Origin of the sequence: Actinomadura rifamycini DSM 43936 (assembly GCF_000425065.1) — a bacterium.
Lineage (GTDB): Bacteria > Actinomycetota > Actinomycetes > Streptosporangiales > Streptosporangiaceae > Spirillospora > Spirillospora rifamycini.
Map to the genome: position 1 here is coordinate 57,672 of NZ_AULB01000003.1, position 57,671 is coordinate 115,342.

Genomic DNA, 57,671 nt, shown 5'->3' on the forward strand with positions numbered 1-57,671 from the left:
GACCTTCAGCGCGGTGATGCTGTCGCCGCCGAGGTCGAAGAAGCTGACGTCCGCGCCGACCTCGTCGAGGCCGAGGACGCCCGCGACGATCCCGGCGAGCCGCTCCTCCTCGGGGGTGGCCGGGGGGCGCCCGGCGGCGGCCTCCCCGTAGTCGGGGGCGGGCAGCGCGCGGCGGTCGAGCTTGCCGTTGGGCCCGACGGGGAACGTGTCGAGCCGGACGAACGCCGCGGGCACCATGTACTCGGGGAGCCGGCGGGCGACGAACCGCCGCAGGCCGCCCGTCCCGTCCCCGTCCCCGTCCCCGGCGGGCAGGCCGGGGGCGATGACGTACGCGACGAGCGACTTCACGCCGGGCGCGTCCTCGCGGGCGACGACGGCGACGTTCGCGACGGCGGGGTGCGCGGCGACCGCGGCCTCGATCTCGCCCAGCTCGATGCGGAAGCCCCGCACCTTCACCTGGAAGTCGGCGCGGTCGACGTACTCCAGGGTGCCGCCGGGGCGCCACCGCACCAGGTCGCCCGTCCGGTACATGCGGTCGCCGGGCGCGCCGTACGGGTCGGCGACGTACCGCTCGGCGGTGAGCGCCGGGCGGCGCAGGTAGCCGCGGCCGAGCCCGGCGCCCGCGATGTACGCCTCCCCCACCACCCCGGGCGGGACGGGCCGCAGGCCCGCGTCCAGCACGTAGACGCGCATGTCGCCGATCGGGCGGCCCAGCACGGCGGACGTCTCGGCGGGGTCGGCGAGCGGGCCGCGCAGCCCGGTGACGGTCGTGTACGTGGTGGCCTCGGTCGGCCCGTACACGTTGCCGACCTCGGTGCCGGGGCACGCGGCGAGGACCTTGCGGACCGCCGCCGGGGATCCGGCCTCGCCGCCGGTGAGCACCTCGCGGAGCCGCGCGAACGCCTGCGGCCGCTCGTCCGCGACGAGGTTGAACAGGGTCGTGGTGAGGAACAGGCCGGTGAGGTCGCCGTCCTCGGCGAGCCGCTCGATGGCGGCGCCGTCGAGGTGGCCGGGCGGCGCGACGACGGCCGTGCCGCCGTGCAGCAGCGGCGTCCACAGCTCGTAGAGCGACGCGTCGAACGCGTGCGGCGAGTGCACCAGGACGCGGTCGTGGGCCCCGCCGCGCAGCCGTCCGTCCGTGGCGAGGTCGACGGCGTCGCGGTGCCGGAGCATCACGCCCTTCGGCACGCCCGTCGACCCGGAGGTGAACAGGACGCACGCGAGCTGCTCGGGGTGGCACGGGACGCCGGGGTCGGTGCCGGGCAGCGCGGCGAGTTCGGGGTCGCCGTCGAGGTCGAGGACGTGCGCGGACGTCTCCAGGTCCGCGGCGCGCCCGCGCATCGGCGCGTTCACCACGAGGACGGGCGCCGCGACCTCGGCGACCGCCCACGCGGTGCGCTCGGCCGGGTACCCGTGGTGGATCGGCGCGTACGCGCCGCCCGCCTTGAGGATCGCGAGGGACGCGACGGCGATGTCGGCGGACCGCTCCAGCAGCACGGCGACCGGCACGTCCCGCCCGACCCCGAGCCCGATGAGCCGGTGCGCGAGCCGGTTGGCGCGCTCGTCCAGGTCGGCGTAGGTGAGCGACGCGCCGGTGTGCGGCGTCCGGACGGCGACCGCGCCGGGCGCGGCGGCGACCCGCTCGGCGAAGACGCCGGTGACGGTGCGGGCGGGGCGGCCGGTCTCCGGTCCCTGCCAGTCGCGCAGGACGAGCGCGCGCTCCTCGGCGTCGAGGACGTCGACGGCGCCGAGCGGCAGGCCGGGCCGGTGCGCGATCGCCTCGAGGACGCGGACCAGCCGCCGCATCAGCCGTTCGGCGTCGTCCGGCGGGAACAGGTCGGTGCGGTGGTCGATCCGCAGCGACAGCGCCCGGCCGGGGACGGCCGCGAACGTCAGCGGGTAGTGGCTGGCGTCGTGGCCGTCCACGCCGTGCAGGGACAGCCCGCCGAGGTCGGTGCCCGCGGCGTCGGGGTCGAACGGGTAGTTCTCCAGCACCGTCATCGTGTCGAACAGCGCCCGGCCGCCCGCGAGCCGCTGCACGTCGGAGAGGCCGAGGTGGTGGTGCGGCATCAGCGCGGCCTGCTCGTCCTGCAGCCGGGTGAGCGCGGCGGCGACGGTGTCGGCGGGGCGGACCCGCACCCGGATCGGCAGCGTGTTGATGAACAGGCCGATCATCTGCTCGACGCCCTGCAGTTCGGGGGGCCGTCCGGACACGGCGGCGCCGAACACGACGTCCGTGCTCCCGGTGAGGCGGCCCAGCAGGACGCCCCACGCGAGCTGCAGGACGGTGTTGAGGGTGACGCCCTGCGCGCGGGCGCGCGCGCCGAGCGCGGCGGTGAGGTCTTCGGTGAGGCGGGTGCGGACCCGTCCCGGCGTCTCCGCGCCGGGCTCGGACGCGCCGGGCGCGACGAGCGCGGGCTCGGTGAACCCGTCGAGGGCGCGGCGCCAGGCGTCCTCGGCGGCGGCCCGGTCCTGCTGCGCGAGCCACGCGAGGTAGTTCTTGTACGGGGCGACGCGCGGCATGCCGGTGTCGTCGCCCTTCGCCAGGTAGAGCGCGAACAGCTCGGTCTGCAGGACGGGCGTGGACCAGCCGTCGAGCAGGATGTGGTGGTTGGTGAACACCATGCGGTGCAGGTCGTCGCCCAGCCGGATGAGCAGGAACCGCAGCAGCGGCGGCTTCGCCATGTCGAACGGCCGGGCCCGCTCGGCGTCCGCGAGCCGCCGCGCCTCCGCCTCCCGGTCGGCGTCCGGCAGGCCGGTCAGGTCGGCGTCCCGCCAGGGCAGCTTCACCGTGCGGTGGACGACCTGGACGGGCGAGCCCTCCTTGCGCTGCCGGAACCCGGCGCGCAGGTTCGCGTGGCGGCGCAGCAGCGTCGCGGCGGCGGCCCGCAGCGCGTCCGCGTCCAGCGGTCCGCGCAGGTCGAACACGATCTGCGCCGTGTAGACGTCGCGGTCCGAGTCGTACAGGGCGTGGAAGAACAGCCCCTGCTGCAGGGGGGACAGCGGGAGGATGTCCTCGAGTTGCGACGTGCTCAATCGTCCTCCCATTCCCCGTCGAGCTCCGCGGCGAGCTCGTCGATCTCGTCCTGGCTGACGTCCACCAGCGACAGGTCGGACGGCGTGAACCCGCCGACCGGGCCCGCGGCGGCGCCGTCCACGACGTGCGCGACGAGGCCGCGCAGCGCCGCCGTCCAGCGCCCCGCCAGGTCGGCGATCGCGGCGTCGTCGAACAGGTCCGCGGCGTAGGTCCAGGTGGCGGTCAGTTCGGGGCCGTCCGGCAGGTCCCGGGTGTGGGCGTTCACCTCGATCGCGTGGACGAGCGCGAGCGCGTCGTCCTGCCCGCCGCCCAGGGCGTCGGACTCCTCCTGCGCGGCCGGGCCCCAGTCGGCGGCCTCCGGGGCGGCCGACCGCCCCAGGTAGTTGAACGCGACCTGCGGGTGCGGGCGCCCGGCGAGCCGCGCCGCCGACGACGGGTTGAGGTACCGCAGCAGCCCGTACCCGATCCCGTTGTCGGGGATCTCCCGGAGCTGCTCCTTGACGCGTTTCAGCGCGGTCCCGACCGCCTGGCCGCCCTCGCGGACGTCGGACGGCTCCACCCAGCCCGCGTCGAGCCGCACCGGGAAGATCGACGTGAACCAGCCGACCGTCCGCGACAGGTCCACGCCCGGGACGATCTCCTCGCGGCCGTGGCCCTCGAGGTCGACGAGCACCGCCGTCTCGTCCGTCACGCCCCGGTCGCGGCGCCACTCGGCGACGGCCAGCGCGAGCGCGGTGAGCAGCACGTCGTTGACCCGCCCGTGGAACGCGGCCGGGACGTCCGCGAGGAGCGGCCCGGTGACGTCGGCGGGCAGGCTCACCGTGCGGTGGCGGGCGGCGCCGAACGTGTCGGCGGCCGGGTCCAGCGGCCGCGCGCCCAGCGCGGGATCGGGCGTCGCGAGGACGTCCTCCCACAGCGGCAGCTCGGCGGCGCGGGCCGGGTCGGACGCCTCGGCGGCGAGCCGCTGCGCCCACCGGCGGAACGACGTCGGGACGGGGTCGGGCGCCTCCCCGGCCCACGCGGTGACGAGGTCGGGCAGCAGCACCCGCCACGACACGCCGTCCACGACCAGGTGGTGCAGGGTGAGCAGGAGGCGGCCCGAGCGGTCCGGGCCGGCGTCGAACCAGACGAGCTGCGCCGTCGTCCCGGCCTCGGGGTCGAGCCGGGCGCGCGCGGCGCGGGCCTCCGCGGCGAGGACCGCCCGCAGCTCCGCGCCGTCCAGCCCGGCGACGTCCACGCGCCGGACGAGCGGCGCCGCGTCGACCGCCCCCCGCTCGGCGACCTCGAACTCGGCGCCGTGCACGCGGAGGCGGAGCATGTCGTGGTGGTCGATGACCATGCGCAGCGCCCGGGTCAGGTCCGCGACGCCGAGGGACGGCGGCACCTGGAGCAGCATGCGCTGGCTGTAGCCCGCGACCGGCCCGTCGAGGTCCCGGAACCAGTGCATGATCGGCGTCGCGGGAACCTGCCCGATCCCCGCGCCGGGCGGTTCCGCCTCGACCTGCTCGTCCTCCCCCACCGGCCGGGCGACCGCCGCGAGCTCCTCGACGGTCTGGTGCTGGAACACCTCGCGCGGACTCACCACCAAGCCGCTCTGACGGGCCCGGGAAACGAGCTGGATGGCGATGATGGAGTCGCCGCCGAGGTCGAAGAACCCGTCGTCCACCCCGACCCGCTCAAGGTTCAGCACCTCGGCGAACAGCCGGGCCAGGGTCTCTTCTTCGGGAGTGGAGGGAGTGCGGGAGGAGACCTTGGCCGACAGGTCCGGTTCGGGGAGCGCCTTGCGGTCGAGCTTCCCGTTCACCGTCAGCGGGAGGGCGTCCAGCTCGACGATGACCGCGGGAACCATGTAGTCCGGCAGGTCACGGCCCACAAACCGCCGCAGCTCCGACGACTCGACGCCCGAGCCGACGACGTAGGCGACCAGGCGGTCGTCGCGCACGACGACAGCGGCGTCGCGGATGTCGCCGTGGCGGGTGAGGGCCGCCTCCACCTCGCCCAGCTCGATCCGGAACCCACGCAGCTGAACCTGCTGGTCCGCGCGCCCGAGGTACTCCAGTGCCCCGTCGCGGCGCCATCGGCCCAGGTCACCCGTCCGGTACATGCGGGTGCCCGCTTTGCCGTGGGGGTCGGCGACGAACCGCTCGGCGGACAGTCCCGGACGGTCGAGGTAGCCGCGCGCGAGGCCGGGACCCGCCACGTACAGCTCGCCCACGACGCCCGGCGGAACGGGCTGGAGGTAGTCGTCGAGCACGTAGACGCGCAGGTCGGGGATCCCGGTGCCGATGATGCTGCCGGGCGCGGTCGCCGCGTACGCACGGTCGAGGGCGATGTACGAGACGTGCACCGTGGTCTCGGTGATCCCGTACATGTTGACGAGCGTCGGAGCGTTCTCCGGATGCCGCGAGTACCAGTCGTCCAGACGGCCGAGTTCGAGAGCTTCCCCGCCGAAGACGACATAGCGCAGCACCGAAAGGTCGTGGCCCGGGTTCTCCCGGTCGGCGGCCATCAACTGGTAGAACGCCGACGGCGTCTGGTTGAGGACCGTCACCCGCTCCGCTTCGAGCAGGCGAAGGAAGTCCTGCGGCGACCGTGAAGTCATGTAGGGGACGACCACGAGACGGCCGCCGTACAGGAGCGAGCCCCACAGCTCCCACACCGAGAAGTCGAACGCGTACGAGTGGAACAGCGTCCACACGTCGTCCGGACCGAAGTCGAACCACTTCTCCGTAGAGCGCAGGAGTCGGACCACGTTCTGGTGCGGGACGACAACACCCTTCGGGCGGCCCGTCGAACCGGACGTGTAGATCACGTACGCCGGGTTGTCCGGGGAGATCGGCACGTCCAGGTTCGTGTCGTCGTATCCGGGAGCGTCGACGTCCTCCGGCCGGATCGTCAGGACGGGACGGGCGTCGTCCAGCATGTACGCGATCCGATCCTCCGGATAATCCGGATCGATCGGCACATACGCCGCGCCCGCCTTCAACACCGCAAGGATCGCAACGACCAGCTCCGCCGAACGCGGCAGCGCCAGCGCAACGAACTGCTCCGGACCCACACCCCGCTCGACCAAGCGACGCGCCAACCGGTTCGCCCGCGCGTTCACCTCACCGAACGTCCACGACACCCCCTCGAACGACACCGCCACCGCGTCCGGACGCTCCGCCGCACGCGCCTCGAACAACGCAGGGATCGTCGCCCGCTCGGCGACCGGGGCGCGGCCGCCCGCCCACGTGCGCAGGAGGGTGCGGCGCTCGGTGCGGTCGAGGACGTCGGCGGTGCCGATGGGGGCGTCGGGGTCGGCGACGAGCGCGCGGACGAGCCGTTCGAAGCGGTCGCCGATCGAGGCGGCGGTGGCGGGGTCGAACAGGTCGAGGGCGTACTCGAGCGCGGCTTCGAGGCCGCCGGGCGCGCCGTCGTCGCCGTGGCGCTCCCGCAGGTAGAGCGACAGGTCGTACTTCGCGACGCCGGAGGCGAGGGGTTCGGCGCGGCCGGTGAGGCCGTCGAGTTCGAGGCGGGCCTCGGGGTTGTTCTGGAAGGACAGGACGGCCTGGAACAGCGGGTGCCGGGCCATCGAGCGCGCCGGGTTGAGGATCTCGACGAGCCGCTCGAACGGGAGGTCCTGGTTCGCGTAGGCGGCGAGGTCGGTGTCCTTCACGCGGGCGATCAGGTCGTGGAAAGACGGGGCGCCGGAAGGGAAGGGGAGCAAAACGAGAAAGAAAACGAACATGCCGACGAGGTCGTCGAGGGCCTCGTCGGTGCGGCCCGCGACCGGCGAGCCGATCGGCACGTCCGTCCCCGCGCCCAGCCGCGTGAGGAGCGCGGCGTAGGCGGCCTGCACGACCATGAAGAGGCTGGCGCCGTGCCGGCGGGCGAGGGCGACGAGCCCGGCGTGCAGGTCGGCGTCGAGGTCGAACTCGTGGGTGCCGCCCCGGTAGGACGCCTCGGCGGGGCGCGGCCGGTCGGCGGGGAGCGGCAGCTCGTCGGGCAGCCCGGCGAGGGCGTCGCGCCAGTAGGCGATCTGCCGCGAAATCAGGCTGTCCGGGTCGTCCTCCGAACCGAACAGGTCCCGCTGCCACAGCGTGTAGTCCGCGTACTGGACGGGCAGCGGCGCCCACTCGGGGGCACGGCCCTCCGCGCGCGACGCGTAGGCGAGGATGACGTCGCGGGCGAGCGGCGCCATCGACCAGCCGTCGGCGGCGATGTGGTGCAGGACCAGCAGCAGGACGTGCGTGTCGCCGCCGAGCGCGAACAGGCGGGCCCGCAGCGGCGGCTCGACGGAGAGGTCGAAGCCCTGCCCGGCGGCCGCGGCGAGGGCGGCGGGCAGCCGCGCCTCGTCGGTCGCGGCCGCGTCCAGGCGGGGCCGGGCGGCGGCCGGGTCGAGGACGAGCTGGCGGGCGCTGCCGGAGCCGTCCGGGAAGATGGTGCGGAGCGACTCGTGCCGGGCGGCGACGTCGGCGAGCGCGGCGCGGAGGGCGTCGAGGTCGAGGGCGCCGTCGAGGCGGAGCGCGACCGGCATGTTGAACAGGGCCCCGGCGCCCTGGAACCGGTTGAGGAACCAGAGCCGCTGCTGCGCGTGCGAGAGCGGGACGACGTCGGGCCGTTCGGCGGGCCGGAGGGCGGGCCGGACGTCGCGTCCGGCGCCGGCGAGGCGGGCGGCGAGCCCGGCGGGGGTCGGGGCCTCGAACAGCGCCCGGACGGGGAGTTCGGCGCCGAGGGCGGAGCGGACCCGGCCGACGAGGCGGGTGGCGGTGAGGGAGTCGCCGCCGAGGTCGAAGAACGAGTCGTCGGCGCCGACGCGGGCCGCGCCGAGGATCTCGGCGAACAGGCCCGCGAGGATCTCCTCCTGCGGGGTGCGGGGCGCGCGGCGGCCGGCCCCGGCGGTGCCGCCGGGGGCGGGCAGCGCGGCCCGGTCGAGCTTGCCGTTCACGGTGAGCGGGAGCGCGTCGAGGGCCGTGAACGACGGCATCATGTGGTCGGGCAGCCGGGCGGCGGCGTGCGCGCGCAGCGCGGCGACGTCCACGGAGGCGGGGACGACGTAGGCGGCGAGGCGGCCGTCGCGGACGACGACGGCGGCCCCCGCGACGCCCTCGAACCCGGCCAGGACGGACTCGATCTCGCCGGGCTCGACCCGGTATCCGCGGATCTTGACCTGGTCGTCGGCGCGGCCGAGGTACTCGAGGGTGCCGTCGGGGCGCCACCGGGCGAGGTCGCCGGTCCGGTACATGCGGTCGCCGGGCGGGCCGTACGGGTCGGCGACGAACCGTCCGGCGGTCAGGCCGGGGCGGCCGAGGTAGCCGCGGGCGAGCTGGGCGCCCGCCAGGTACAGCTCGCCGGGGACGCCGGGGGGCGCGGGCTGGAGGGCGGCGTCCAGCACGTAGGCGCGGGTGCCGCGCTGCGGGCCGCCGATCGAGGGCCGGTCGGCGCCGGCGACGACCTGGTTCGTCGTGTCGACCGTCGACTCGGTCGGCCCGTAGAAGTTGCGGGCGGTGAGGGCGGGGGCGAGGGCGCGCAGCTCGGCCCAGAGCGCCTCGCCGACGGCCTCGCCGCCGAGGAGGAGGTGCGCCGGGCGGTGCCGCCCGTCGTCGTCCAGCAGGCCCGCGTCGCGCAGGGACGTGAAGTGCGAGGGAGTCGTGTTGACGACGTCGATGTGCGCGCGCGCCACGTACCGGGTGTACGCCTCGACGTCGCGGCGGGTGTCGTCGTCGATGAGGTGGAGCTCGTGGCCGTGCATCATCCACAGCAGGCCCATCCACGACGTGTCGAACGAGAACGACGCGAGGTGCGCGAACCGCATCCGGCGTCCGCCCGCCGCCTCGGCGACCGGGTCGAAGAGCCGGTCCCGGTGCGCCTCGTAGTAGTTGAGGACGGCCGAGTGGGTGACCGTCACGCCCTTGGGCCGGCCGGTCGAACCCGATGTGTAGATGACGTAGGCGGCGTTCGCGCCGCGCAGGGCGCGGTCCGGGTTCCCGAGCCCGTCCCCGGCGGACGGGACGTCGTCCGGGGTGATCGTGCACGCGGGGGCGCAGTCGTCCAGCATGAACGCGATGCGGTCGGCCGGGTACTCGGGGTCGACCGGCACGTACGCCGCGCCCGCCTTGAGCACGCCGAGGATCGCGACGACGACGTCGGGGGTGCGGGGCAGGACGAGCGCGACGCGGTCCTCGGGGCCGACGCCGCGCGCGGCGAGGTCGCGGGCGAGGCGGTTCGCGCGGTCGTTCAGCTCGGCGTAGGTGAGGGACGCGCCGCCGCAGACGAGCGCGACATCGTCGGGGGTGCGGGCGGCCCGCGCCTCGAACAGGTCGGGGACCGTCCCGGCGGGGACGGCGGCGGCGGTGTCGTTCCACGCGGCGAGCGCGGCCCGCCCGCCGTCCCCGGCGAGGTCGAGGGCGCCGACGGTGCGGGACGGGTCGTCGGCGAACGCCTCCAGGACGCGGCGGACCCGGGCGAGCAGCCCCTCCACGGCGTCCCGCTCGAACACGTCCGGCCGGAAGTGCAGCCGCAGCGACAGCTCCTCCCCGGGCGCGGCGACGAACGACAGCGGGAAGTGCGTGGCGTCGTAGGAGTCGGCGGCGGCGATGCGGACGCCGTTCAGCGAGCCCTCCATCGACGCCGGGTCGAACGGGTAGTTCTCCAGCACCGTCATCGTGTCGAACAGCGCGCCGCCCTGCCCGGCGGCCCGCTGGATGTCGGTGAGGCCGAGGTGGTGGTGCGGGAGCAGGTCGGTCTGCTCGGCCTGCAACCGCTCCAGGAGCGCGGCGAGCGGCTCGTCCGGCCGGTACCGGACGCGGATCGGCAGCGTGTTGATGAACAGCCCGATCATCTGCTCGATGCCGGGCAGCTCGGGCGGGCGGCCCGAGACGGTCGCGCCGAACACGACGTCGCGGGAGCCGAGGAGCCGGCCGAGGACCAGCCCCCACGCGCCCTGCAGGACGGTGCTCAGCGTGACGTTGTGGCGGCGGGCCGCGCGGGTGAGCCGCCGCGTCGTCCGCCGGTCCAGCGCGGTGGCCGTCCGCTCGGGCGGGCGGGGCGCGCGGGCGGCGGCCTCCGGCGCGACCAGGCACGGGCCGTCGACGCCGTCGAGGGCGCGGCGCCAGGCGTCCTCGGCGGCGGCCCGGTCCTGCCGCGCGAGCCACGCGAGGTAGTTCTTGTACGGGGTGACGCGCGGGAACCCGGCGTCGTGGCCGCCCTGCACGTACAGCATGAACAGCTCGGTCGCGAGGATCGGCGTCGACCAGCCGTCCAGCAGGATGTGGTGGTTGGTGAAGACGAGCCGGAACCGCTCGGGCCCCGTCCGGACCAGGACGAACCGCAGCAGCGGCGGCGCGGTCATGTCGAACCCGCGGGCCCGTTCCCGCGCGACGACCGCGTCCGCCTCGGCCGCGTCCGCCGCCGCGACCTCCTCCCACGGCAGGTCCGCCGTCCGCGGGACCACCTGCACCGGCCGCGACAGGTCCTCGTGCCAGAACGCGGCGCGCAGGTTGGCGTGACGGCGCAGCAGCGTCTCCGCGGCGGCCCGCAGCGCCGGGACGTCCAGCGGGCCCTCCAGGTCGAGGACGAACTGGGCCGTGTAGACGTCCGTGTCGTCGGCGTCGAACAGGGCGTGGAAGAAGAACCCCTGCTGGAGCGGCGACAGCGGCAGGATGTCTTCGAGGTCCCCCCGGTTCAATGCTGGTTCCTCCAGGCGTTCTGCAGCGTGTCGATCTCACTCTGGTCGAGGTCCACGAGCAGGTCGGACGGGGTGAACCCGCCGACCGGCGCGGTGCCGTCGCCGGACGCGGCGGCGGTGACGTGCGCGACGAGGCCGCGCAGGGCGGTGAACCAGGCGTCCGCGAGGTCCCGCACGTCGGCGCCGTCCAGCAGCTCGCCCGGCCAGGTCCAGGTGGCGGACAGGACGGGGCCGTCCGGCAGGTCCCGGGTGATCGCGTTGATCTCCAGGGCGTGCGCCATCGGCATCCGCGGGTCCTCCCCGGCGGGCGGCTCCTCCGGCGCCAGCGCCCAGTCCTCGGCGCCGCCGGGCGCGACCCGCCCGAGGTAGTTGAACGCGATCTGCGCGGGCGGCGCCGCGGCCAGCTCGGCCGCGGCCTCCCCGTCCGGGTCGACGTACCGCAGGAGGCCGTACTGCTGGGCGTCCGGGACGGCCCGGAGCTGCTCCTTCACCTTCTTGACGGCCGCCGCGACGCCCGGTCCCCCGGCCCGGACCTGCGTCCAGTCGGCGGGTCCCGCGTCGAGGCGCACCGGGTGGATCGAGGTGAACCACCCGGCCGTCCGGGACACGTCCGCGCCCGGCACCACGTCGTCGCGGCCGTGCCCCTCCAGGTCGATCAGCACGTCGGTGCCGCGCCCGCCGCCCGGCCGGTGCCGCCGCCACTGCGCCACCGCGAGCGCGAGGCCCGCGAGCAGCACGTCGTTCGCGCGGGCGTTCCACGCGGCCGGGACGTCCGTGAGCAGCGGGCCCGTGACGTCCGCGGGCAGGTCGAGGGTGACGTGCCGGGCGCGGGCCGCGATGTCCACCCGCGGGTCGAGGTCGCGGGACGCGAGCCGCTGCGGCGGCCCGTCCACGATGTCGAGCCAGTCCTCGAGCGCGTCCTCACCGGGCGCGGCGGCGGTGAGCTTCTGCGCCCAGCGGCGGAACGACGTCCCGACCGGCCGCAGGTCTCCCCCGGCCCACGCGGTGACGAGGTCGGGCAGCAGGATCCGCCACGACACGCCGTCCACCACCAGATGGTGCAGGACGACGAGGAGCCGGCCCTGCTCGTCGCCCGCGTCGAACCAGACGAGCTGCGCCACCGTCCCGTCCCGCGGGTCGAGGCGGTCCCGCGCCGCCGCGGCCTGCTCGGCCAGCAGCGCGGCGCGCTTGTCGTCGTCCAGGCCCGCGATGTCGACCCGGGTGACGAGCGCGGCCGCGTCCACCGCGCCCGCCGGGCGGACGACGGGCTGCCAGCGGCCGCCGTCGTCCTCGTCCGCGTCGAGGCGGAGGCGGAGGACGTCGTGGTGGTCGACGAGGGTCGCGAGCGCGCCCGCCAGCCGGTCGACGCCGAGGGCGGGCGGCGTGCGGAGCAGCATCGACTGGTGGAACCCGGCGATGAGCGACGCGTCGCCGTCCACGCGCTCGCGCAGCCACCCGACGATCGGGGTGACCGGCACCGGGCCGACCCCCGCGCCGGGCGGTTCCGCCTCGACCTGCTCGTCCTCCCCCACCGGCCGGGCGACCGCCGCGAGCTCCTCGACGGTCTGGTGCTGGAACACCTCGCGCGGACTCACCACCAAGCCGCTTTGACGGGCCCGGGAAACGAGCTGGATGGCGATGATGGAGTCGCCGCCGAGGTCGAAGAACCCGTCGTCCACCCCGACCCGCTCAAGGTTCAGCACCTCGGCGAACAGCCGGGCCAGGATCTCTTCTTCGGGGGTGGAGGGAGTGCGGGAGGAGACCTTGGCCGAGAAGTCGGGCTCGGGGAGCGCCTTGCGGTCGAGCTTCCCGTTCACCGTCAGCGGCAGCGCCTCCAACTCGACGATGACCGCAGGAATCATGTAGTCCGGCAGGTCACGGCCGACGAACCGCCGCAGCTCCGACGACTCGACGCCCGAGCCGACGACGTAGGCGACCAGGCGGTCGTCGCGCACGACCACGGCGGCGTCGCGGATGTCGCCGTGGCGGGTGAGGGCCGCCTCCACCTCTCCCAGCTCGATCCGGAACCCGCGCAGCTGAACCTGCTGGTCCGCGCGCCCGAGGTATTCGAGGCGTCCGCCGTCCAGCCAGCGTCCGAGGTCGCCCGTCCGGTACATGCGGGTGCCCGGCCCGCCGTAGGGGTCCGCGACGAACCGCTCCGCGGACAGCGCGGGACGGTTCAGGTAGCCGCGCGCGAGTCCCGGGCCCGCCACGTACAGCTCACCGACCACCCCGGGCGGGACGGGACGCAGCCGGTCGTCCAGGACGTAGACGCGCAGGTCAGGGATCCCGGTCCCGATGATGCTGCCGGGAGCGGTCGCCGCGTACGCCCTGTCGAGGGCGACATACGAGACGTGCACCGTGGTCTCGGTGATCCCGTACATGTTGACGAGCGTCGGAGCGTTCTCCGGATGCCGCGAGTACCAGTCGTCCAGACGGCCCAGCTCAAGCGCCTCGCCACCGAACACGACGTACCGCAACGCCGACAGGTCACGCCCCGGCGACTCCTTGTCGGCCGCCATCAGCTGGTAGAACGCCGACGGCGTCTGGTTCAGAACCGTGACCCGTTCGGCTTCGAGCAGCGCGAGGAAATCAGCCGGCGAACGGGACGTGAGGTACGGCACGACGACGAGACGGCCGCCGTACAGCAGCGAGCCCCACAGCTCCCACACCGAGAAGTCGAACGCGTACGAGTGGAACAGCGTCCACACGTCGTCCGGACCGAAATCGAACCACTCCTCCGTGGAACGGAGAAGCCGCACCACGTTCTGATGCGGGACCACGACGCCCTTCGGACGTCCCGTCGACCCGGACGTGTAGATCACGTACGCCGGACTGTCCGGGGAGACCCGGACATTCAGGTTCGTGTCGTCGTATCCGGCTGCGTCCACGTCTTCGGCGCGGATCGTCAGGACGGGACGGGCGTCCTCGACCATGTAGGCGATGCGATCGGCCGGATAGTCCGGATCGATCGGCACATACGCCGCCCCCGCCTTCAACACCGCCAAGATCGCGACCACGAGCTCCGCCGAACGCGGCAGCGCCAGCGCAACGAACTGCTCCGGACCCGCACCCCGCTCGACCAGACGACGCGCCAACCGGTTCGCCCGCGCGTTCACCTCACCGAACGTCCACGACACCCCCTCGAACGACACCGCCACCGCGTCCGGACGCTCCGCCGCACGCGCCTCGAACAGCGCCGGGATCGTGGCGCGCTCCACGGGACGTGCGGGGCCGGAGCCGCCCGCCCAGTCGCCGAGGACGGCGGCGCGCTCGTCCGCGTCGAGGACGTCGGGGGCGGCGATGGACGCGTCCGGCGCGGCGAGCAGCGCGGCGAGGTAGCGCTCGAAGCGCGCGACGAGCCGTTCGGCGGTGCGGCGGTCGAAGAGGTCGAGGGCGTACTCGAGTTCGCCGTCGAGGCCGTCCTCCCGCTCGGTGAGGACCATCAGCAGGTCGAAGCGGGCGGCGCCGGCGTGCAGGGGTTCGGGTTCGGCGCTGAAGCCGTCGAGTTCGAGGCGGGCCTCGGGGTTGTTCTGGAAGGTGAGGCCGATCTGGAACAGCGGGTGCCGGCCGAGGTGGCGCGGCGGGTTCAGCACCTCGACGAGCCGCTCGAACGGGACGTCCTGGTTCGCGTAGGCGGCGAGGTCGGTGTCCCGCACCCGCGCGACGAGTTCCCGGAACGTGGGGTCGCCGGACGTGTCGGTGCGGAACACGAGCATGTTGACGAACATGCCGACGAGGTCGTCGAGGGCCTCGTCGGTGCGGCCCGCGATCGGCGAGCCGATCGGCACGTCCGTCCCCGCGCCCAGCCGCGTGAGGAGCGCGGCGAACGCGGCCTGGGCGACCATGAACGGGCTCGCGCCGGTGTCCCGCGCGAGGCCGCGGAGCCCGTCGAGGGTGTCGGGGCCGAGCCGGAAGCGGGCGGTGGCGCCCCGGTGGGACGCCTCGGCGGGGCGCGGCCGGTCGGTCGGGATCGGCAGCTCCTCCGGCAGCCCGGCGAGGGCGTCGCGCCAGTAGGCGATCTGCCGCGAAATCAGGCTGCCCGGATCGTCCTCCGAACCGAACAGCTCCTGCTGCCACAGCGTGTAGTCCGCGTACTGCACCGGCAGCGGCTCCCACTCGGGGGCACGCCCCTCCGCGCGCGACGCGTACGCGGTGATGAAGTCGCGGGCGAGCGGCGCCATCGACCAGCCGTCGCCGCCGAGGTGGTGCATGAGCAGCAGCGCGACGTGCTCGTCCGGGGCGATCCGGAACAGGTGGGTGCGCAGCGGCGGCTCGGCGGAGATGTCGAACGCGTACCCGGCGGCCGTCGCGAGCCGCATCGGCAGCTCGGCCTCGGTGGTGTCGGTGATCTCCAGTTCGGGGCGGGCGGCGGCCGGGTCGAGGACGACCTGGCGGGGGACCCCGCCGTGGTCGGGCAGGACCGTGCGGAGCGTCTCGTGCCGGGCGACGAGGTCGCCGACGGCGGCGTCGACCGCGGCGGCGTCCAGCGGGCCGCGGATGCGCAGCGCGGTCGGCATGTTGTAGGTCGCCGACGGGCCCTCGAACCGGCCGAGGAACCACAGCCGCTGCTGCGCGTACGAGAGCGGCAGGACGTCCGGCCGCTCGCGCCGCTCCAGCGGCGGGCGGGCGGGCTCCGGCTCGGCGCCGGCGTCGAGGAGGGCGGCGAGCCCGGCGACGGTCGGCGCCTCGAACAGGGCGCGGACGGGGATCTCGGCGCCGAACGCGCGGCGGACGCGGCCGACGACCCGCATCGCGATCAGCGAGTTGCCGCCGAGGGCGAAGAAGTCGTCGTCGGCGCCGATCCGGTCGCGGTCCACGCCGAGCAGGTCGGCGAAGACGGCGGCGACGGCCTCCTCGCGCGGCCCGGACGGCGCTCGGTACGCGGCGGCGGGCTCGGGCGCGGCGAGGTCGGGCCGCGGCAGCGCCTTCACGTCGACCTTGCCGTTCGGGGTGAGCGGCATCTCGTCGACGACGACGACGGCGGCGGGCACCATCGACTCCGGCAGGTTCGCGCGCAGGTGCGCGCGGAGCTCCTCCGGGTCGGGCTTCTCGCCGGGGGCCGCGACGACGTAGGCGACGAGCCGCTTCTCCGTCCGCTCCTCCACCGGTTCGGGGACGGGCGCGCCCGGCAGGTCGAGGCCGGTGACGGTGACGGCGCCGCCGGACGCCACGGCCGCCTCCAGGACGCGGCGGTACCAGCCGGCGAGGCGCTCGACGGTGTCGCGGTCGAACAGGTCGAGGGCGTACTCGACCGTCCCGGCGAGGGCGCCGGAGCCGTCCCGCGCGTCCTCCAGCAGGAACTCCAGGTCGAACTTGGCGACCCCGGCGTCCACCGGTTCGACGGCGACGGTGAGGCCGGGCAGTTCGATGGACGCCTCCGGGTTGTTCTGCAGCGTCAGCATCACCTGGAACAGCGGGTGCCGGGCCAGCGACCGGGCCGGGTTCAGCACCTCGACGAGCCGCTCGAACGGGACGTCCTGGTGGGCGTGCGCGGCGAGGTCGGTCTCCCGGACGCGGGCGAGCAGCTCGGCGAACGCCGGGTCGCCGGAGGTGTCGGTGCGGAACACGAGCGTGTTGACGAACACGCCGACGAGGTCGTCGAGGGCCTCGTCGGTGCGGCCCGCGACGGGCGAGCCGATCGGCACGTCCGTCCCGGCGCCGAGCCGGGTGAGCAGCGCGGCGAGCGCGGCCTGCAGCACCATGAACACGCTGACCTGGTGGTCGCGGGCGAGGGCGCGCAGCCCCGCGGCGAGGTCGGCGGGCAGCTCGAACGGAACCTGCCCGCCGCGGTAGGACGCGCGCTCGGGGCGGGGCCGGTCGTGCGGGAGCCGGATCTCGTCGGGCAGCCCGGCGAGCGCGCCGCGCCAGTAGGCGATCTGGCGGGAGACGAGGCTGCCCGGGTCGTCCTCGGAACCGAACAGCTCCCGCTGCCACAGCGCGTAGTCCGCGTACTGGACGGGCAGCGGCGCCCACTCGGGGGCGCGGCCGTCGCGGCGCGCCAGGTAGGCGGTGATCACGTCGCGGGCGAGCGGCGCCATCGACCAGCCGTCCCCGGCGATGTGGTGCAGCACGAGCATCAGCAGGTGCTCGTCCTCCCCGCTCCCGGCGGCGGCGCCGAGCCGGTACAGGTGGGCGCGCAGGGGCGGTTCGGCGGCGAGGTCGAACCCGCGCGCCGCGTCCATGAACAGGGCGCCGTGCGGGTCGGCGGGGTCGGCGTCCGCGACGGTGAACGGCACCTCGACGGCGTCCGCCGGGAGGACGACCTGGTGCGGCTCGCCGTCCGCGTCGCCGAACACGGTGCGCAGCGGCTCGTGCCGGGCGACGACGTCGCGCAGCGCGGCCCGCATCGCGCCGACGTCGACCGCGCCGGTGAGCCGCAGCGGGATCGGCATGTTGTAGGTGGCGGTGCGGCCCTCGAACCGGTTGAGGAACCAGAGCCGCTCCTGCGCGGGCGACACCGGCAGCGGGTCGGGGCGCTCGGCGGCGGCGCGCAGCGCCGGGCGCGCCGGGCCGGCCGCGGCGGCGGACGCGGCGTGCGCGGCGAGGCCCGCGACCGTCGGGGTCTCGAACAGGGCCCGGACGGGCAGTTCGGCGTTCAGCGCGGCGCGGGCGCGGGCGACGACGCGGGTGGCCTTGAGGGAGTCGCCGCCGAGGTCGAAGAACCCGTCGTCGATGCCGACGCGGGGCAGCCCGAGGACGTCCGCGAAGATCCCGCACAGGATCTCCTCGCGGGCGTCGCGGGGACCGCGCGCGGTCGCGGCGCCGGAGAAGTCCGGTTCGGGGAGGGCGGCGCGGTCGAGCTTGCCGTTCGGGTTCAGCGGCATCGCGTCGAGCACGACGATCGCGGCCGGGACCATGTACTCCGGCAGCGTCCGCGCGGCGAAGGCGCGCAGCTCGGCCGGGTCGGGGGCGTCGCCCACCACGTAGCCGGCGAGGACGGTGTCGCCCGAGGCGTCGCGGCGGGCGACGACGACGCTCTGCGACACGGCCGGGTGCGCGGCGAGCGCCGTCTCGATCTCGCCCAGCTCGATGCGGAAGCCCCGCACCTTCACCTGGTGGTCGAGGCGACCGAGGTACTCGATGTGCCCGTCCCGGTTCCAGCGCACCAGGTCGCCCGTCCGGTACATGCGCTCACCCGGACGGCCGCCGAACGGGCACGCGACGAACCGGTCGGCGGTCAGCCCGGGACGGTGCAGATAGCCGCGCGCCAGCCCCTCCCCCGCCAGGTACAGCTCGCCGGGCGTCCCGACGGGCACGGGCCGCAGCCGCTCGTCCAGCACGTACGCGCGGGTGTTCGCCATGGGGCGGCCGATCGGCGCGTTGCCCCGCGCGTTGCCGTCGTCGTACCAGCCGGTGACGAAGATCGTCGCCTCGGTGGGGCCGTAGATGTTGGAGATGCGGGCGTCCGGCAGCAGCGCGCGCAGGTCCCGGACGAGCTGCGGCGGCAGCGCCTCGCCGCCGAGCGCGATGTCGCCCGCCTCCAGCCGCAGCCCGCCGCGCGCCACGAGCGCCGCCACCGCCGACGGGACGCCGCTGATCAGCGTCCCCGACCAGCCGCCCCGCTCGGCGACCTCCAGCAGGTCGCGGACGACCTCGATCTCGCCGCCGCAGGTCAGCGGGACGAGCCATTCGAACACCGACACGTCGAAGTTCAGCGACGTCGAGAACAGCACCCGCGCCATGCGCGCGCAGCCGTAGGAGTCCCACGACTCGGCGCAGAAGTCGACGACGTTGGCGTGCGAGACGACGACGCCCTTGGGCCGCCCGGTCGAACCGGAGGTGTAGATGACGTACGCGGGGTGCCCGGGGTGCAACGGCCGGACGCGCTCGGCGTCGGTGACGTCGGCGCCGTCGGCCGCCGGGCCGCCACCGGCCAGGTCGAGGGCGTCGAACTCGATCCGGGCCGCGTCGAGCGGCGGGAGATCGGCGGCGGTCGTGGTGATGACGGCAGCAGGGTTCGCGTCGGCCAGCATGTACGCGATGCGGTCCGCCGGGTAGGCCAGGTCGATCGGCTGGTACGCCGCGCCCGCCTTCAGCACGGCCAGCGCCGCCACGATGAGGTCGGCGTCGCGCGGCAGCGCCAGCGCCACGAAGTCCTCAGGGCCGACGCCCCGCCCGATCAAGTGCCGGGCCAGGCGGTTCGCGCGGGCGTTCAGCTCCGCGTACGTGAGGCGGACCGCGCCCGCGACGACGGCCGTCGCGGCGGGCGTCCGGGCGGCCTGCGCCTCCACCAGGTCGGGGACGACGCACGGCTCGACGTGCACGCCGGTGTCGTTCCACTCGTCCAGCAGCATCGCGCGCTCGGCGCCGTCGAGCAGGTCGACCGACGACAGCCGGCGGTCGGGGGCCGCCGCGACCTGCACGAGGAGGCGTTCGAGGCGCGCGGCCATCGCCCGCGCCGTGTCCGGCTCGAACAGGTCGAGGGCGTACTCCAGGCGGCAGTCGATCCCGGCGGGCGCGCCGGACGCGTCGTGCCGCTCGTCCACCAGCAGCGCCAGGTCGAACCGGGAGACGCCCGGGTCGACGGGTTCCGGCTCCACCGTCAGGCCGGGCAGCTCGACCCGCGCGGACGGGTCGTTCTGCATCGAGATCATGACCTGGAACAGCGGGTGCCGCGCCATCGACCGCGCCGGGTTCAGCACCTCGACGAGCCGCTCGAACGGGACGTCCTGGTGGGCGAACGCCGCGAGGTCGGTCTCCCGGACGCGGGCGAGCAGCTCGCCGAACGTCGGGTCGCCGGAGGTGTCGGTGCGCAGCACGAGCGTGTTGACGAACACGCCGACGAGGTCGTTCAGCGCCTCGTCGGGGCGGCCCGCGACCGGCGCGCCGATCGGCACGTCCGTCCCGGCGCCCAGCCGGGTGAACAGCCCGGCGAGCGCCGCCTGCAGCACCATGAACAGGCTCGCGCCGTGGTCGCGGCCGAGCGCGGCGAGCGACGCGTGCAGCCCGGGCGGCAGCGTGAACGCGTGCTGCGCGCCCCGCCCGGACGCGCGGGCCGGGCGCGGGCGGTCCGCCGGGAGCCCCAGCTCCTCGGGCAGCCCGTCCAGCGCGGCCCGCCAGTAAGCGAGCTGGCGGGAGATCGGGCTCGCGGAATCGTCCTCGTCGCCGAGCACCGCGCGCTGCCACACGGCGTAGTCGGCGTACTGGACGGGCAGCGGCGCCCAGTCCGGGGCGCGCCCCGCGGCGCGGGCCGCGTACGCGGTCATGAGGTCGCGGGCCAGCGGCTCCATCGACCAGCCGTCGCCCGCGATGTGGTGCAGGACGAGCAGCAGCAGGTGGTCGCGGGGCGCGACGCGGAACACGTGCACCCGCACCGGCGGCTCGGCGGCGAGGTCGAACCCGCGGGTCGCGGCGGCGAGCACCGCGCCGGCCAGTTCGTCCGGGCCGCAGTCGGCGACGACCGGGTCCGCCGCGGCCTCCCCGACGGGCAGGATCCGCTGGCACGGCTCGCCGCCGGCCTCGGCGAACACCGTGCGCAGCGCCTCGTGCCGGGCGAGCATGTCGCGGGTCGCGGCGCGGACGGCGGCCAGGTCGAGGTCGCCGCGCAGCCGCAGCGGGATCGGGATGTGGTAGGTCGCGGACGGCCCCTCCAGGTCGTGGATGAACCACAGCCTGCGCTGCGCGTACGAGACGGGCAGCGGGTCGGGGCGCACGGCGGGGACGAGCGGCGGGCGGGCGTCGCCGCCGCCCTCCTCCGCCGCCAGCCGGGCGGCGAGCGCCGCGACGGTCGGCGCCTCGAACACCGCGCGGACCTTCACGTCGGCGCCCAGGACGGCGCGGACCCGGGACGCGACGCGCGTCGCCTTGAGGGAGTCGCCGCCGAGGTCGAAGAAGTCGTCGTCGATCCCGACCCGCTCCGCGCCGAGCACCTCGGCGAACACCGCGCAGAGCGCCTCCTCGCGGGCGTCGCGGGGCGCCCGTCCGGCGGCGGACCCGGCGACGCCGGGCGCGGGGAGGGCGGCGCGGTCGAGCTTGCCGTTCGGGTTCAGCGGCATCGCGTCGAGCACGACGACCGCCGCGGGGACCATGTAGTCGGGCAGCGTCCGCCCGACGAAGTCGCGGAGCGCCGCCGGGTCGGGGGCGTCGCCCACCACGTAGCCGGCGAGGACGGTGTCGCCCGAGGCGTCCTCGCGCGCCACGACGACGCTCTGCGACACGGCCGGGTGCGCGGCGAGCGCCGTCTCGATCTCGCCCAGTTCGATGCGGAAGCCCCGCACCTTCACCTGGTGGTCGAGGCGACCGAGGTACTCGATGTGCCCCAGCTTCTCCTCACCGAACGGGCACGCGACGAACCGGTCGGCGGTCAGCCCGGGACGGTGCAGATAGCCGCGCGCCAGCCCCTCCCCCGCCAGGTACAGCTCGCCGGGGACGCCGGGCGGGACCGGGCCGAGCGCCGCGTCCAGGACGTACGCGCGGGTGTTGGCGACCGGCCGGCCGATCGGCGCGTGCCCGGCGGTGTTGCCGTCGTCGTGCCACGCGGCCGCGTAGACCGTGGCCTCGGTGGGCCCGTAGACGTTCGAGACGCGGGCGTCCGGCAGCAGCGCGCGCAGGTCCCGGACGAGCCGCGCCGGGAGCGCCTCGCCCGCCAGCACGACGTCGCCCGCCCGCAGGTCGAGCCGTCCGGTGCCGAGCAGCGCCGACACCGCCGACGGGACGCCGCTGATCAGCGTCCCCGACCAGCCGCCCCGCTCGGCGACCTCCAGCAGGTCGCGGACGACCTCGATCTCGCCGCCGCAGGTCAGCGGGACGAGCCATTCGAACACCGACACGTCGAAGTTCATCGAGGTGGAGAACAGCACCCGCGCCAGCCGGTCGGGCCCGAACTCCCGGCCCGCCCACGCGCACAGGTCGACGACGTTCGCGTGCGAGACGACGACGCCCTTGGGCCGCCCGGTCGAACCGGAGGTGTAGATGACGTACGCGGGGTGCCCGGGGTGCAACGGCCGGACGCGCTCGGCGTCGGTGACGTCGGCGGCGTCGGTGGCCGAGCCGCCGCCGGCCAGGTCGAGCGCGTCGATCTCGACGCGGGCGATGCCGCGCCCGCGGCCGTCGCGCTCGTCCGCGGCGGCGCCCGCCCCCGCGGCCGCGGTGTCCGGAATGGCCGCGGACGACGTGGTGATGACGGCGGCCGGGTTCGCGTCGGCCAGCATGTACGCGATGCGGTCCGCCGGGTAGGCCAGGTCGATCGGCTGGTACGCCGCGCCCGCCTTCAGCACGGCCAGCGCCGCCACGATGAGGTCGGCGTCGCGCGGCAGCGCCAGCGCCACGAAGTCCTCCGGGCCGACGCCCCGCCCGATCAGGTGCCGGGCCAAGCGGTTCGCGCGGGCGTTCAGCTCCGCGTACGTCAGCGCGGCACCGTCGCACGTGACGGCCGTCGCGGCGGGCGTCCGGGCGGCCTGCGCCTCCACCAGGCCGGGGACGACCGCCGGGGCGACGGGGGCGGACGTGTCGTTCCACTCGCGCAGGACGAGCCCGCGCTCGGCGTCGTCCAGGAGCGCGACGTCGCGCAGGGGCGTCGCGGGGTCCGCGTCGCCGAGGGCCCGCAGGAACCGGACGTAGCGGTCCTGGTGCGCGGCGACCTCGGATCCGGTGTACAGGTCGGGGTGCGCGTCGAAGTCGACGCGCATCCCGGTGCCGTCGAAGTTGTCGTAGATGTTGATCGACAGGTCGTCGATGGGGCCCGTGGTGATGGCGTGCATCTTCGCGGGCAGGCCCGCGAAGTCGATGCGGTAGTCGAACGCCATGATGTTGATGACGGGCCCGTGCAGGCGGCGGCGCTCGCCGAGCAGGCGCAGGTCGCGCAGCAGGTCCTCGCGGCGGTACCGCTGGTGGCGCAGCGCGCGGGCGGCGGCGCGGGTCGCGGTGCGGACCAGCCGCTCCACCGTCATGTCCGGGGTGACGGCGACGCGCAGCGGGAGGACCGACGCGAGCATCGCGGGGGTCTCGAGGGCGACCTGGGTGGTGCGGCCGCTGACGGCGAGGCCGAGGACGACGTCCTCGGTGCCGGTCATCCGGGCGACGTACGCGGCGGTCGCGGCGATCGCGAGGCCCGGGGTGGCGGTGCGGAGCCGGCGCGCCCCGGCGGCCAGGCCCGCGGCCTCCTCCGGCGGGATCACCGTGATGCGGGTCAGGTAGTCGGCGGTGGGCTCCGCCAGGCCGTCCGACAGGCTCACCGCGACGGGGCGGTCGGCGAACCGCTCCGTCCAGTACGCGCGGTCGCGCTCGAACTTCTCCGAGCGCCGGTACGCCTCCTCTTCCGCGAGGACGCGCCGGTAATCGCCCTGCTCGGCGGGGACGTACTCGCCGCCGTTCGCGAGGATCGTGTACACCTCGGCGGCGCGGCGGCTCACGATCGCGCCGCTGTAGGCGTCCTGGATCGTGTGGTGCGCCCGCAGGAACCACCAGTGCAGGTCGGGCGAGAGCCGCAGCAGCTCGGTGATGTACAGGTGCTCGGCGTCCAGCGGGAGGGGCTCGGCCATCCGGGCGCGCATCCGGGCCCGCGCGGCGGCGCGCGGGTCGGGCTCGCCGCTGAGGTCCACGAGCGGAATGGTCGCGGACGCGTCCGGGTCCAGGCGCTGGTGCGCAATTCCGTCCCGCTCCACCAGCCGGACGTTCATCGCGAGCGCCTCGTGCGCCGCGATTCGCGCGACCCGGTCGAACAGTCCGTGGTCGAGCCGGCCCTCGATCTCGATGTACTGCGCGAGATGGATCGGCGTTCCCGGCGCCAGTTGCTGCGCGTACCAGACGCTCTGCTGAGCGGCGGAGAGAGGAACGAACTCGGTGGACGACATCAAGCGGCACTTTCCGGGTCGGGGTGGGTTTGCTTTGTGCCCGGCAACGGCGCCGCAGCGGCGCCGGGTCCGATGGGCAAAAAACCGATGAGAATGACCACAGAACTGATCGGGCTGGCCCCGTCCCCTTTCCCCGAGTCCCGACGGATGCGCGGCGGCCGCGATCCCGGACTGCGCCCTGTGGTCTCGCCGATACGGAGCGCCGCCGTTTTCCGACCCCGGCGAGACCTCCCGCGACCCACGTTCTACTCAGGAGTAGCGGTGCCACAGTCAAGCAGCCGGATCACAGCCCTCGCAATCCCCTCGAAAGTAGAACTTGACCTCGAATATTGCTCACAGGAGTGACAAAAGGACACGGGTGAGGGAGGTCCCGGGATGTCGCGGACGCTCACCGGGTGACAAAGGTTGGCAACCGAATCCGGCCAATGCGATTACCGACCGTTAACTTGCGCGCCCGCGCACCCGCCGCTACCTGGCCGGATACTCGTGCACGACCACCGCCGCGGCGCCCACCGAGGGGTGCCGCTGGAGCACCGCCTCGATCTCCCCCAGCTCCATCCGCACCCCGGAGATCTTCACCTGCCGGTCGACCCGGCCGAGGTACTGCAGCGTCGGCCGGTCCTCGCCGCCCGCGCCCGCCGGCAGCAGCCGCACCGCGTCGCCCGTCCGGTAGAGGCGCCCCGTCGGCGACGGGCCGAACGGGTCCCGGTAGAACGCCTCGCGCGTCCGGTCGGGGTCGCCCAGGTAGCCGCGCCCGACGACGACGCCGCCGACGAACAGCTCGCCGGTCTCGCCGACGTCGCACGCCGCCCACGTCCCGTCGTCCAGCGCGCGCAGGACGTACAGGCGCGCGTTCACGACCGGGGTGCCGATCGGCAGCCGCAGCAGCTCCAGGTCCCCGGCCGTGACCGTGTGGTGGGTGACGTCGTCGGAGCACTCGGTGGGCCCGTAGGCGTTCAGCAGCCGCGCGTGCGGGACTGCCGCCAGCCAGCGCCGCGACAGCTCGGCGGGCAGCTCCTCGCCGGTCGCGATCATCCAGCGCAGCCCGGGGAACGGCGGGCCGTCCGCCCGTTCCGGCAGGTCGTCCAGCAGGTGCCGGACCATCGTCGGGACCAGCTCGACGACCGTGACGGCGCGCTCGTCCACCAGCCGCGCGAACGCGGGCGCGTCGTGCGCGACACCGTCGCCGACGATCTCGACCCGGCCGCCGAGCAGCAGCGGGCACAGCATCTGCCAGATCGAGATGTCGAAGCCGAGCGGGGCGGTGAACGCGACCGCGTCGGCGTCCGTCAGCTCCAGATCGACGATCTTCGCCCAGAGGTGGTTGAGCATCCCCCGGTGCTCGACGACCGCGCCCTTCGGGCGGCCCGTCGACCCCGACGTGAACAGCACGTAGCGGGGGCGGTCGAGGGCGTCCAGGACGGGTTCGCCGGGCCGCGGCGCCAGGTCGCGGGCCGCGTCGGCGCGGACCGTCCGGCACCCGGCCGCCGCCGCCCCCTCCAGCAGCGCGGGCGCGGGCGCGTCGTCCACGGTGAGCAGGACGGACGCGCCCGCCTGGTCGAGCACGTCGCGGACGCGCGACGCCGGCCACGTCTCGTCCGCCGGCACGTACAGCGCGCCGACCAGCTCGATCGCCAGAAACGCCGCGACCACCGCGGCGCACCGGCCGCCGCCGACCCCGACGACCTCGCCGGGCCGCACGCCCGCGCCGTCCAGCAGCGCCGCCAGCCGGCGCGCCTCGGCGGCCAGCTCGGCGTAGCTCAGCGCGCGGGCCGCGTCGGCGACCGCGGGCCGGTCCCGCTCGGCGGCGAACCGCTCCACCCGCGTGATCACGGGATCGCCGAGGTCGACGTCCCGCTCGCGCAGCATCCCGTGCCGGACGGCCAGGTCGCGCGCCCGTCCGAGCTCGGCCTCGGGCACCGCGAGGGCCGCCAGACCGTCCGGGGGAAGCAGCCGGCCGGCCGCCGGTCCACGAGCGCTCATGTTCACTCTCCGTGATCTAGTACCGCTTCGCCGTCATCGAACGCCGGCGCTCGACAATGCGGCTCCATAGCTTAAGTCCGGACCCGCCGAGAAGCACCGTGCATTCTGCCCTACCCGCCGGTAAGCAGGGGGTTGCGGGGGCAAGATGGGCGAAGGTACGGTGAGGCTCCGCCATGGTCAGAAGAAATACACCCGCGGCGTTGCACGGGGGACGATGAGGGAATTGCTTCTTCATTTCAGGGTGGCAGCGTGCCGATAATCACCTCGCCGCAGGATTTCAATGTGGACGACCTTTACGTCGATCTACGAAATGCGATCGGGCGGTCGCTGCTACTCAAATGCGAGGGCTTCAATTTCGCCGGTTCGGTGAAACTGAAGGCGGCCGCCGCGATGGTGGACGCCGCCGAACGCGACGGCCTGCTCGCCCCCGGCTCGACGATCGTGGAATCGTCCTCGGGCAACCTCGGCATCGCGCTCAGCCTCATCGCCGCCGACCGCGGCCTCAAGTTCGTCTGCGTCACCGACCCCCGCTGCAACCCCGCGTCCATGCGGGTCATGCGCGCGCTCGGCGCCGAGGTCCGGGTCGTGTCGCGGACCGACGCCAACGGCGGCTTCCTGGAGAGCCGCATCCGCTACGTCCGCGAGCTGTGCGAGACCGACGGGTACGTCTGGCTGAACCAGTACGCCAACCGCAACAACTGGCTCGCGCACTACCGCGGCACCGCCCCCGCGATCGACCGCCAGTTCCCCGACCTGGAGGTCCTGTTCGTCGGCGCCGGCACCACCGGGACCCTGATGGGCTGCGCCCGGTACTTCCGCGAGCACGACCGCCCGGTGACGATCGTCGCGGTCGACGCGGTCGGCTCGGTCACCTTCGGCGGCGTCCCCGGCCCCCGCATGGTCCCCGGGCTCGGCACCAGCAGCCGTCCCGCCCTGGTCGACGAGTCCCTCATCGACGACGTCGTGCACGTCCCCGAGGCCGACACGGTCCGGACGGCCCACGCGCTGTCGTCCCGCGGGTTCCTGTTCGGCGGCTCGACCGGCACCGTCGTGTCCGGCGCGTGCCGCTGGCTCGACGCCAAGTACCCGGGCGCCGACCCCGTCGCCGTCGCGATCGCCCCCGACCTCGGCGAGCGGTACCTCGACTCCCTCTACGCCGAGGGCTGGCTCCGCGAGCACTTCCCCGCGCTGATTCCCGAACTCGATTCGGGCGCCGATACCCTCGGCGTCTGATCATCAGAGAAGAACACGGAGTTCCCATGTCGCAGGTCCCCGCATTCGCCGTGATCTCGGGCGCCCAGGTGCACGAGGCGGTCGCCGGCCGGGAGGAGCAGGTCGTCGCGATGGTCGAGGCGGCCTACCGGCTGCACGGCGAGGGGCGGACGATCAACCCCGACTCGTACTTCCTGCGCTTCCCCGACCGCCCGTCGGACCGCATCATCGCGCTCCCCGCCTCCGTCGAGGGCGACGTCGGCGTGCACGGCATCAAGTGGATCTCCAGCTTCCCCGGCAACGTCGCCCGCGGCTTCCCCCGCGCCTCCGCCGTCCTCATCCTCAACGACGCCGAGACCGGCTACCCCTTCGCGTGCCTGGAGAGCTCCATCATCAGCGCGGCCCGCACCGCCGCGTCCGCGGCGCTGGCCGCCGCGTCCATCGCCGACCGCCGCGGCGACCGCCCCCGCCGCGTCGGCTTCGTCGGCGGCGGCCTCATCGCCCGCTACATCCACACCTACCTCGCGGCCACCGGCTTCGCCTTCGACGAACTCGCCGTGCACGACCTCTCCGCCGAGCACGCCGCGGGCTTCAAGGGCTACCTCGAACGCACCGAGAAGGGCGAGGTCACCGTCCACGACACCGCCGAGAGCCTCGTCCGCGCCTGCGACCTGATCGTCTTCGCGACCGTCGCGGGCGAACCCCATGTGCACGACCCGTCCTGGTTCGCGCACAACCCGCTCGTCCTGCACGTGTCCCTGCGCGACCTCTCCCCCGAGATCATCCTGGACTCGTGGAACGTGGTCGACGACGTCGAGCACTGCATGAAGGCGAACACGTCCCCGCACCTGGCGGAGCAGCGCGTCGGCGACCGCGACTTCGTGGCCGGCACCCTCTACGACGTCCTCACCGACCGCATCGCCCCGCCCGCCGACCGCCCGGTCGTCTTCTCCCCGTTCGGCCTCGGCGTCCTCGACCTGGCCGTCGCCCGCCACGTCTACGACGAGGTCGCCGCCTCCGGCGCCCTGCACACCGTCCCCGGCTTCTTCCACGACCTCAGCCGCCACGGCTGACCCGCGCCGGAGCCACGACGATCGACGCCCCATGCCGTGCCGGCACGGACCGGCTTCCTGCAACGGGCCGATTCCGGCGCCGAGGCCGCCCGGGGAAGGACGGCGCCCCCACCTCGAACCGCACGGCGTTCGGCGGGGTGAGCTCCCGCGACCACCGCAACGGTGCGGGGCAGGGCTCTGACGGACCATCGCGGAGACCGACAGGGAGGGCCGCGCGGCGGTCCCACGGCCGCGCGTCAGCCGAAGTCGGAGGTGTCCAGGTCGAAGTCGAAGGGCTTCGGAAGGGCCGGCTTCTCTCCGAACGGCACGCGATGGGAGCTTGTAGTCGCCGTCCTCCGGCTCGCTGAACAGCGACACCCTTCCCTTGTCCCTGTCCACGAGCAAGTACAGCGGGATGCCCGCCCGTGCGTAGCCGTGCCGTTTCGCTTGCCGATCCAGGTCGCCACGCCGCGAGGTGACCTCCATCACCATACGGTGTCCGGCTCGACCGGCATCCATGGACCCGCGTCCCGCAAAAGACCCAGGTCGGCGCGCACTACCGTGCCGTCCGGGATCACGCGGTTCTCCCGCTGTCCCGGGCCCCCGGGAATGATCAGCCCCTTGTTCCCGGAGCAGTGGAACTTGGTCGCGCTGTGCCGCGCGAGCTGCCAGGTGATCTCTGCGATCCACTCCTCGTGGGGACCGCCGGGGGGTGGTGTCACGACGATCTCTCCGTCGATCAGCTCGGCTCGGTAGCCCTCGGGGGTCTTGAGGGCGAGGAATCCCGCCAGGAGGTCGTCCTCCCGCATCAGAGGCTCATGAACCATCGCAGTCATGCTCCGCTCCCTTCCTCGCGGACGAGCTTATGAGCGGAGCGCCACCCTTCACATACGGATCGTGAAAGTCGTGTCTCTTCCAGGGTACGTGTCCGGGTTCGCCGTGTCCGGTGCGACGGAGGGCCGGGCGGGCAAATAGAACCGCCGGGAGTGGGCACGCTTTCGCTATGGACGAGCGATTCGAGAGGCGCGGGGACGTGCAGGAGCTCAGCGACTTCGAGCTGCGGGTCTACGAGACGGTCGCGGAGATCGACAAGGAGGGCGGCGCGGCGGACTTCGCGACGCTCGGGCGGCTGGTCGGCGGACCCGAAGAGGACCTGTGGGCGGCGCTCGGGCACCTGGTGTCGGTGAACCACGTGCACTCGACCGACAAGGGGTACGTGCTCGGGCCGCACGACTGGGCGCCCTGACGGCCGTCCCGGTGAGCGGGAGCGGGGCGGCCGGGGCCGGTCCGCGTGGACGAGCATGGTCGACCGACTGTTCAAGTGCCGTGTTGGGGAGGCCGCCGGGATGGAGCTCGTCGTCACCGAGGAGCAGCGGGAGCTGCGGGACGCGCTGCGGCGGTTCTTCGCCGACCGGTCGTCCGGCGCGGAGGTGCGGCGGCTGATGGAGACCGCCGAGGGGCACGATCCCGCCGTGTGGGCGCTGATGGCCGAGCAGCTCGGGCTGCAGGGCCTCGCGATCCCGGAGGAGCACGGCGGCGCCGGGTTCGGGATGCGGGAGCTGGCGGTGGTGTTCGAGGAGATGGGGCGCGCGCTCGTGTGCGCGCCGTTCCTCGCGACGGTCACCGCGGCGGCGGGGCTCGCGGCGGGCGAGGGCGGGCACGACCTGCTGCCGGGGATCGCGGACGGGTCCGTGATCGCCACGCTCGCGGTCGCCGAGGACGGCGGCCGCTGGGACCTCGGGGCCGTGGCGGCGACCGTCGAGGGCGGGAAGCTGACCGGCGTCAAGAGCTTCGTGCTCGACGGTCGCATCGCCGATGTGCTGCTCGTCGCGGCGCGGGACGGCGACGGTGTGGGGCTGTTCGCCGTCGAGGGGGACGCGGGGGTCGTGCGGACGCCGGTGCCGACGGTCGACCAGACGCGCAGGCTCGCGCGGGTCGCGTTCGACGGCGCGCCCGTGCGGCGGGTGGGCGGGGCGGACGCCGTCCTGCGCGCCCTCGACACGGCGGCGGTGGCGCTGGCGGCAGAGCAGCTCGGCGGCGCCCAGCGGACGCTGGACATGACGGTCGAGTACCTCAAGGTCCGCAAGCAGTTCGGGCGGGCGATCGGGTCGTTCCAGGCGGTCAAGCACCGGTGCGCGGACATGTTCGTCCTGGTGGAGTCGGCGCGGTCGGCGGTGCTGAACGCGGCCGCCGTCGCGGACGCGCGTCCGGCGGAGCTGCCCGCGGCGGCGGCGCTGGCGAAGGCGTACTGCTCGGACGCCTACTTCCACACGGCGGGCGAGGCGATCCAGCTGCACGGCGGGATCGGGTTCACCTGGGAGCACGACGCGCACCTGTACTTCAAGCGCGCGCAGGGGTCGCGGCAGCTGTTCGGCTCGTCCGACCACCACCGGGCGCGGCTCGGCGCCCTCACGGGCATCACCGGCGCGGCCTGAGGCCGGCGGTCCGGCCTGGTCGCGGGGCGGTCCGCGTTGCGGAAGATCGCCCGAAGGGCGAACAATGCCCTCCATGAGCGGGCGACGGGCGAGCGGGGCGATGTTCGGGCTGGCGTACGGGGACGCCCTCGGCGCGCCCACCGAGTTCCTGACGATGAAGGAGATCGCGCGGCGGTTCGGTCCGGACGGGCCGGAGCGGCCCGAAGGCGATCCGGCGCTCGTCACCGACGACACGCAGATGGCGATCGCGGTGGGGCTCGGGCTGCTGGACGCGCTGGCGAATCCGCCGTTCACCCCCGGGCTCGTGGCGCCGATGTGGCGGCGCCGGTTCGTCGACTGGCTGCGCAGCCCCGACAACAACCGGGCGCCCGGCACCACGTGCCTGCGGGCGTGCGCGGGCCTGGAGGCCGGCAAGCCGTGGGTGGAGGCGACCGTGGCCGGGTCCAAGGGCTGCGGCGCGAACATGCGGGTCGCGCCGGTCGGGCTCGCCCCGGGGCTGACGGACGAGACGCGCGCCGGGGCGTCGCAGCTCCAGGCGGCGATGACGCACGGGCATCCGACCGGGCTGGCGGCGAGCGAGCTGACGGCGTTCGCCGTCCGGTGGCTGGCCGACGGGATGGCCCCGGCGGACCTGCCCGGCGCGCTCCGCGACCGGTGCCTCGAGCAGCGGGCCGTCTACCACGAGAAGTGGCTCGGGACGCTGTGGCGGCGGCCCGGGATGCCCGACCCCGAGACGTTCGTCGCGCGCGGCTGGGACGAGTGCCGGGACGTGCTGGACCGGCTCCTGGACGCCGTCGCGCGCGGCGACCGCGGCACCGACCCGTGCGCGTTCACCGGGGGCGGCTGGGTGGCGGAGGAGGCCCTCGCGACCGGCCTGCTGTGCTTCCTGCTGTTCCCGGACGACCCGGTGCGCGCGATCCGGCGCGGGGCCGCCAGTTCGGGCGACTCCGACTCGATCGCGTGCCTGGCGGGCGCGTTCGCGGGCGCGCACCTGGGGATGGACGCCTGGCCCGCGGAGTGGGCGGGCCGGATCGAGTACGCGGACGAGCTGGCGAAGCTCGGCGCGGCCTGGGACTGAGGGGAAAGCGGAGCGGGATGCACGAGCAGTTCTGGTTCGACTTGGGGCAGTACGAGCGGCACCGGGTCGAGTTCTTCTTCGACCGCATGTGGGGCAAGGTGCGGATCAGCGTGGACGGCCACCCGGTCGTGGAGAAGCGGAACCTGTTCAGTCTGCGGCTGACGGAGCGCTACCCGTTCACGGTCGGGCACCAGGAGCGGCACGAGGTGGTGATCGAGAAGACGCGCAAGGTGATGTTCGCCGGGTTCCGCCCGTCGACCTACCAGGTGTTCGTCGACGGGGTCTTCTTCCTGGCGCTGGAGGGCCAGGCCTAGGACGCCGTCCAGCCGGTGAGGCGGTCGATGGTGATCGTGATGACGGGGCCGCCGGGCGGGTGCTCGCGGTACTGGGGGTAGCGGTCGGCGAGGAGCCGGACGGGTTCGCGGACGCGGTCGGGCTCCTCGACGACGCGGGCGTGGCCGTCCGCGCGGACCCACCACAGGCGCGTCCAGTCGTCGTCGTAGTGGTCGGCGAGCAGCGCCACCCGCGGGTCGGCCCGGACGTTCGCGAGGCGCCGCAGGTCGCGGGTGCTCTTCGGCTTGTGGTCGACGGCGATGTGGACGGCGCCGCGGTGCAGGGCGAACGTCACCGGGACCAGGTGGGGGCGGCCGTCCTCCCCGACCGTGGCGAGGCGCGCGACGGGCGCTCCGGCGAGCAGGCGAAGGGCGTCGTCCACCGGCATCTTCGGCACACGCGCAGCGTGTCACACCCGGCCCCGGTCCGCCATGCCCGCCGGACGGGCGCGGCGGGCGCCGCCGGGGCGCGTCAGTCCTGGAAGTCGGGCGGCCGGTTCTCCTTCCGCGCCTTGATCGACTCCTCGAAGTTCTGGGTGGTGAGGCGGACGAACAGCTGCCCGAGGCCCTCGGCGTCCATGTGGGCGTCGAGGCTGCCCGCGTGCAGCCCCGCCCACAGCATCCGCTTGGTCAGCTCGACGCCGGGGCGGCTGAACCCCGCGATGCGCTCGGCGAGGTCGAGGGAGGCGTCGAGGAGGCCGCCGCCGGGGACGACGCGGGAGACGAGCCCGATCCGCTCGGCCTCGGCGGCGTCGACGTCCCGCCCGGACAGCATGATCTCGAACGCGCGGGACGAGCCGATGGCGCGCGGCAGCAGGTAGCCGAGGCCGAGTTCGGCGGCGGTGAGGCCGTTGTTGATGCCGGCCGCGCGGAACACGGCGGTCTCGGCGGCGAGCCGCACGTCGGCGGCGACGCTCAGGCAGAACCCGCCGCCGATCGCGGGGCCGTTGACGGCGGCGATCACCGGCTGGTGGACGCGGCGCATCGTGCGGACGACGTCGTCGAGCAGCTCCATCGAGCGGAGCGCGATCGTCGAGAGGGTGAGTCCGTCGGTGCCGGGGACGGGCCCCGGGGACTCCAGGTCGGCGCCGGAGCAGAACCCGCGGCCCGCGCCGGTGATCACGACGGCGCGGGTGTCGTTGTCGCGGCTCGCCGCTTCGAGGGCCTCGCGGAAGGGGACCATGACGTCGAACGCCATCGCGTTCATCCGCTCGGGCCGGTTGAGGGTGATCTGCGTGACGTGCGGGCGCGGCTTGCCGGTCAGGACGAGTCCCATGGGGCCCCTTTCGACGAGTACCTAGCAAGCGTTAGGTTACAAGGGCGGGAACTCCGGCGGCGCCAGCCCCCGCTCGACGACCTCCGCCAGCTCCTCCTCCGTCAGCACCCGCGGCTCCCCGATCGCCTTCGCCCGGACGTACACGCCGCACAGCCACTCGAGCAGCCGCGCGTTCTCGAACGCCTCGTCCAGGTCGCCGCCGATCGCGACGCCGCCGTGGTTGGCCATCAGCGCGGCCCGCCGGCCGCCCGCCATCGCGGCCCGGACGTTCGCCGCGAGTTCCGGCGTCCCGTACGTCGCGTACTCGGCGACCCGGACCACGCCGCCGAGCAGCAGGGTGTTGTAGTGGATCGGCGGCAGCTCCGCCATGGTCGACGCCACCACCGCGCCGTACGTGGAGTGCGTGTGGACGATCGCCGCCGCGGGCGTCGCCCCGTACAGCGCCAGGTGCATCGGCGTCTCCGACGACGGCGCCCGGTCCCCCTCGACGAGCCGGCCCGCGACGTCCACCACCGGGCAGTCCCGCGGCCGCATCCGGTCGAGCATCATCCCGCCGGGCGTGACCGCCACCAGATCGCCCGACCGCACGCTGACGTTGCCGGACGCGCCCGTCACCAGGCCCGTCTCGGCCAGCCTGCGGCCCACCGCGCACAGCGCGGCCCGCTCCTCCTCCAGCACCATCGCGGACACCCCTCACCTTCGTCGGTCGTCAGGGCGTACGCTACGGGCCGGACGATCATTAAGGGAGCGCGATCATGACCGTCGTCACCCTCGGTGCGCACATCCTGGACGTGCTCGCGCGGCCGGTCGAGGGCATCCCGGCGGGCCAGGACACGGTCGTCGTCGAGGAGATCCGGGCGACCGCGGCGGGCGCCGCCGCCGGCACCGCGGTGGCCCTGGCCAGGCTCGGCAACGAGGTCGTCTCGGTCGGCGCGATCGGCGACGACGACCTCGGCGACCTGCTCGTCGCGATCATGAACCGGAACGGCGTGGACGTCACCGGCCTGGTGCGGCGCACCGCCGACCAGACCAGCGCGTCCGTCCTGCCGATCCGCGGCGACGGCGGCCGCCCCAGCTTCCACGTCCCGGGCGCGAACCTGACGCTCACCCCCGCGGCCGTCGAGCGCGGCCTGCTCGTCGCCGCGGACGCCGTCCACCTCGGCGGCCCCGACGTCACGTTCGGGCTGAACGACCCGGCGTTCTTCGCGATGCTCGAGGCCGCCCGCGCCAACGGCACGATCGTCACGATGGACCTGCTGTCGAACCTGCCCGACCTGCTCGAGGGCGCCGCCGCGTTCCTCCCGCACGTCGACCACGTCCTGCCGAACCTGGAGCAGGCCGCCGCCATGACCGGCGAGACCGACCCGGAGAAGGCCGCCCTCGCGCTGCGCGCCGCGGGCCCCGCCTCCGCCGTCGTCACGCTCGGCGGCGACGGCAGCCTGCTCGCGACCGCCGACGGCGTGCGGCACCTGCCCGCCCTGCCCGTCGACGTCGTCGACACCACCGGCTGCGGCGACGCCTACTGCGCGGGCTTCGTCACCGCGCTCGTCCGGTCCCGGCCCGTGGCGGACGCCGCCCGGTGGGGGACGGCCGCCGCCGCGACCGTCGCCCAGGGGCTCGGCTCCGACGCGGGCCTCACCGACCTGGACGCGGTCCTGGCGCTGCTGGACCGGGCGCCCGCCTAGATCTTCTGGGCGCGGCCCTCCCAGTACGGGTCGCGGAGCAGCCGCTTGTAGAGCTTGCCGGTCGGCGTGCGCGGCATCGCGTCGACGTAGTCGATCGAGCGCGGCGCCTTGTACCCGGCCAGCTTCTCCCGGACGTGCGCGACCAGCTCACCGGTCAGCGCGTCCGACGGCTCGGCGCCGTCGGTGAGCTCGACGGCCGCCTTCACCTGCTCGCCGAACTCCTCGTCGGGGATCCCGAACACCGCGACGTCCCGGACCGCCGGGTGGGTGATCAGCACGCCCTCGATCTCCGCCGGGTAGATGTTCACCCCGCCGCTGATGATCATGTCGATGGCGCGGTCGGCGAGGAAGAGGTAGCCGTCCTCGTCGAGGTAGCCGACGTCCCCGGTGGTGAACAGGCCGTCGTCGCGGTGGATCGAGCGGGTCTTCGCCTCGTCGCCCCAGTACTCGACGTCCTCGCCGCCGACGTACCGGAACCACAGCTTCCCGGCCTCGCCCGGAGCCGCCGGACCGCCGTCCTCCCGCAGCACGTGCACCTCGGTCGTCGGCAGCGGGCGCCCCACGCTGCCGGGCCGCTCCAGCCACTCCGCGGCCGTGATCACGGTGTTGACCGACGACTCCGTGGAGCCGTAGTACTCGTGCACGACCGGGCCGAACCACTCGATCATCCGGCGCTTGATCTCCGGCGAGCACGGCGCCGCGCCGTGCCACACGGACACGAGGCTCGAGCCGTCGAACGCGGCGCGCACGTCCGGGTCCAGCCGCAGCATCCGGACGAACTGGGTCGGCACCAGGTGCACGTTCGTGATCCGGTGCTCGTCGATGAGCCGCAGCGTCTCGGCCGGGTCGAAGTCGCGGCGCATCACCACCGCGCGGCCGCCGACCAGGAACGCCTGCGACCACAGCCACTGCGCCGAGTGGTAGACCGGCCCGACCAGCAGCGACCGCCCGCCCTCCGGGATCCGCAGGATCTCCGCGAACCCGTCGGCGACCAGCTTGGACGTCTCGATCGGCGCGCCCGCGGCCAGCACCTTGCGCGACACGCCCTTCGGCCGCCCCGTGGTGCCGGACGTGTAGATCATCGGCGCGCCCATGCTCTGGTCGGGCGGCTCCACCGCCTTGCCGGACGCCACGAACTCCTCGTACGGGACGAACCCGTCGACCGGCTCCCCGATCGCTACCCGGGCGTCCAGTGCGAGCCCGTCCGACCCCTCCCGCGCGACGCCGCCGAACGCGTCCTCGGAGAACAGGACCCGCGCGCCGGAGTCCGTGAGCACGTACCGCAGCTCGTCGGCCGTCCAGTGCCAGTTGACCAGCACGTACCGGAGGCCGATGTGCCCGGCCGCGCACATCAGCTCGAAGTACTCGCGGCGGTTCCCCGAGTGGATCGCGATCGCGTCCCCGACGCCCAGCCCGAGGGCCCGCAGGGCGTCGGCGAGCCGGTCGGTCCGCTCGTTCAGGTCGCGCCAGCCGGTGGACCCCCGTTCGTCGGTCAGGGCGGGTTCGTCGGGACGTGTCTCGGCGTACGGTCGGAGCAGAACGGCCATCGGCCACCTCCTGGGACGCGACAGGAACCAGAATGTGATTCTGTCAACACGCCGCCCGGAAGAACAGGCCCCGACCGCCGCCCCGGCCGCTCCGCGGGCAGGGGCGGTCCCGGACGGGACCGGAGGGTGCGGGGTCGCGCCGAGCCCCGCGCCGTCCCGGTCCCGCCGGAGCCGCCGCGGCGCGGACGTCGACGACGCTGTCGCCGCCCGGCCGGGCTTCGCCGCCGCGGTCCGCCCCGGTGCGGGCCGCGGCGGGCGTTCAGGGGGCGCGGACGAGACCGGCGGGGGCCGCGCCCAGCACCGTCTCCGCCGCGCCGACGAGCTGCTCGAGGCGGTACACCTCGGTCCGGTGGAACGGCGGCGCGCCCGTCCGGGCGACGACCAGCACGACCCTGCCCGCGGCGAGCGGGCAGATGGCGTACTGCGCGCCGTCCGGCGCGGTGAACGCGCGCGGCCGCAGCGGCGCCAGCGCGGGCAGCTCGTCCTGGAGCACGCCGCCGATGCTGGCGTGCGCGAGCATGGCGTGACCGTCCTCGTCGATCTCCGCGAGGCCCGCCCAGTCGGCGCTGAGCACGCCGGGCACCGCGTCCGCCAGGATCTGCGGGCCCCGGTCCGGGACGGCCGCGACCTGCCCGATGACGGCGGCGTCCGGATGGACGCCGGCGGGCTCGACGGTGGGCCACACGCCGACGATCTCCACTCCCGGGATGGCGCCCAGCCCGTCCACCAGCCGCCCGATGCCCGCACCGGCGGGCCACGCCACGGTGAAGTCGTCCAGCGCCCGACCGTTGTCGCGTTCGAGCACCGCCATCTGCACGACGTCGGCTCCCGCGGCGCCCAGGGTGCGCGCCACCTTGCCCAGCGACCCTGGGCGGTCCGGCAGTCGTATGCGAATTCGCAGCAACACGGTCACCTCCTATCCGCGATCGTCCACACGGGGTGCTACAGCCCCGTATCCCCCCTGTTACCCACGCATGAAGATGTCGAGGGGGCAGACTCGGCAAGTTCGGTGCTGGAATGGCGGGCTCGGGTCAAACTAGAGTTCACGGAAGGTCAACAGCGCTCTACCGCCTCTTGCCGCCTCACCATTAAGGTCACTGCACGTGTCGAGCGACGGGGAAGATCCGGTCAAAGACGGCCGGGACGACGCGGCGTTCCGCGCCGAGGTCAGGGACGCCCTGGCGGGGCTCGCCGCCCGGCTGGACCGCGAGCACGAACGGGCCGCGCACCGCGAGTCCGTCATCGACCGTCTCCACGAGGAGAACCAGCGGCTGCGGCGGGGCGAGCTGCACGCGATGCTGGAGCCGGTCCGCGCCGCGCTGTACCGGGTGCACGACCAGGCCCGCCGCCTGGCGGCCGCCGAGGACGCCGGCGCGACGGCGGACCTGCTGGACGCGCTGGCCGACGACGTCGCGGACGCGCTCGCCCGGCTGGGCGTCGAGCGGTTCCGGGCCGAGCCCGGCCAGCCCTACGACCCGTCCCGGCACCGGCCCGTGGCGGTCGCGGCGGTCGCCGAGCCCGGCCGGGACGGCACCGTCGTCGAGGCGCGCTCCGACGGGTTCGAGGAGGGCGGCCGGGTGCTGCGCAAGGCGGCCGTCTGCGTCGGCCGGCTGGAGCCCCGCCCGAACGGCGCGGGGAAGGCCGGGGGCGCCGCCGCCGAGGACGGTGCGGACGACGGCCCCGGGACCGGCGCGGGCAGCGGTGCGGACAGCGGTGCGGACGACGGCGCCGTGAACGGCGCGGAGGGCGGCGGCGCGGACGGCCGGGCGCCGGAGTCGGCGGCTCCGATCGTCAGGTCCGGGTCACGTCGCCGTGAGGCGGCCGGGCGCGGCGAGACCATGAACAACTCGACTCGGGACCGATAGTGAGAGGGACATGGCTGTCTACGGCATCGACCTGGGAACCACGTACTCCTGCATCGCCGCGATCGACGACGTGGGGCGGCCGGCGGTCCTGCGGAACCTGGAGGGCACCGACACGACGCCGTCGGTGGTGTACTTCGAGAGCGGCGAGAACGTCGTGGTGGGCGCGACCGCGAAGGACACCGCGGTCCTGGAGCCCGAGAACGTCGTCAGCCTGGTCAAGCGGGACATGGGCCGGGACGTCACGCGCCCGATGCACGGCATCGACTTCACGCCCGAGGAGCTGTCGGCGTTCATCCTGCTGAAGCTGGCGACGGACGCGCGGACCACGACGGGCGAGGAGGCCCGCGACGTCGTGGTGACGGTGCCGGCGTACTTCGGCGCGGCGGAGCGCGACGCGACGCGCAAAGCGGGGCGGATCGCGGGCCTGAACGTCATCGACATCGTGTCGGAGCCGATCGCCGCGGCGATCAACTACGGGGTGCTGAACCCCGACCTGAACCGGACGATCCTGGTGTACGACCTCGGCGGCGGCACGTTCGACACGACGGTGATCACGCTGCGGGACGGCCACATCGAGGTGGTGTGCACCGACGGCGACCACGAGCTGGGCGGCGCCGACTGGGACTCGCGGCTCGTGGAGCACCTGGCGGAGCGGTTCCGCGCCGAGCACCCGGACGCGGGCGACCCGCTGGACGACCCGCAGACCGAGCAGCAGCTGCGCCGGGACGCCGAGGACGCGAAGAAGTCGCTGACGACGCGGACGGCGCACACCGTCCGGGTGATGCACGGCGGGCGCGTCGCGGCCGTCGAGGTGACGCGGGAGAAGCTGGAGGAGCTGACCAAGGACCTCCTGGACCGGACGATCGAGATCACCGGCCGGACGCTCACGGCGGCCGCCGACAAGGGCGTCCACGACTACGACGACCTCGTGCTGGTGGGCGGGTCGACGAAGATGCCGGTGGTCGCGGCGCGGCTGGAGACCGAGCTCGGCATGATCCCCCGGCTGCAGGACCCCGACCTCGCGGTGGCGAAGGGCGCGGCGCTGTACGCGTTCGAGGAGACCTACCGGCGGCTGGTGCGGGAGGGCGCCGCCGAGCGCGCGGCGGACATGGCGATCCGGGCGGGGCTGTCGGCGGAGCAGCAGAAGCAGATCGCGGGGCGGCGGATCCGGACGGTCGCGTCGCACGCGTTCGGGATCGTCGTGGTGGACCGCGACAGCGGCGACGAGAGCGTCGCGCACCTCGTGCACGCGAACGACGAGCTCCCCGCGGCGAAGACCGAGGACTTCTTCACCGTCTACGACGACCAGACGTCGGCCGACATCCGGGTGATGGAGCAGGCGGGCAGCGTCGAGTCGCCGGAGCTCGGCGACAACAACGAGATCGCGACCGGGGAGATCCGGGTGCCGCCGGGCAAGAAGGCGGGCTGGCCGGTCGAGGTGACGTTCGCGCTCGACTCGTCCGGGCTGCTGAACGTGACGGCGGTGGAGAAGGAGACCGGCGAGCGGCTCGACCTGAAGGTCGACGTCGGCCGCATGTCCGAGGAGGAGGTCGAGCGCTCGCGGAAGGCCCTCTCCCGGGTCCGGGTGAGCTGAGGACCGGCCGGGGCGCCGGGGGGAGCGGGGGGCGTCCCCCGCGGGGAGGCAAGCGGTCGTGACGTTCGACGAGGAGTACCGCCGGGACGTGCTGGAGCCCGCGCGCGCCGCGGGCGACCAGCCGCCCGAGGACCTGCGCGCCCGGTACGCGCTGCCCGACCCGCTGGAGCCGGCCGCCGTCACGGCGCGGGTCCGGGAGGTGCGGCAGTGCTGGCGGCGGGCGCGCGGGCAGCTGAAGTACCGGCGCCTGATCGACCGGCTGGAGGCCGAGCACCGGGCGCTCGCGCCGGTGTTCGCCGCCGCCGAGCGCGGCGACCTGCGCGGCCTCGCCGACCGGCTGCACGGCGGGACGGAGCGGGCGCGGCGGCGCCGGGCGGAGACGCGGGCGCGGCTCGCGGACGCGGCGGGCGCGCCGCGGATGGCGACGCCCGGCGAGGTCGCGGCGATCGCGCGCGCCGGGGGGATGGCGGCGGACGAGCTGGCGCGGCTCGCGGCCGCGGACGGCATCGAGGTGCGGGAGCCCGACCCGCTGCCGGTGTCCGCGCCGTACCCGGCGTTCCGGAAGGTGCGTGAGTCGCTCGACGTGCTCGGCGAGCGGCACCTCGCCGGGTTCCTGTTCGGGGACCGGCCGACCGGGCCGATGCGCGTGCTCGACGGGTTCGCCCCGGCGTCCCCCGGCGGCGCCGACCGCGCCCCCCGTCCGGACCGCGCGGCGGTCGCGGCGGCGGGCGAGCGGTGGGCGCGGCGGGCCCGCGACACGAGCACCACGCACGCCGAGACCGTCCTGGCGGCGCTGCGGTCGGGCGCCGACCCGGCGGACCTGCTGCTGTACGACGTCGTGGACCGGCTGCGGGAGCGGTTCCGGCAGCGCGCGTCGGACCGGGCGCTGCTGCGGCACGCCGCCGAGGACCTGGGCGTCGCGGCCGAGGACGCGCGGCGGCTGGTGTTCGCGGTCGTCCGGGAGGGCGGGCCCGGCGCCGGCGGCCTCGCGGGGCGGCTGCGGGCCCTGCTGGACGCCGGCGAGGTGTTCGCGGCGGCCGAGCTGGCGGACGCGTCGGACGTCCCGGCGCCCGACGGCGGCGGGGAGCAGCCGGAGGAGCGGCTGCTGGCGGCGGAGGCGCGGCGGCGGCTCGACACGGCGCTGCGGCTGCGCGAGACGGCCGCCGCCGAACGCGACCCGGACCGGGCGTGGCGGCTGCTGGCCGACGCGCTCACCCTGGTCCGGGACCTGCCGGGCGCGGCCGAGCACCAGCGGCGGCTGGCGCCCGCGCCCGTCCCGGACGTGCGGGCCGACGTCGAGTACGGCGACGGGGACGCCGCCGGTGCGGTGCGGGTGTCGTGGGAGCCGTCGCCGTCGACGGCGGGCGACGTGCTCTACCACGTGGTGCGCCGCCGCGGCCGCCCCCCGCGGGGCCCGGCCGACGGGCGTCCCGTGCGGGACGGGCGGGACCCGGAGCCGCCGGTGAACGCGCCGCTGTACTACGGGGTCGTCGCGGTGCGGGGCGAGGCGGCGGCCGCGCCGGCGGTCGCGGGCCCCGTGGTGGTGCGGCCCGAGCCGTCCGGCGTCGAGCTGCTGCCGGGCGACGGGCGCGTCACCGGGCGGTGGCGGGTCCCGCCGGAGGCGGCGCGGGTGCTGGTGGTCCGGGACGGGACGGCCGTGCCCGCGGGCCGCGACGGGTTCGGCGACCGGGTGCCCAACGGCCGCGCCCTCACCTACCGGATCAGCGCCGTCTACCTCGACGGGGACGGCCGCGAGGTCGTCACACCGGGCGTGCGGGCGTCGGTGACGCCGAGCGCGCCGCCCGAACCGGTGATGGAGCTGGCCGCCGACCCCGACCCGGGCGATCCCGGGCTGGTGCGGGTGCGGTTCGCGCCGCCCGCGAGCGGCCGGGTGGAGCTGGTGCTGGCGGACGGCGAGCCGCCGTGGCCGCGCAGCGCGCTCGTCCCGCTGGAGGAGGTGCGGCGGGAGACGCGGCGCGTCCCGGAGACCGCGCAGAGCGCCCCCGCCGAGGGACGGCTCGCGGTGCGGCCCGGGTCGGGCGGCTGGCTGGTCGCGGTGACGGTCGTCGAGGGCACCGCCGCGGTCGGCGCCGCGCACCGGCACGTGAACCTGCCGCCGCCCCGCGGGCTGGTCGCCGAGCGGCGCGGCGGGCACGTCCACGTGGGGTTCGACTGGCCCCGCGACGTCGCCGAGATCGACCTGCTGCACCGGGTGGCGGGCGCCGCGCCGGGGCGCGAGGCGGTGAGCCGCGCCGCGTACGACGCGCACGGCGGCATCCGGGTGCCCGCGCCGGAGGACGCCGCCGTGGAGGTGGTGCTCGCGTCCGCCGGGACGGTCGGCGGCGTCCGCGTGACCGGGCCGCCGGTGACGGCGGTCGTCGCGGCGCGCACGGTCGTCCGGTACGACGTCGTGCGGTCGGGCCCGCCGTGGCGGCGGACGCTGACGATCCGGCTGACCGCGTCCCGCCCGGTCCGGGTGGGCCGGCTGTCGCTCGTCCTGCGGTCCGGGCGGGTGATGCCGCACCGCGCGGGCGACGGGGAGACGCTGCGGGCGTGGGAGCAGGTGCCGGTCCCCGGGGAGCTGTCGGCGCCCGCGCCGGACGCCGCCGGCCCGTACTGGCTGCGCTGCTTCGCCGCCGACGACGACGTCGAGCTGTCCGACCCGCCCGTCGACCGGCTGCGGGTGCGCCGGTGAGCGGGCCGCCCCGGGCGGGGCTGTCGCGGGCGGCGCTGGGGCGGGTGCCGGGGCTGCCGGGCGGGCGCCGCGAGGTGACCTGCCCGTACTGCTTCGCGGCCACCGCGCCGCAGCGGATCCCGTTCCGGTGCCGGGGCCGGGCCGGACGGCAGCAGGGGTGCGCGCCCGTGCTGGACGAGGCGCTCGCCGCCTACACCGGGTCGACGGCGGGCGCGTCGCTGCCGCCGGTGTTCGACCCGCCGGGCCGCCGCACCGCGCAGGCGGGGCGCGCCGACTGCCCGGCGTGCGGCCGTCCGACCGGGAACCGGGTGTGCCCGCGGTGCCACAACCCGCTGCCGCCCGCCTACTGCGACTCCCCCGGCCGGATCGTCGCGCTGGTCGGGGCGAAGAACGCGGGCAAGAGCACCTACATCGCGGTGCTGCTGCACGAGCTGATGAACCGGGTCGGGACCGAACTCGACGCGTCCCTGGTGGCGTGCGACGACCGCACCATCGAACGGTACAAGCGGGACTTCGCGCGCCCGCTGCTGGAGGAGCGGAGGCTGCTGCCCACGACGGCGTCCGCCGCGACGAGCCCCCGCGAACCCCTCGTCTACCTGCTGACCCGCACCCGCCGGGGCCGGTTCGCGCGGGCCCGCAACGACGCGCTCGCGCTCGTCCTGTTCGACACCGCCGGGGAGGACCTGCGCAGCCGCGAGGTCACCGACCTGCACCTGCGCTACCTGGAGGCCGCCGACGCGGTGGTCTTCCTGGTGGACCCGCTCGAACTGCCGGGCGCCCGGCCGGTGCTGCGCGACGCCGTGCCCGCCCCGCGCGTCCCCGGCGAGGACCCCGACAGCGAGCCGCTGAACGTCATCGCGCGCGTCACCGACACGCTGCGGGGGCGGCACGGCGCCCGGCCCGGCGAGCCGCTGCCCGTCCCCGTCGCGGTCGCCCTCACCAAGATGGACGCGCTGCGCCCCGACCTGCTGCGGCAGTCCGCGCTGCACCGGACCCGCACCGGGGCGGGCGTCCTCGACCTCGACGACCGCGACGCCGTCCACGAGCAGGTGCGGGCGCTGCTGCACGACTGGCGGGCCGGGCAGCTCGACACCTACCTCGGGCAGCAGTACGCCGACCACGCGTTCTTCGCGCTCTCCGCGCTCGGCGGCGTCCCCGCGGACGGGCGGGTCGGCGCGGGCGGCGTCCGCCCGCACCGCGCCGAGGACCCGCTGCTGTGGCTGCTGTACCGGTTCGGGATGCTCGACGGTGTTCGTCCGGGAGGCGAGTGACGATGGCGTGGCAGCTGCACTACACGTCCGTGCGGCACGGCCCGACCGGCCGGTCCGGGTTCCAGTTCGTCGCCGAGACCCCGGGGCTGCCCGAGGGCGCCCGCGCGGGCGTGCTGCCGCACCTGTCGTACCGTCCGCCGCCGGAGGCCCCGGCCGAACCGGGCGATGCCGAGCTCGGCCGGTTCCCCGTCTCGCTGCTGTACGACCGGGTCGACGGCCGTCCGGTCCTGGTCCGGTGCCGCTACCTGGGGCGGGACTACTCGGGCCGCTACGGCAACTTCTTCGGGCACGCCGTCGTCGCCGAGCCGGAGGAGCTGGAGGGCGTCCGCCCGGCGGAGCTGTGGCGGTCGCCGATCTGGGACCCGCGCCCGCCCGCCGGCGACCGGCTGGACGAGCTGGACGAGCTGCCGCCCGGCGCGGCGCTCGCCCCCGAGGACCTCGCCCGCTGGCTCCCCGCGTCCGGCCCCGCCGACCCGTTCGGGACGCTCGGCGTCCTGGTGGGCGCGGTCGGCGAGCGGATCGCCGCGGGCGACGGCCGGGTGGTGCTCGTCGCCGACGACGTCGACACGATCGCCCGCTGGATCGCGCTGGTGTCGTACTCGCTGCCCGTCGCGGCCGCCGAACGGCTGACGTTCGTCACCTACAGCGCCGACCCGCAGCGCGCCGCCCAGCACCTCGTGGGCACGACGCCCGGCGTCTGGACGGACGTGCGGCACCACGCGTCCCACGCCCTGGCCGTCGACCTGCGCGAGGGCGTCCCGGACGCCCCGGCCTCCCGGCTGGCCCGCACCGTCACCGGCTGCTGGCGCGCCGCCGACTTCGCGGGCCTCGACGCGCTGGCCGAACTCGCCGAGCTGGACGGCGTCGGCGGCGAGGCCGCCGCCGTCCTGCTCGCGCTCTGCCGGCCGGACGCGGCGGTGTCGGCGGACGAGGAGCGCGCCCTCGCGGCGCTCCTCGCCGCCCGGCGCCCCGCGCTGCCCGGCTGGACGTGGCGGGACCTGCTGCCGCGCGTCCCGTCCATGTCCCTCGACCTGGCCGTCGCGGTCCGCGCGGGCGCCGCCGCGGCCGGCGTCCCCGAGGTGGCCCGCGAGTGCGACCTGCGCGTCGCCATGCTCGCCCTGTCCGACCCCGCCGCCCGCACCCACCTCCCCCCGCTCCCCCAAGAGCCCCCTCCCCCCGACCCCGACCCGACGAGCCCCCCGCACACACCGAACGGCCCGCACGCGGCGGGCACCGCGCACACCCCGGGCACCGCGCGCGCTGCGGGTGCGGGGGGTGGCGGTGGCGAGGGGCGGCGTGCCGGTCCGGTGGGCGAGGGGGAGTTGGGCGGGCGGGTTCCGGTCGCGCTCGCGGCGGCGCCGGACCTCGCCGAGGTCGCGGCCGTGGCGGGGGTGGCGGCGCGGGCGGGGGCGCCGGTCGGGCCGGACGAGCTGGCGGACGCGGCGGCCGGGTGCGTCCGGCGCGGTGCCCGCGACCTGGCGGCGGCGCTGGCGGCCTGCCCGGGCGGCCTTCGCGGCGCGCTCGTCGACGGTGTCCTCGCTGGGCTGGCGGACGGCGGCGCCCGCGCGCTCGAACCCGACATGTGCGACGCGCTCCACGGGCACCTGGACCGGCTGCGCGGCGTCCCGCGCGTGGCCGTGCCCGTGCTGGCGTCCGTGGGGCGCCGGGATCCCGCCCGGCGCTTGGCGGTCACCACCGAGCTGCTTAACCTCGCCGACCGCGCCGCGGAGGCGGACGGCCTGGAGGGGGCGTTCGGGGAGGTGTGGGTGTCGCCGCCGTCCGTCGCGGAGTGCACGGAGCTGCTGGACGCGCACGGGGCCGCGGTGGGCCGGTACGCGGCGCTGGCCGCGCTGCCGTGCCGGACGTTCGGGCGGCTGGCGGAGGGGTCGTTCACCGACGCCGGGGTGCTGCGGCTCGCGGCGCGGGCGGAGGCGGTCCTGCCGGGCGGGGCGGCGGCCGGGGACGCGGCGGCGGTGCGGGCGCACGCGGACGCGGTCACCGCCGACCGGCCCGGCGCCGCGGCGAAGGCCCTGTCGGCGCTCGTCGGGGCGGGCGCGGCCGAGCGGCTGGCGGACGCGGCGTTCGGCGGGGCGGCGCGGCGGCTGTGCCGGCGGCCGCCGGAGTTCCGGGCGGCGCTGCTGGCGGCGCTGGACGCGGGCCTGCGGGCGCGGCTCGCGGGATGCTGGACGGACGCGCTGCCGGCGCGGGCGCGGGCGGGCCGGGCGCCGCTGCGCGGCGCGGAGGTCGAGCAGCGGAACGAGCTGGTGGAGGTCGTGCTGCGGCTGCGGGGGCGGGACGTGCGGGAAGCGGGCCTGGAGGAGTGGGCGCGGACGGCCGCGGGCCGGTGGCTCGCGGGCCGGCAGCTCGACGCGTACCTGGGGCGCGCGCCGGAGCTGCGGGCCGCGCTCCGCGAGCTGATCGCCGAGGGGAGGTGACCGGGTGCAGGGCGTCCTGGTGCTGATCCTGTTCGCGGTGTGGGCCGCGGTGATGTGGCTCGGGTTCGTGTACGTGTTCCCGGTGCTGTTCCCCGTGACGCTGGTGGTGGCGGGGGGCGCCGCGCTGGGGCTGTACTACCTGCACGCGTGCCGCACGCTGGCGCCGTCCACGTTGAAGGGGCCGTCGCCGGTCGCCGCCCCGGACGTCGCGTACCGCACCTACCTGCTGGGGCAGGTGTGGCGGGACTGGTGGACGATCACGCGGACGGTCGTGCCGCGGGTGTGGACGACGGCGCGGCGGACGGTCGCGTGGCTGACCCGGACGCTGCTGCTCGGCGGGCCGTGGGGGTTCTTCGCGTTCCCGTTCTGGCTCGCCCTGTGCGCGGGGATCGCGGCGGCGGCCGTCCCGGCGGCGGTGTTCGTGCTGGCGCTGACGGTGATGTACGGGGTCGTCGCGGCGGTGGGGCTGGTGGGCTGGCTCGCGTGCGTGCTGCTGCTCGCGGCGGTCGAGCGGGGGTTCATGGCGTACGGGCGGATCCTGCAGACGTGCCCGCACCCGTTCTGCTACGAGCGGATCGCGCTGCCGGAGTACGAGTGCCCGGGGTGCGGGGCGCGGCATCCGCGGCTGGCGCCGGGCGCGGCGGGCGCGTTCCGGCACGTGTGCCGGTGCGGGGCGCGGCTGCCGACGACGGTGCCGCTCGGCCGGTTCCGGCTGGCGGCGTACTGCCCGCACTGCGGCGGGCGGCTGCCGGAGCGGATCGGACGGGTGCGGGTGGAGCCGCTGCCGTTCGTCGGGGGCCCGGCGGCGGGGAAGACGACGTTCATGGTGCTGGGCATCCGGGCGCTGCACGCGCGCGCCCACGCGGCCGGGGGGCGGCTGTCGTTCGTGGAGCGGCGGCACGCGGAGGCGTACGCGGCGGCGATCGGGGAGTTCCGGCGGGGCGGGCGGCTGGCGAAGACGGGCCCGGAGCTGCCGCTGGCGACGATGGTGGACGTGGAGCTGCCGGGGCGGGCGCGGCGGATCCTGTACCTGTTCGACCCGGCGGGCGAGCACTACACGGGCGCGACGGAGGTCGAGTCGCTGCGGTACCTCGACCACGGCGAGGCGCTCGTGTTCGTCGTGGACCCGTTCGCGCTCCCGCAGGTGCGGCGGGCGCTGACCGGGAAGGAGCGGGAGCTGGTCGACGGGGCGGCGGTGTCGTCGGAGGAGGACCCGGCCGACACGCTGCAGCGGGTGCTGAACGAGCTGCGGTCGCGTCCCGACCGGGGCCGGCAGAAGCGCGTCGCGGTGGTGGTCACCAAGACCGACCTGCTGGCCCGCACGGAGATCGGCCGCGGTCTGGACGGCGGCGTCCGCGCGTGGCTCGCGGGGGTCGGGCTCGGCAACACCGTGCGGACGCTCGAGCAGGTGGCGGGGCGGGTCCGCTACTTCGCGTCCGGGCCGGGCGCCGAGCCGGCGGACGTCGCCGAGCTGCTGACGTGGGCGGCGGGGCTCGCGCCGGGCGCCGCGGCGGACGGCGCGCCGGGCGCGGCGGACCCGGAGCCGCCGGGGACGGTGCCGCTGCGGGCGCCCTGGCCGGTGCGGGGGCGCGGCGCCGAGCGCGTCCCGGCGGGGTACCGGCTGGGACGGCTCGCGGTGCTGGGCGGGCTGTCGCTGCTGACGGTCGGGACGGCGACGGGTGCGGCCCTCGCGGCGGCGCAGCGGCTCTCGGATCTGACGACGCTCGCCCGCCCGCCGTTCTGGATGTGACGCACTCCACTGTCTGACGCGGCAGATAACGGACGGTCATCTCGTTGCATCCTGCGGGAACCCCTCTTCCGACGAAAGGCTGCACGATGACCGCGACCGCGCCCGCCGGCCTCCTCGCCCTGGCCGAGGAGGCCCAGGACCTGCTGTTCCGCGAGGCTCGGACGGCGAACACGTTCACGTCCGAGCCGGTGACCGACGAGCAGCTCCGCGCGGTCTACGAGCTGGTGAAGTGGGCGCCGACCGCGATGAACGCCCAGCCGCTGCGGATCGTGGCGGTGCGCGGCGCGGCGGCGAAGGAGCGCCTGGTCCCGCTGATGGCCGAGGGGAACCGCGCGAAGACGGCGGCCGCGCCGGTGTCGCTGATCGTCGCCGCGGACGAGGACTTCCACGAGCACATGCCGGTGATCTGGCACAATCCGGACGCGCGCGACAACCTGGCGGCCAGCCCGGGCCGCGCCGGGATGGCGCGGTTCAACGCCACCATCCAGCTCGGCTACCTCATCCTCGGCATCCGCGCCGCCGGGCTCGCCGCCGGGCCGATGGCGGGCTTCGACGCCGAGGCCGTCGAGAAGGAGTTCCTGGCGGCGGGGAACCTGCGCGCCATCGCGGTCGTCAACGCGGGACGGCCCGGCCCGGACGCGTGGTTCCGGCGGAACCGCCGGCTGGAGTTCGAGCAGGTCGTCACCGTCCTCTGAGGCCGCCGCCCTCCGGCTCCGCCGCCTCCTGAGGCCCCCGCCGTTCGAGTCCCCCGACGTCCCCCACCGCCCGGCCGCGCGACGCGGCCGGGCGCCGTCCGTCCACGGAGCCCCCATGTCGCAGTCCCCCCGGCCTCCCGGCACCCGCCCGGCGGACCCCGCCGCGCCCGCCCCGGCGGCGGCCGCCGCGCCCCGCCCGGGCAAGCGGTTCGGGCTCATCGCCGTCCTCGGCGCGCTCACCGCCATCGCCCCGCTGTCGACCGACCTCTACCTGCCCGCGCTGCCCGAGGTGGCCGACGACCTGTCGACCGGCGCGGCGCTCACGCAGCTCACGCTGACCGGCTGCCTGATCGGGCTCGCGCTCGGGCAGGCCGTGGCGGGCCCGCTCAGCGACGCGCTCGGCCGCCGCCGCCCGCTGCTCGCCGGGATGGTGGTGTACAGCGCCGCGTCGCTGCTGTGCGCGTTCGCGCCGACCGTGGAGACGCTGGTCGGGGCGCGGTTCGTGCAGGGCGCGGCGGGCGCCGCCGGGATCGTGATCGCCCGCGCCATCGTCCGGGACCTGTACGAGGGCGTCGCCGCCGCCCGGTTCTTCTCGATGCTGATGCTGGTGACGGGGCTCGCGCCGATCCTCGCGCCCGTCGCCGGCGGGCAGCTCCTGCGGGTCGTGCCGTGGCCGGGCCTGTTCGCCGCCCTGGCCGCCGTCGGGGTGGCGCTGTTCTTCGCGGCGCTGCTCGGGCTGCGGGAGACGCTGCCTCCCGGGGAGCGGCAGACCGGCGGCGTCCGCGCGACCCTCCGCACGTTCGGGGCGCTGCTGCGGGACCGGTCGTTCGCCGGGTACGTGCTGACGATCGGGCTGTCGTTCGGCGCGATGTTCGCCTACATCTCCGGGTCGCCGTTCGTGCTGCAGGACGTCTACGGGCTGTCCGCGCAGGAGTTCAGCACCGCGTTCGGGGTGAACGCGGTCGGGATCATGGTCGCGGGGCAGGTCGGCGGGCGGCTCGCGGGGCGGGTCGCGCTGGGGCGGCTGCTGGCGACCGGCCTCGGCATCGTCGTCGCGGGCGGGGCGCTGCTGCTGGTGGCGGTGCTCGCCGGGCTCGGGCTGCCCGGGGTGCTGCCGGGCATGCTGCTCGTCGCGTCCGGGCAGGGGCTGGTGCTGCCGAACGCGACGGCGCTGGCGCTGTCGGGCCGGGCGCCGCGGATCGCCGGGAGCGCGTCCGCGCTGCTCGGCGTCGGGCAGTTCACGCTGGGCGGCGCCGCCGGGCCGCTCGCGGGGATCGGCGGCGAGGACACCGCCGTCCCGATGGCGGTGTCCATCGCGGTGCTGGCGGTGCTGGCCGCCGCCGTCGCCGCGTTCGCCGCGCGGGCCCGTCAGCCCGCCGGGGGCTGAGCGGCCCCGTTCTCGAGGACCCCGTTCTCGAGGGCGGCGAGGACGAACCCGGCGACCTCGTCGGCGAGGGCCCCGGCCGGTTTCGGGCCGTCCGCCCGCCACCACGCGGGCATCTGGTTGACCATGCCCAGCGCGACGATCGTGGCGGTCTCGGCGGGGGTGGCGCGCGCGAAGACGCCCTCGCGCTGCCCCTGCTCGACCAGGCCGCGGAACGTCACGTGGTAGCGGCGCCGCTGCGCCCGCACCGACCGCATCCGGCCGTGGTCGAGGCGGTGCATCTCGCGGCTGAACACCTTCGCCTCGTCGATGTGCTCGGCGGTGCTGCGGATCAGCCCGGTCAGGACGGCGCGGACGGCCTCGCGCGGCGGCGGCCGCTCGGCCAGCACCCGGTCGAGGTCGGCGAGCTGCCGGGCGATCAGCGAGTGGTAGATCTCGTAGAGCAGGTCGTCCTTGGAGTCGAAGTAGTGGTAGAGGGCGCCCTTGGTGACGGCCGCGGCCTCCACGATCCCCTGCACGGACGTCCCGTCGAAGCCGTGCTCGGCGAACAGCCGCAGCGCCGCGGCGAGGATCCGCCGCTCCACCGCGCTCTCCCGCACGGGCCGGACGTCCGGTCGTTCGCCGTCGGTCACCTGCGCACCTCCGCTGGGGTAGGGCATTGACGCGGCCGCGTCCCGCGTCCTAGCTTGCCAGAAACCGACCGGTCGGTATGCACCCGGTGCATGTTCGGAGGTAGTTCGCATGGCCGAAGTCCAGACCGTTCGCGGCCCCGTCGACGTCGGCGCGCTCGGCCGCACGTTCATGCACGAGCACGTGTTCGTGCTGAGCACCGAGCACGTCGAGAACTACGGCGCGGGCGACTGGTGGGACGAGGACGAGAAGGCCGCCGACGCCGTCCGCAAGCTGCGGCAGCTCGTGGAGCGGGGCGTCACCACCATCGCCGACCCGACCGTCTGGGGCCTCGGCCGCTACATCCCGCGGATCGCGCGGATCGCCGAGCGGGTGCCCGAGCTCAACATCATCGCCGCGACCGGCATCTACACCTACAACGACCTGCCGTTCCAGTTCCACCACCGGGGCCCGGGCACGCTGCTCGGCGGCCCCGAGCCGATGATCGCCGACTTCGTCCGGGACCTGACGCAGGGCATCGGCGACACCGGGGTGCGGGCCGCGTTCCTCAAGTGCGCGGTGGACGCCCCCGGCCTCACGCCCGGCGTCGAGCGGGTGCTGCGCGCGGTCGCGGGCGCGCACCGCGAGACGGGCGCGCCGATCACCGTCCACACCGAGAGCTCGGTCCACGCCGGGCGCGAGGTGGTGCGGGTGCTGCGCGAGGAGGGCGCCGACCTGGCCAAGGTGGTGATCGGGCACGCGGGCGACAGCAACGACCTCGACTACCTGAGCGAGCTCGCCGACACCGGCGCGATCCTCGGCATGGACCGGTTCGGCCTCGACGTGATCAACTCGACCGCCGACCGGGTGAGCACGGTCGTCGCGATGTGCGAGCGCGGCTACGCCGACCGGATGGTGCTGAGCCACGACGCGAGCTGCTTCATCGACTGGTTCGGACCCGACCCGGAGCTGCTGCGCGGCATGGCGCCGAACTGGAACTACCGGCACATCAGCGACGACGTCCTGCCCGCGCTGCGCGCCCGCGGCGTCACGGACGCGCAGCTCGACCAGATGCTCGTGGAGAACCCGCGCCGGTACTTCTCCCCCTGACTCCCCCGACCCCCCCTGACTCCCCCGGCCGTCACAGGACCCGCGCGACCGGGCGGTTCGCGGCCCGCCGCGCCGGGACGGCCGCGAGCAGCGCGACCGCCGCGAGCGTGCCGGGCACGACCGCCGCGAGCCACGGCGCGGGGACGTCCACGGCGGCGGCCCCGCCGCCGCCGAGGGCGAGCGCGGCCCGGTGCACCAGCAGGCCCAGCGGGATCCCGGCGACCGCCGCGGCGGACGCCGGGAGGAGCTGCGCCGCGGCCAGCCCGGACGCGACCTGCCGGGGCGTCGCGCCGACGGCGCGGGCGAGCGCGGCGGTGCGGGAGGTGTCGAGCGCGGTCGTCCAGGCGGTGAGGACGGCGTTGACGGCCGCGAGGAGCAGCAGCGCCAGCGACAGCACCAGCATGATCTGCCCGACCCGCTCCGTCACCGGGTTCCCGGCGCCCGGGACGAACGCGGGCCCGGCCGCGCCCGCGTCCTCGGCGTCGACCTGCCGCCGCATGGCGAGCGCCGCGACCAGCATCGCGGCGGTGACCGCGGTGCTCGCGGCGGCGAGGACCGTGCGGCGGGGGCGCCGCGCGGCGATCCGCACGCCCAGCAGCAGCGGGACGGGCAGGCCCGCGGACAGCCCCACCAGCCGGGGGCGGCCCCCCCCCCCCCCCCCGCCGGCGGGGGCGGCGGCCCGGCCCGCGCACCGGTTCGTTCAGCGCGCGCGCCGTCCGGACCCGGGCGCCGCGCAGCGCCGGGACGGCCGTCGACGCGGCGGTGACCGCCAGCGCCGCGAGCAGCACGGCCGCGACCGTACCCGGCCCCGGGACGGGCGCGGTCGCGTCGCCGAGCAGCCCCGCGTTCGGCCCGGTCAGCAGCGGCGACGCGGCCCAGCCCGCGAGGAGCCCGGCGGCCCCGGCGGCGAGCGCGATCAGCAGGTGCTCGGCCAGCAGGACGGCCGCGACCTGCGCGGGCGTCGCCCCGGCGGCCTTCAGCAGCCCGACCCGGCGGCCCTGCTCGGCGAGCCGGCCGCCGACCAGCAGCGCGACGCACAGCCCGGCGAGGATCGCCAGCGCCCACGTCCCGGCGAGCAGCGCCCGGTCGGCGAGCCGCAGCTCCGCGGTCGCGTAGGCGGCGATGTCCTGCGCCGCCTGCACGCGCGTCGCCTGCGCGGCCGCTCCGCCGCAGCCGCCCGCTCCGGGCGCCGGGCAGCCGTGCTCCGCGGCGAACGCGGGCGCGGCGGCGGGGTCGGTGAGCCGCAGCGGCATCGTCCAGCTCCGCTCCCGCGCGTCCAGCCGGGCGGTGTCCGCGCGGGTCGTCCAGACGAGGCCGGGGGCGGCCGACGGGTAGGGGGCGCGGCCGGTCGTGACGGCGAGGCCCGCGACGGTCAGGCGGCGGCCCCCGACGACGACCGCGTCGCCCGGCCGGACGCCCAGCGCCTCGGCGAACGCCCGCTCCACCACGGCCGTCCCGGGCCCCGCCCAGCGGCCGTCCGTGACGTGCGGGCGGTCGAGCCTGGCGGCCCCGTCGTCCGCGGGCGTCCCCGCCGTCGGGCGTCCGCCGGCGCCGTCCGGGGTGCCCGGCCGCGCGGGATCGCCGCCGGCGGCGTCCGGGCGGGCGGGGTGCGCGGGGTCGGGACCGCGGCCGTGGACGACCGCCTGGACCTCGACGTCCCCGGCGCGCAGCGTGGTCGAGAAGGTCGGGAAGGGGCGGCCCGCCGCGGCGACGCCCGGTTCGCGGGCGAGCGCCGCGAGGGCGGCGGGAGCCGGCGCGGCGGCGACGGCGTCGGGGCCCGCGGTCGCGGCGCGGGTGCGCTCCCACGGGTCGTCGGCCGCGCCCCGGACGAGCAGGCCGAGCGTGAGGGTCGCGGCGGTGGCGGCGATCGCGAGCAGCAGCAGGAGGGCCTGCGCGGGGCGGCGGCGCAGGTCGCGCAGCGCCAGCCGCAGGACGAGCGCGGCGCGGCCGGTCGGCGCGGCCATCAGACGAGCCCGGACAGCGGGCCGAGGCCGCCGGTCCGCCCGGTCAGGACCGTCTGGTCGACGAACGCGCCGTCCCGCATCGTGATCAGCCGGTCGGCGGTCCCGGCGATGCGGGAGTCGTGCGTGACGACGACCAGCGTGCGGCCCTCGGCGCGCAGCGCGGCGAACAGCCGCAGGACGTCGGCGGCGGCCGCGCTGTCGAGGTTGCCGGTGGGCTCGTCGGCCAGCAGCAGCGGCGGGTCGTTGACCAAGGCCCGCGCGACCGCGACCCGCTGCCGCTGCCCGCCGGACAGCGCGCCCGGCAGGTGCCCGGCGCGGTCGGACAGCCCGACGCGCTCGAGCAGGTGCGCCGCGCGGCGGCGGGCGGTGCGCCGGGACGCCCCCGCCAGCAGCGCGGGCAGCTCCACGTTCTCCAGGGCGGTCAGCTCGTCGACCAGGTGGAACGCCTGGAACACGAAGCCGACGCGGTCGCGCCGCATCCGCGCCGCGGCGGCCTCGGTGAGCCGGTCGATGCGGCGCCCGGCGAGGCGGATCTCGCCCGCGTCCGGACGGTCGAGGCCGCCGAGCAGGTGCAGGAGGGTCGACTTGCCGCAGCCGCTCGGACCCACGATGCCGACGGTCTCGCCGGCCGCGACGTCCAGCCCGACGCCGTCCACGGCCCGGACGAGCGCGGGCCCGGACCCGTGGTGCCGGCACAGCCCCCGCGCGCTGATCACGTACTCGTTCACTCGGCTTCCTTCGTCCAGTGGGTCTCGCAGGCGTCGAGCCAGCGCAGGTCGGCCTGCAGGCGGAGCGCCGCGCCCTCCAGCAGGAGCGCGGCGCGGCTCCCGGGCGGTTCGGCGAGCGCGGCGCGCTGCACGCCGGCGAGGCGGCGCAGCAGGTCGCGGCGCTGGGCGTCGACGATCTCGACGGGGTCGGCGAGGCGGGCGGCGCGGGCCGCGACGAGCTTGAGGTGGAACTCGGTGGGCGCCGTGCGCTCCCAGTCCTGCTCGGCGAGCCATGCGGCGACGCGCTCGCGGCCCGCCGGGGTGAGGTCGTGGACCTTGCGGTCGGGGCGGTCGGACTGGCCGACCACGCGGGACTCCACGAGCCCGGCCTTCTCCAGCCGCCGCAGCGTCACGTACACCTGGCCGGCGTTCAGGTCCTCGCCGAGCGGGCCGAGCGCGTCGCGCAGGCGCGCGCGCAGCTCGTACCCGTGCGCGGGTTCCTTGGCCAGAAGCGCCAGGACGATGTCCTGCATCGGCCCCCCTCCGTCGAGGCTTATAGCTAACCGTTAGGCAGATCCGCGGTCAACTCGGCCGGGGACTATTCACCGGGGATCGGGAATTATGGGTGGAAAGGGGTGAGGAGGGGCTCAGTGACCGAACTCCCCGGACGCCGCGGAAGCGGGCGCCGCGGACTCCGTGCCGTGCTGCCGCTGCTGCTGGTCGCGCTGCTGGCCTTCCTCGTCCCCTCCTGCCGCCTGCCGGGCGAGGAGACCGAGACCGCCGTCCCGCCCGTCACCGCGACGGAGGTCGCCCCCGAGCGGACGGACTTCGCCGAGCGGCAGCCGGGCGTCGTCAACATCACGGCGGTGCGGGGACTGGAGAGCACCCGGGCCGCCGGAACGGGCATCGTGCTGGACGCCGCGGGGTTCGTGCTGACCAACAGCCACGTCATCCAGGGCGCCACCGGGCTCGAGGGCACCGACACCGACAACGACCGCACCTACCGGGCGCGGGTCGTCGGGTACGACACGTCCCAGGACATCGCGGTGATCCGGCTGACCGGCGCGTCCGGGCTGCCGGCCGCGCGGTTCGCGCCGGTGTCCACGGTCGCGATCGGCGACCCGGTCACCGCCGTCGGCAACGCGGGCGGCGACGGCGGCGAGCCGAGCGTCGTCACCGGGCACGTCACCGCGCTGGGGCAGACGGTCACCGCCCGGGACGACAGCGACGGCAGCGTCGAGCGGCTCGCCGGGATGATCGAGGTGAGCGCGCCGATCAAGCCGGGCGACTCCGGCGGCCCGCTGCTGAACTCCGCGGGCCGGGTGATCGGGGTCAACACGGCCGCGTCGGCCGCGCTGAAGGGGAACGCGCCGGACGGGCGGGAGCCGCGCGGCTACGCCATCCCGGCGGACCGCGCGCTGGAGATCGCCGCGCAGATCCGGCGCGGGGAGGCGTCCGCGACCGTGCACATCGGCGAGACGGCGATGCTGGGCGTGATGGTGCGCGGCAACGGGACGGAGCCGGGCGCCCGCGTCGTCGAGGTCGTCCCGGGCGGTCCCGCCGACGCCGCCGGGATCCCGGTGGGCGCGGCGATCGTCACGTTCGGCGGCGAGGGCGTCGACTCGCCGTCCGCGCTGACCGGGCTGATGCTGCGCCGCCACCCCGGCGACGTCGTCCGCATCGAGTGGGTGCGGCCGGGCGGCGGGATCGTCGCCGTCGACGTCCGGCTGGCGAAGGGGCCGCCGCAGTGAACGCCGCAGTGACCGCGCGGCGCGCGCGCTGAGCTTTTCCGTCCGCCGGAGTCCGGGCCTTTCCGGGGCGCGGTTCCGTGCGACAGTGGGAGGTCACAGCGCCGAGCCCCACGAGGATGTGACCATGAGCCGCAAGGCCCCCTCCGGCGACTTCGATGACGCCGGACTGCAGGTGTCGAAGCCGAAGACGTGGGCGGCGGGCGTGCCCGGAGTGGCGGCCGCGCTGCGCGATTCGTACGAGCAGATGGGCGCCGCGCGGACGGCGCTGACGCTGCTGCGCGTCAACCAGAAGCAGGGGTTCGACTGCCCCGGCTGCGCCTGGCCCGAGGGCGACGAGCGGCACGTCGCGGAGTTCTGCGAGAACGGCGCGAAGGCCGTCGCCGAGGAGGCCACGACGCGGCGGATCACTCGGGAGTTCTTCGCCGCGCACACGGTCGACGAGCTGGGCGAGCGGTCCGACCACTGGCTCGGGCAGCAGGGCCGGCTGACCGAGCCGATGATCAGGCGCCCCGGCGCCGCGCACTACGAGCCCGTCGGCTGGGACGACGCCTTCGCGCTGCTGGCGTCCGAGCTGAACGCCCTCCGCTCGCCCGACGAGGCCGTCTTCTACACCTCGGGACGGACGAGCAACGAGGCGGCGTTCGCCTACCAGCTCTTCGTCCGCGAGTTCGGCACGAACAACATGCCCGACTGCAGCAACATGTGCCACGAGTCGTCCGGCTCCGCACTGACCGAGACGCTCGGCGTCGGCAAGGGCTCGGTGCTCCTGGAGGACCTGCACGAGGCCGACCTGATCTTCGTGGTCGGGCAGAACCCGGGGACGAACCATCCGCGGATGCTGTCGGCGCTGGAACGCGCCAAGAAGGGCGGCGCGCGGATCGTCGCCGTCAACCCGCTGCCGGAGGCCGGGCTGATGCGGTTCAAGAACCCGCAGCGGCCGTCCGGCGTCACCGGCCAGGGCACCGCGCTCGCCGACCGCTTCCTGCAGATCCGGCTGAACGGCGACCTCGCGCTCTTCCAGGCCCTCAACCGGCTGCTGCTGGAGTCGGACGCGCCGGACGCGGTCGACCGCGCGTTCATCGACGCGCACACGCACGGGTTCGAGGCGTTCGAGAAGCACGTCCGCGACCTCGACTGGGGCGACGTCCTGGAGGCGACCGGGCTGACCCGCGGCGAGATCGCCGCGACGCTCGGGGACGTGCTCTCCGCGGAGCGGATCGTGGTGTGCTGGGCGATGGGCCTCACCCAGCACCGCAACTCGGTGCCGACGATCCGCGAGGTCGTCAACTTCCTGCTGCTGCGCGGCAACGTGGGCCGCCCCGGCGCGGGCGTCTGCCCCGTCCGCGGCCACTCCAACGTGCAGGGCGACCGCACGATGGGCATCTACGAGAAGCCCGCGCCCGCCTTTCTGGACGCGCTGGAGGCCGAGTTCGGGTTCGCGCCGCCGCGCGCGCACGGCCTCGACACCGTCGGCGCGATCCGCGCGATGCGGGACGGCGCGGCGAAGGTGTTCTTCGGGATGGGCGGCAACTTCGTCCGCGCCACGCCCGACTCGGCCGTCACCGAGGCGGCGCTGCGGAACTGCCGGCTGACCGCGCACGTCTCGACGAAGCTGAACCGCTCGCACGCGGTGACCGGCGAGTACGCGCTGATCCTGCCGACCCTCGGCCGGACCGAGCGGGACGTGCAGGAGTCCGGCGCGCAGTTCGTGTCCGTCGAGGACTCGATGGGCATGGTGCAC

Annotated in this window: 33 protein-coding genes and 2 pseudogenes (2 of these 35 cut by a window edge); 19 read left to right on the plus strand and 16 right to left on the minus strand. The window is 75.6% G+C overall.

Features of this window, described 5'->3' with window-relative positions:
* From H505_RS0100230 to H505_RS0100245, 4 genes are all read right to left on the minus strand, one after another.
* Positions 1-3,036 carry the 5' portion of a non-ribosomal peptide synthetase gene (locus H505_RS0100230; RefSeq protein WP_026400351.1) on the minus strand. The gene continues 903 nt to the left of window position 1, outside the view, so the window shows 3,036 of its 3,939 coding nt (coding positions 1-3,036); its start codon is at positions 3,034-3,036; the stop codon falls past the left edge of the window.
* Positions 3,033-10,706, minus strand: a complete 7,674-nt coding sequence (locus H505_RS0100235) for a non-ribosomal peptide synthetase (protein WP_026400352.1) — start codon at positions 10,704-10,706, stop codon at positions 3,033-3,035. The genes H505_RS0100230 and H505_RS0100235 overlap by 4 nt, the downstream gene beginning before the upstream one ends.
* Positions 10,703-23,500 carry a non-ribosomal peptide synthetase gene (locus H505_RS48465; protein WP_064743425.1) on the minus strand — a complete coding sequence of 4,266 codons (12,798 nt, stop codon included), beginning with the start codon at positions 23,498-23,500 and terminating at the stop codon, positions 10,703-10,705. The genes H505_RS0100235 and H505_RS48465 overlap by 4 nt, the downstream gene beginning before the upstream one ends.
* 468 nt (positions 23,501-23,968) lie before the next feature.
* Positions 23,969-25,483 carry an amino acid adenylation domain-containing protein gene (locus tag H505_RS0100245; protein ID WP_026400353.1) on the minus strand — a complete coding sequence of 505 codons (1,515 nt, stop codon included), beginning with the start codon at positions 25,481-25,483 and terminating at the stop codon, positions 23,969-23,971.
* A gap of 282 nt (positions 25,484-25,765) precedes the next feature.
* Between H505_RS0100245 and sbnA the strand changes: the two genes are divergently transcribed.
* Both sbnA and sbnB read left to right on the plus strand, forming a co-directional pair.
* A complete protein-coding gene (sbnA, locus tag H505_RS0100250; RefSeq protein WP_245592392.1) occupies positions 25,766-26,716 on the plus strand; it encodes a 2,3-diaminopropionate biosynthesis protein SbnA in 951 nt (316 codons plus the stop codon).
* 26 nt (positions 26,717-26,742) lie between these two features.
* Entirely contained in the window at positions 26,743-27,768 is a 1,026-nt protein-coding gene (gene sbnB, locus H505_RS0100255) for a 2,3-diaminopropionate biosynthesis protein SbnB (RefSeq protein ID WP_026400355.1), read from the plus strand.
* A gap of 369 nt (positions 27,769-28,137) precedes the next feature.
* Here the strand turns inward: sbnB and H505_RS52245 are convergent.
* Positions 28,138-28,266 (minus strand): annotated as a pseudogene (locus H505_RS52245) (Uma2 family endonuclease); the annotation flags it as partial.
* Positions 28,233-28,574 carry a Uma2 family endonuclease gene (locus tag H505_RS39015; protein WP_281173394.1) on the minus strand — a complete coding sequence of 114 codons (342 nt, stop codon included), beginning with the start codon at positions 28,572-28,574 and terminating at the stop codon, positions 28,233-28,235. The pseudogene H505_RS52245 and the gene H505_RS39015, both read right to left, overlap by 34 nt.
* A 176-nt stretch (positions 28,575-28,750) precedes the next feature.
* Here H505_RS39015 and H505_RS0100265 point away from each other — a divergent pair, with 176 nt between their 5' ends.
* The 4 genes from H505_RS0100265 to H505_RS0100280 all read left to right on the plus strand — a co-directional run bounded on the left by H505_RS0100265 (position 28,751) and on the right by H505_RS0100280 (position 31,574).
* Complete coding sequence (locus H505_RS0100265) at positions 28,751-28,993, plus strand: hypothetical protein (RefSeq protein WP_026400356.1); 243 nt, start codon at positions 28,751-28,753, stop codon at positions 28,991-28,993.
* 55 nt (positions 28,994-29,048) lie between these two features.
* Positions 29,049-30,182, plus strand: coding sequence for an acyl-CoA dehydrogenase family protein (locus H505_RS0100270; RefSeq protein ID WP_245592393.1), 1,134 nt, complete (start codon positions 29,049-29,051; stop codon positions 30,180-30,182).
* Positions 30,183-30,255: 73 nt separating this feature from the next.
* Positions 30,256-31,260: an ADP-ribosylglycohydrolase family protein gene (locus tag H505_RS0100275; RefSeq protein ID WP_245592394.1), complete on the plus strand. Its 1,005-nt coding sequence runs from the start codon at positions 30,256-30,258 to the stop codon at positions 31,258-31,260.
* Between the two features lie 17 nt (positions 31,261-31,277).
* Positions 31,278-31,574, plus strand: coding sequence for a hypothetical protein (locus H505_RS0100280; RefSeq protein ID WP_026400359.1), 297 nt, complete (start codon positions 31,278-31,280; stop codon positions 31,572-31,574).
* Here the strand turns inward: H505_RS0100280 and H505_RS0100285 are convergent.
* From H505_RS0100285 to H505_RS0100295, 3 genes are all read right to left on the minus strand, one after another.
* Positions 31,571-31,981 (minus strand): TIGR03668 family PPOX class F420-dependent oxidoreductase, encoded by a 411-nt coding sequence (locus H505_RS0100285; protein WP_026400360.1) that lies wholly within the window; start codon positions 31,979-31,981, stop codon positions 31,571-31,573. The two genes, H505_RS0100280 and H505_RS0100285, sit on opposite strands and share 4 nt — an antisense overlap.
* A gap of 83 nt (positions 31,982-32,064) precedes the next feature.
* A complete protein-coding gene (locus tag H505_RS0100290; protein ID WP_026400361.1) occupies positions 32,065-32,868 on the minus strand; it encodes an enoyl-CoA hydratase in 804 nt (267 codons plus the stop codon).
* Positions 32,869-32,904: 36 nt separating this feature from the next.
* Positions 32,905-33,549 carry a class II aldolase/adducin family protein gene (locus tag H505_RS0100295; RefSeq protein WP_026400362.1) on the minus strand — a complete coding sequence of 215 codons (645 nt, stop codon included), beginning with the start codon at positions 33,547-33,549 and terminating at the stop codon, positions 32,905-32,907.
* Between the two features lie 74 nt (positions 33,550-33,623).
* On the opposite strand from H505_RS0100295, the gene H505_RS0100300 reads away from it, so the two are divergent.
* Positions 33,624-34,553, plus strand: coding sequence for a carbohydrate kinase family protein (locus tag H505_RS0100300; protein WP_026400363.1), 930 nt, complete (start codon positions 33,624-33,626; stop codon positions 34,551-34,553).
* Here H505_RS0100300 and H505_RS0100305 read toward each other — a convergent pair.
* Both H505_RS0100305 and H505_RS0100310 read right to left on the minus strand, forming a co-directional pair.
* On the minus strand, positions 34,550-36,100 hold the full coding sequence (locus tag H505_RS0100305; RefSeq protein WP_051299959.1) for an AMP-binding protein: 1,551 nt from the start codon (positions 36,098-36,100) through the stop codon (positions 34,550-34,552). The two genes, H505_RS0100300 and H505_RS0100305, sit on opposite strands and share 4 nt — an antisense overlap.
* Positions 36,101-36,359: 259 nt before the next feature.
* Positions 36,360-37,007 carry an ACT domain-containing protein gene (locus H505_RS0100310; protein ID WP_026400365.1) on the minus strand — a complete coding sequence of 216 codons (648 nt, stop codon included), beginning with the start codon at positions 37,005-37,007 and terminating at the stop codon, positions 36,360-36,362.
* A gap of 196 nt (positions 37,008-37,203) precedes the next feature.
* Here H505_RS0100310 and grpE point away from each other — a divergent pair, with 196 nt between their 5' ends.
* The 8 genes from grpE (at position 37,204) to H505_RS39025 (ending at position 49,792) form a co-directional block, all read left to right on the plus strand.
* Positions 37,204-37,965: a nucleotide exchange factor GrpE gene (gene grpE / locus H505_RS39020; protein WP_064743427.1), complete on the plus strand. Its 762-nt coding sequence runs from the start codon at positions 37,204-37,206 to the stop codon at positions 37,963-37,965.
* Between the two features lie 10 nt (positions 37,966-37,975).
* Positions 37,976-39,559 (plus strand): Hsp70 family protein, encoded by a 1,584-nt coding sequence (locus H505_RS0100320; RefSeq protein ID WP_026400366.1) that lies wholly within the window; start codon positions 37,976-37,978, stop codon positions 39,557-39,559.
* Between the two features lie 58 nt (positions 39,560-39,617).
* On the plus strand, positions 39,618-42,254 hold the full coding sequence (locus H505_RS0100325) for a SaeA-related protein (RefSeq protein ID WP_026400367.1): 2,637 nt from the start codon (positions 39,618-39,620) through the stop codon (positions 42,252-42,254).
* A complete protein-coding gene (locus tag H505_RS0100330) occupies positions 42,251-43,525 on the plus strand; it encodes a TRAFAC clade GTPase domain-containing protein (protein WP_245592395.1) in 1,275 nt (424 codons plus the stop codon). The genes H505_RS0100325 and H505_RS0100330 overlap by 4 nt, the downstream gene beginning before the upstream one ends.
* 2 nt (positions 43,526-43,527) lie before the next feature.
* Complete coding sequence (locus tag H505_RS0100335; protein WP_026400369.1) at positions 43,528-45,960, plus strand: GAP1-N2 domain-containing protein; 2,433 nt, start codon at positions 43,528-43,530, stop codon at positions 45,958-45,960.
* A 4-nt stretch (positions 45,961-45,964) separates the two neighbouring features.
* Positions 45,965-47,710 carry a TRAFAC clade GTPase domain-containing protein gene (locus H505_RS0100340; protein ID WP_026400370.1) on the plus strand — a complete coding sequence of 582 codons (1,746 nt, stop codon included), beginning with the start codon at positions 45,965-45,967 and terminating at the stop codon, positions 47,708-47,710.
* Between the two features lie 86 nt (positions 47,711-47,796).
* Complete coding sequence (locus H505_RS0100345) at positions 47,797-48,405, plus strand: malonic semialdehyde reductase (protein ID WP_026400371.1); 609 nt, start codon at positions 47,797-47,799, stop codon at positions 48,403-48,405.
* A 115-nt stretch (positions 48,406-48,520) separates the two neighbouring features.
* Positions 48,521-49,792: a multidrug effflux MFS transporter gene (locus H505_RS39025; RefSeq protein ID WP_051299961.1), complete on the plus strand. Its 1,272-nt coding sequence runs from the start codon at positions 48,521-48,523 to the stop codon at positions 49,790-49,792.
* Here H505_RS39025 and H505_RS39030 read toward each other — a convergent pair.
* Positions 49,774-50,421: a TetR/AcrR family transcriptional regulator gene (locus H505_RS39030; RefSeq protein WP_245592396.1), complete on the minus strand. Its 648-nt coding sequence runs from the start codon at positions 50,419-50,421 to the stop codon at positions 49,774-49,776. The genes H505_RS39025 and H505_RS39030 overlap by 19 nt on opposite strands.
* Positions 50,422-50,530: 109 nt before the next feature.
* Between H505_RS39030 and H505_RS0100360 the strand changes: the two genes are divergently transcribed.
* Entirely contained in the window at positions 50,531-51,508 is a 978-nt protein-coding gene (locus H505_RS0100360) for a phosphotriesterase family protein (protein ID WP_026400372.1), read from the plus strand.
* Positions 51,509-51,539: 31 nt separating this feature from the next.
* On the opposite strand, the gene H505_RS51350 is transcribed toward H505_RS0100360, so the two are convergent.
* Entirely contained in the window at positions 51,540-52,139 is a 600-nt protein-coding gene (locus H505_RS51350) for an FtsX-like permease family protein (RefSeq protein WP_026400373.1), read from the minus strand.
* Between the two features lie 154 nt (positions 52,140-52,293).
* Positions 52,294-52,650 (minus strand): annotated as a pseudogene (locus H505_RS51355) (FtsX-like permease family protein); the annotation flags it as partial.
* Between H505_RS51355 and H505_RS51360 the strand changes: the two are divergent.
* The gene (locus H505_RS51360) at positions 52,631-52,843 is read left to right on the plus strand and encodes a hypothetical protein (protein ID WP_026400375.1); all 213 of its coding nucleotides are present in this window, start codon (positions 52,631-52,633) and stop codon (positions 52,841-52,843) included. The pseudogene H505_RS51355 and the gene H505_RS51360 overlap by 20 nt on opposite strands.
* A gap of 628 nt (positions 52,844-53,471) precedes the next feature.
* Here H505_RS51360 and H505_RS39035 read toward each other — a convergent pair.
* Together H505_RS39035 and H505_RS0100385 are read right to left on the minus strand one after the other, a co-directional pair.
* Positions 53,472-54,200 (minus strand): ABC transporter ATP-binding protein, encoded by a 729-nt coding sequence (locus H505_RS39035; RefSeq protein WP_034516056.1) that lies wholly within the window; start codon positions 54,198-54,200, stop codon positions 53,472-53,474.
* Positions 54,197-54,712 carry a PadR family transcriptional regulator gene (locus H505_RS0100385; protein WP_026400376.1) on the minus strand — a complete coding sequence of 172 codons (516 nt, stop codon included), beginning with the start codon at positions 54,710-54,712 and terminating at the stop codon, positions 54,197-54,199. The genes H505_RS39035 and H505_RS0100385 overlap by 4 nt, the downstream gene beginning before the upstream one ends.
* Positions 54,713-54,829: 117 nt before the next feature.
* On the opposite strand from H505_RS0100385, the gene H505_RS0100390 reads away from it, so the two are divergent.
* Positions 54,830-55,930 carry a S1C family serine protease gene (locus H505_RS0100390; protein WP_026400377.1) on the plus strand — a complete coding sequence of 367 codons (1,101 nt, stop codon included), beginning with the start codon at positions 54,830-54,832 and terminating at the stop codon, positions 55,928-55,930.
* 124 nt (positions 55,931-56,054) lie between these two features.
* Positions 56,055-57,671, plus strand: partial view of an FdhF/YdeP family oxidoreductase gene (locus tag H505_RS0100395; RefSeq protein ID WP_026400378.1) — the 5' portion only. 666 nt of this gene lie beyond the right edge of the window; the window shows 1,617 of its 2,283 coding nt (coding positions 1-1,617); it begins with the start codon at positions 56,055-56,057; its stop codon lies beyond the right edge, outside the window.

Excerpts from the sequence above, each read along its gene's own strand:
- H505_RS0100295 (WP_026400362.1), bottom strand. The coding sequence starts at position 33,549 with ATGGTGCTGGAGGAGGAGCGGGCCGCGCTGTGCGCGGTGGGCCGCAGG.
- H505_RS0100335 (WP_026400369.1), top strand. The coding sequence starts at position 43,528 with ATGGCGTGGCAGCTGCACTACACGTCCGTGCGGCACGGCCCGACCGGC.
- H505_RS0100305 (WP_051299959.1), bottom strand. The coding sequence starts at position 36,100 with ATGGCCGTTCTGCTCCGACCGTACGCCGAGACACGTCCCGACGAACCC.
- H505_RS39025 (WP_051299961.1), top strand. The coding sequence starts at position 48,521 with ATGTCGCAGTCCCCCCGGCCTCCCGGCACCCGCCCGGCGGACCCCGCC.
- H505_RS0100320 (WP_026400366.1), top strand. The coding sequence starts at position 37,976 with ATGGCTGTCTACGGCATCGACCTGGGAACCACGTACTCCTGCATCGCC.
- H505_RS0100360 (WP_026400372.1), top strand. The coding sequence starts at position 50,531 with ATGGCCGAAGTCCAGACCGTTCGCGGCCCCGTCGACGTCGGCGCGCTC.
- H505_RS39015 (WP_281173394.1), bottom strand. The coding sequence starts at position 28,574 with ATGGTTCATGAGCCTCTGATGCGGGAGGACGACCTCCTGGCGGGATTC.
- H505_RS0100280 (WP_026400359.1), top strand. The coding sequence starts at position 31,278 with ATGCACGAGCAGTTCTGGTTCGACTTGGGGCAGTACGAGCGGCACCGG.
- H505_RS0100285 (WP_026400360.1), bottom strand. The coding sequence starts at position 31,981 with ATGCCGGTGGACGACGCCCTTCGCCTGCTCGCCGGAGCGCCCGTCGCG.
- H505_RS0100245 (WP_026400353.1), bottom strand. The coding sequence starts at position 25,483 with ATGAGCGCTCGTGGACCGGCGGCCGGCCGGCTGCTTCCCCCGGACGGT.
- H505_RS0100345 (WP_026400371.1), top strand. The coding sequence starts at position 47,797 with ATGACCGCGACCGCGCCCGCCGGCCTCCTCGCCCTGGCCGAGGAGGCC.
- sbnB (WP_026400355.1), top strand. The coding sequence starts at position 26,743 with ATGTCGCAGGTCCCCGCATTCGCCGTGATCTCGGGCGCCCAGGTGCAC.
- H505_RS0100270 (WP_245592393.1), top strand. The coding sequence starts at position 29,049 with ATGGTCGACCGACTGTTCAAGTGCCGTGTTGGGGAGGCCGCCGGGATG.
- H505_RS48465 (WP_064743425.1), bottom strand. The coding sequence starts at position 23,500 with ATGTCGTCCACCGAGTTCGTTCCTCTCTCCGCCGCTCAGCAGAGCGTC.
- H505_RS51360 (WP_026400375.1), top strand. The coding sequence starts at position 52,631 with ATGTCCTGCGCCGCCTGCACGCGCGTCGCCTGCGCGGCCGCTCCGCCG.
- H505_RS0100275 (WP_245592394.1), top strand. The coding sequence starts at position 30,256 with ATGAGCGGGCGACGGGCGAGCGGGGCGATGTTCGGGCTGGCGTACGGG.
- H505_RS0100290 (WP_026400361.1), bottom strand. The coding sequence starts at position 32,868 with ATGGGACTCGTCCTGACCGGCAAGCCGCGCCCGCACGTCACGCAGATC.
- H505_RS0100265 (WP_026400356.1), top strand. The coding sequence starts at position 28,751 with ATGGACGAGCGATTCGAGAGGCGCGGGGACGTGCAGGAGCTCAGCGAC.
- H505_RS0100385 (WP_026400376.1), bottom strand. The coding sequence starts at position 54,712 with ATGCAGGACATCGTCCTGGCGCTTCTGGCCAAGGAACCCGCGCACGGG.
- H505_RS0100300 (WP_026400363.1), top strand. The coding sequence starts at position 33,624 with ATGACCGTCGTCACCCTCGGTGCGCACATCCTGGACGTGCTCGCGCGG.